The 57,671-nt window shown below is 47.2% G+C and carries 39 protein-coding genes, 3 tRNA genes and 1 pseudogene; 25 read left to right on the forward strand and 18 right to left on the reverse strand.

What is annotated here, in order from left to right; all coding sequences use genetic code 11:
- Positions 1 to 327 (reverse strand): hypothetical protein (locus tag VFC92_09940; GenBank protein ID HZK08511.1); only part of this gene is annotated, 327 nt, incomplete at its 3' end.
- 468 nt (positions 328 to 795) lie between these two features.
- Positions 796 to 4,056 (reverse strand): carboxypeptidase regulatory-like domain-containing protein, encoded by a 3,261-nt coding sequence (locus VFC92_09945; protein ID HZK08512.1) that lies wholly within the window; start codon positions 4,054 to 4,056, stop codon positions 796 to 798.
- A 297-nt stretch (positions 4,057 to 4,353) separates the two neighbouring features.
- On the opposite strand from VFC92_09945, the gene VFC92_09950 reads away from it, so the two are divergent.
- Positions 4,354 to 4,482 carry a hypothetical protein gene (locus tag VFC92_09950; GenBank protein HZK08513.1) on the forward strand — a complete coding sequence of 43 codons (129 nt, stop codon included), beginning with the start codon at positions 4,354 to 4,356 and terminating at the stop codon, positions 4,480 to 4,482.
- A gap of 228 nt (positions 4,483 to 4,710) precedes the next feature.
- Here VFC92_09950 and VFC92_09955 read toward each other — a convergent pair whose 3' ends face one another.
- Both VFC92_09955 and VFC92_09960 read right to left on the reverse strand, forming a co-directional pair.
- Complete coding sequence (locus tag VFC92_09955; GenBank protein ID HZK08514.1) at positions 4,711 to 5,874, reverse strand: metallophosphoesterase; 1,164 nt, start codon at positions 5,872 to 5,874, stop codon at positions 4,711 to 4,713.
- Between the two features lie 39 nt (positions 5,875 to 5,913).
- Positions 5,914 to 7,515, reverse strand: a complete 1,602-nt coding sequence (locus tag VFC92_09960) for a C69 family dipeptidase (protein HZK08515.1) — start codon at positions 7,513 to 7,515, stop codon at positions 5,914 to 5,916.
- A 154-nt stretch (positions 7,516 to 7,669) separates the two neighbouring features.
- Between VFC92_09960 and VFC92_09965 the strand changes: the two genes are divergently transcribed.
- The 11 genes from VFC92_09965 (at position 7,670) to VFC92_10015 (ending at position 26,170) form a co-directional block, all read left to right on the forward strand.
- Entirely contained in the window at positions 7,670 to 9,457 is a 1,788-nt protein-coding gene (locus VFC92_09965) for a M14 family zinc carboxypeptidase (GenBank protein ID HZK08516.1), read from the forward strand.
- Positions 9,458 to 9,774: 317 nt separating this feature from the next.
- Positions 9,775 to 10,377: a TetR/AcrR family transcriptional regulator gene (locus VFC92_09970; GenBank protein ID HZK08517.1), complete on the forward strand. Its 603-nt coding sequence runs from the start codon at positions 9,775 to 9,777 to the stop codon at positions 10,375 to 10,377.
- Positions 10,378 to 10,390: 13 nt separating this feature from the next.
- Positions 10,391 to 11,686, forward strand: coding sequence for an MFS transporter (locus tag VFC92_09975; GenBank protein HZK08518.1), 1,296 nt, complete (start codon positions 10,391 to 10,393; stop codon positions 11,684 to 11,686).
- Positions 11,687 to 11,718: 32 nt separating this feature from the next.
- Positions 11,719 to 15,459 (forward strand): nitrate reductase subunit alpha, encoded by a 3,741-nt coding sequence (locus tag VFC92_09980; protein ID HZK08519.1) that lies wholly within the window; start codon positions 11,719 to 11,721, stop codon positions 15,457 to 15,459.
- 2 nt (positions 15,460 to 15,461) lie between these two features.
- Positions 15,462 to 16,946: a nitrate reductase subunit beta gene (narH, locus tag VFC92_09985; GenBank protein HZK08520.1), complete on the forward strand. Its 1,485-nt coding sequence runs from the start codon at positions 15,462 to 15,464 to the stop codon at positions 16,944 to 16,946.
- Entirely contained in the window at positions 16,946 to 17,569 is a 624-nt protein-coding gene (narJ, locus tag VFC92_09990; GenBank protein ID HZK08521.1) for a nitrate reductase molybdenum cofactor assembly chaperone, read from the forward strand. Before narH ends, narJ begins: the two co-directional genes overlap by 1 nt.
- Positions 17,570 to 17,577: 8 nt before the next feature.
- The gene (gene narI / locus VFC92_09995) at positions 17,578 to 18,273 is read left to right on the forward strand and encodes a respiratory nitrate reductase subunit gamma (GenBank protein ID HZK08522.1); all 696 of its coding nucleotides are present in this window, start codon (positions 17,578 to 17,580) and stop codon (positions 18,271 to 18,273) included.
- A 204-nt stretch (positions 18,274 to 18,477) separates the two neighbouring features.
- Positions 18,478 to 19,701 carry a serpin family protein gene (locus tag VFC92_10000; protein ID HZK08523.1) on the forward strand — a complete coding sequence of 408 codons (1,224 nt, stop codon included), beginning with the start codon at positions 18,478 to 18,480 and terminating at the stop codon, positions 19,699 to 19,701.
- A gap of 210 nt (positions 19,702 to 19,911) precedes the next feature.
- Positions 19,912 to 22,374 (forward strand): C10 family peptidase, encoded by a 2,463-nt coding sequence (locus VFC92_10005; GenBank protein ID HZK08524.1) that lies wholly within the window; start codon positions 19,912 to 19,914, stop codon positions 22,372 to 22,374.
- Between the two features lie 11 nt (positions 22,375 to 22,385).
- Positions 22,386 to 24,275 carry a T9SS type A sorting domain-containing protein gene (locus VFC92_10010; protein HZK08525.1) on the forward strand — a complete coding sequence of 630 codons (1,890 nt, stop codon included), beginning with the start codon at positions 22,386 to 22,388 and terminating at the stop codon, positions 24,273 to 24,275.
- Positions 24,276 to 24,301: 26 nt separating this feature from the next.
- Positions 24,302 to 26,170 carry a T9SS type A sorting domain-containing protein gene (locus VFC92_10015; GenBank protein ID HZK08526.1) on the forward strand — a complete coding sequence of 623 codons (1,869 nt, stop codon included), beginning with the start codon at positions 24,302 to 24,304 and terminating at the stop codon, positions 26,168 to 26,170.
- A gap of 18 nt (positions 26,171 to 26,188) precedes the next feature.
- On the opposite strand, the gene VFC92_10020 is transcribed toward VFC92_10015, so the two are convergent.
- From VFC92_10020 to VFC92_10030, 3 genes are all read right to left on the reverse strand, one after another.
- Positions 26,189 to 26,839: a cation transporter gene (locus tag VFC92_10020; GenBank protein HZK08527.1), complete on the reverse strand. Its 651-nt coding sequence runs from the start codon at positions 26,837 to 26,839 to the stop codon at positions 26,189 to 26,191.
- 108 nt (positions 26,840 to 26,947) lie between these two features.
- A tRNA-Gln gene (locus VFC92_10025) sits at positions 26,948 to 27,020 on the reverse strand.
- 218 nt (positions 27,021 to 27,238) lie between these two features.
- A complete protein-coding gene (locus VFC92_10030; GenBank protein ID HZK08528.1) occupies positions 27,239 to 28,729 on the reverse strand; it encodes a T9SS type A sorting domain-containing protein in 1,491 nt (496 codons plus the stop codon).
- A gap of 345 nt (positions 28,730 to 29,074) precedes the next feature.
- Here VFC92_10030 and VFC92_10035 point away from each other — a divergent pair, with 345 nt between their 5' ends.
- Positions 29,075 to 30,976, forward strand: coding sequence for an amidophosphoribosyltransferase (locus VFC92_10035; GenBank protein HZK08529.1), 1,902 nt, complete (start codon positions 29,075 to 29,077; stop codon positions 30,974 to 30,976).
- Between the two features lie 51 nt (positions 30,977 to 31,027).
- Here VFC92_10035 and VFC92_10040 read toward each other — a convergent pair.
- Positions 31,028 to 31,147 (reverse strand): annotated as a pseudogene (locus VFC92_10040) (ORF6N domain-containing protein).
- 97 nt (positions 31,148 to 31,244) lie between these two features.
- Positions 31,245 to 32,261 carry a glycosyltransferase family 9 protein gene (locus VFC92_10045; protein ID HZK08530.1) on the reverse strand — a complete coding sequence of 339 codons (1,017 nt, stop codon included), beginning with the start codon at positions 32,259 to 32,261 and terminating at the stop codon, positions 31,245 to 31,247.
- 60 nt (positions 32,262 to 32,321) lie between these two features.
- Here VFC92_10045 and VFC92_10050 point away from each other — a divergent pair, with 60 nt between their 5' ends.
- From VFC92_10050 to VFC92_10080, 7 genes are all read left to right on the forward strand, one after another.
- Complete coding sequence (locus VFC92_10050) at positions 32,322 to 33,110, forward strand: TatD family hydrolase (GenBank protein HZK08531.1); 789 nt, start codon at positions 32,322 to 32,324, stop codon at positions 33,108 to 33,110.
- A 98-nt stretch (positions 33,111 to 33,208) separates the two neighbouring features.
- A complete protein-coding gene (locus VFC92_10055) occupies positions 33,209 to 34,246 on the forward strand; it encodes a type I asparaginase (GenBank protein ID HZK08532.1) in 1,038 nt (345 codons plus the stop codon).
- Positions 34,247 to 34,405: 159 nt separating this feature from the next.
- A tRNA-Ser gene (locus tag VFC92_10060) sits at positions 34,406 to 34,496 on the forward strand.
- Between the two features lie 80 nt (positions 34,497 to 34,576).
- Positions 34,577 to 35,407: a MotA/TolQ/ExbB proton channel family protein gene (locus VFC92_10065; protein HZK08533.1), complete on the forward strand. Its 831-nt coding sequence runs from the start codon at positions 34,577 to 34,579 to the stop codon at positions 35,405 to 35,407.
- A 15-nt stretch (positions 35,408 to 35,422) separates the two neighbouring features.
- Entirely contained in the window at positions 35,423 to 35,845 is a 423-nt protein-coding gene (locus VFC92_10070) for a hypothetical protein (GenBank protein ID HZK08534.1), read from the forward strand.
- A 15-nt stretch (positions 35,846 to 35,860) separates the two neighbouring features.
- A complete protein-coding gene (locus VFC92_10075; protein HZK08535.1) occupies positions 35,861 to 36,436 on the forward strand; it encodes a biopolymer transporter ExbD in 576 nt (191 codons plus the stop codon).
- A gap of 1 nt (position 36,437) precedes the next feature.
- Positions 36,438 to 36,917: a biopolymer transporter ExbD gene (locus VFC92_10080; protein HZK08536.1), complete on the forward strand. Its 480-nt coding sequence runs from the start codon at positions 36,438 to 36,440 to the stop codon at positions 36,915 to 36,917.
- 258 nt (positions 36,918 to 37,175) lie between these two features.
- Here the strand turns inward: VFC92_10080 and VFC92_10085 are convergent, their stop codons facing one another.
- From VFC92_10085 to VFC92_10095, 3 genes are all read right to left on the reverse strand, one after another.
- On the reverse strand, positions 37,176 to 39,665 hold the full coding sequence (locus VFC92_10085) for an adenosylcobalamin-dependent ribonucleoside-diphosphate reductase (protein ID HZK08537.1): 2,490 nt from the start codon (positions 39,663 to 39,665) through the stop codon (positions 37,176 to 37,178).
- A 554-nt stretch (positions 39,666 to 40,219) separates the two neighbouring features.
- Complete coding sequence (locus VFC92_10090) at positions 40,220 to 40,582, reverse strand: sulfite exporter TauE/SafE family protein (GenBank protein ID HZK08538.1); 363 nt, start codon at positions 40,580 to 40,582, stop codon at positions 40,220 to 40,222.
- Positions 40,583 to 40,606: 24 nt separating this feature from the next.
- The gene (locus VFC92_10095; GenBank protein HZK08539.1) at positions 40,607 to 44,038 is read right to left on the reverse strand and encodes a hypothetical protein; all 3,432 of its coding nucleotides are present in this window, start codon (positions 44,036 to 44,038) and stop codon (positions 40,607 to 40,609) included.
- Between the two features lie 177 nt (positions 44,039 to 44,215).
- Between VFC92_10095 and VFC92_10100 the strand changes: the two genes are divergently transcribed.
- From VFC92_10100 to glmS, 4 genes are all read left to right on the forward strand, one after another.
- Complete coding sequence (locus VFC92_10100) at positions 44,216 to 44,857, forward strand: MBL fold metallo-hydrolase (protein HZK08540.1); 642 nt, start codon at positions 44,216 to 44,218, stop codon at positions 44,855 to 44,857.
- Positions 44,858 to 45,116: 259 nt separating this feature from the next.
- The gene (locus VFC92_10105; protein HZK08541.1) at positions 45,117 to 45,932 is read left to right on the forward strand and encodes a glycogen/starch synthase; all 816 of its coding nucleotides are present in this window, start codon (positions 45,117 to 45,119) and stop codon (positions 45,930 to 45,932) included.
- Positions 45,933 to 45,974: 42 nt separating this feature from the next.
- Entirely contained in the window at positions 45,975 to 47,318 is a 1,344-nt protein-coding gene (locus VFC92_10110) for a DUF4270 family protein (GenBank protein ID HZK08542.1), read from the forward strand.
- 25 nt (positions 47,319 to 47,343) lie between these two features.
- Positions 47,344 to 49,182: a glutamine--fructose-6-phosphate transaminase (isomerizing) gene (glmS, locus tag VFC92_10115; GenBank protein HZK08543.1), complete on the forward strand. Its 1,839-nt coding sequence runs from the start codon at positions 47,344 to 47,346 to the stop codon at positions 49,180 to 49,182.
- A gap of 178 nt (positions 49,183 to 49,360) precedes the next feature.
- On the opposite strand, the gene VFC92_10120 is transcribed toward glmS, so the two are convergent.
- From VFC92_10120 to VFC92_10145, 6 genes are all read right to left on the reverse strand, one after another.
- On the reverse strand, positions 49,361 to 51,478 hold the full coding sequence (locus tag VFC92_10120; GenBank protein ID HZK08544.1) for a SurA N-terminal domain-containing protein: 2,118 nt from the start codon (positions 51,476 to 51,478) through the stop codon (positions 49,361 to 49,363).
- A gap of 353 nt (positions 51,479 to 51,831) precedes the next feature.
- Entirely contained in the window at positions 51,832 to 53,097 is a 1,266-nt protein-coding gene (locus VFC92_10125; protein ID HZK08545.1) for a hemolysin family protein, read from the reverse strand.
- Positions 53,098 to 53,144: 47 nt separating this feature from the next.
- A complete protein-coding gene (gene lptC / locus VFC92_10130; protein HZK08546.1) occupies positions 53,145 to 53,747 on the reverse strand; it encodes an LPS export ABC transporter periplasmic protein LptC in 603 nt (200 codons plus the stop codon).
- 1 nt (position 53,748) lies between these two features.
- The gene (locus tag VFC92_10135; GenBank protein ID HZK08547.1) at positions 53,749 to 55,134 is read right to left on the reverse strand and encodes a hypothetical protein; all 1,386 of its coding nucleotides are present in this window, start codon (positions 55,132 to 55,134) and stop codon (positions 53,749 to 53,751) included.
- A gap of 40 nt (positions 55,135 to 55,174) precedes the next feature.
- Positions 55,175 to 56,467: an outer membrane protein transport protein gene (locus VFC92_10140; GenBank protein ID HZK08548.1), complete on the reverse strand. Its 1,293-nt coding sequence runs from the start codon at positions 56,465 to 56,467 to the stop codon at positions 55,175 to 55,177.
- Positions 56,451 to 57,227, reverse strand: coding sequence for a type III pantothenate kinase (locus VFC92_10145; protein HZK08549.1), 777 nt, complete (start codon positions 57,225 to 57,227; stop codon positions 56,451 to 56,453). The genes VFC92_10140 and VFC92_10145 overlap by 17 nt, the downstream gene beginning before the upstream one ends.
- A gap of 116 nt (positions 57,228 to 57,343) precedes the next feature.
- Here VFC92_10145 and VFC92_10150 point away from each other — a divergent pair.
- Positions 57,344 to 57,419, forward strand: a tRNA-Phe gene (locus tag VFC92_10150).
- Positions 57,420 to 57,671 lie beyond the last annotated feature (252 nt).

Genomic DNA, 57,671 nt, shown 5'->3' on the forward strand with positions numbered 1-57,671 from the left:
TAATAAACAGTGAACTTTATATGGGAAAGGTTTACCCTTGACCATTCTTTTCGATAGGTTATAAAAAAAGCCACCGCTCATTGCGCCCCAGCTAAAACGATAGCAGTATTCATTAATATATTTCTGCAAACTATCAACCCGATGATGTAATTCACAAAGCCAGTCTATGGATTTCATTCGGTTCGTAAAATACTTGTTGTTTCCACATTTCAGACAACTAAATCCCACATCCCATTTGAGTTCTAATAAATAGGATAGAGATGCCCCATCGTTCGGGAGCTTTGACTGGAGGTCAAAAATTGGCAGGTTTTGGAACCGTTTTTCCATTTGTCCCAAAAGTATTGTATTTTTTTGTATTGCCGATATGACTTTCTTAAAAATCTATTTATCTAATTATTTACATAATAGCTGTAATGATTCACGATCAAGTGAATACTCTCTATTATTTTGTTTAAAAAGTTTTTAAGAAAAATCAGGAGTTAGTTACACTGAATCAAAGTTGACCCGGTTTGCCAGGTAAACTTCCTAAAGGCTCAGCTGGAGATTTCTCCTATAAAATTATAGAGGGAGTGTGGCACAAAATGAGATAGGTCGCATCAAAATAGCCCCATCCCCGTCCCTTCCCCGACGCGGGGAAGGGAGCTCACTTTCGTGGTTTGTACCTGAATCCAAAACGAAGCGCTCCGCTTGGCGAACTCATATAAAGCCCGGTAGAAGAGCTCTCCTCTATAGCTTGGAGAGGGGTCAGGGGTGAGGCGAGTAAAGCAGCTTTTTATTTTTAAAAATACTGTGAATTTATTTTTTCACCAGCTTTTGGATGTCTATTCCATTTTCAGTTTTAATAAAAACAAAATACAATCCTGCTGATAAATGGCTGATATCGATAGCTTGGTCATTGCAGCCGATGGGCATCTCCATCATCACAACTCCGCTTTGGTTGATGATGCGTATGCTTCCCGCTTTTGCATTGGTAATCACCAATTGCTCAGCTGCAGGGTTTGGCCAAATCTTTATGACGGCAGTCCCTTCGGCAGGCAGGTCTGTAAGCGTTTCATCATCTCCGGGTTGCAGATAAAAGGTATGCTCAGTATTTTGATTCACTTCAACAGTTATCTGAACAGCTTCAGAAGTTTGGTAACCGTCTGCCGAACAGGTCAGAGTGTAAGTTCCTGCCGGCAGTAGCATCGAATAGTGCGAACCAAAAGGAGTGGTAGTGGCTACAGCGCCGTTGTCGCTATTTGTAGCAGTAACATGCGCATCGGTTATGGAAATGTTGGTGATGGCATCGCGCACAAAGCCCTGAATTTTTCCGGTTTCACCACCAATGGTTACCTGAACGGGCGCCGAGTGAACCGACTCGCCCATATTGTAAACCGCTGTGACGGTGTAAATATGTGTTCCGGCAGATACATTTACATCCACAAAAGCAAGCGCGGGTATCAGGGATGTATTAATCTTTTGACCATCGCGATAAGCATTGTAGCCTTGCAGTTCAACCCTTGCCGGAGCTTCCCACGCCAGGGCTACATCAGTATTAACAACTGTGGCCGATAGATTTTGAGGCGGATTAAGTCCGGTCACCGGCTCATCGGTTATCTGCACATTGTCGATGGCCCACCAGTAATCATATTCGCCCACGTAATTCCATTTAACCCAAACGGTGGATATATGAGCAGCAGCAGTCGAAATATTTAACGTAACTGTTATTGCGGGATCAGGATAGCCACTATTGGATGATATCTCATAAACACTCGTCCAGTTTACTCCGTCGCTGCTTACCGAAACTGTTCCTTCCGAACTTTGGTACTGGCGGAATGACTGATCAAATTTTAAAACCACATAATCGGCATCGCTGCAATTGATGGGAGGTGTAATCAGGTCAGCATCCTGTCCGGAACTGCTGCCATAGAAATCGCTGTCGATAATGGCAAAGTTGTCGTCGAACCCTGCGCCGGTAAATGTGCGGTAGCCAGGATTGTCGAAAAGCCATGTTTCTCCGGCAGTGGCATTATCAATATTTTGCCATCCAGCGGGGAGTTCCTGGCCGTCGAAATTTTCGGTGAAAGGCAATTCAACAGCAGGGATAATATTCAGACCGTAAGCATAAACGCTGTAGCCGCGTGTTCCGGCAAAAATCACATCGGTAGTATTTCCATAAGCCAAATCCCATATCGCCATGTATTCGATGCCTGTATTAAAAGGCTGCCAGGTTTGTCCTTCGTCGGCGCTGTGAAATACGCCGTTGCCGGCCCCTGCATAAACGTCGGTGCCCGTGGTGCCCAGCACGCTCCAGGCCATTCCGCTAAGGTTGGGACATTGCGTATAAACGGCTCCGTCGGCAGATTTATAAATTCCTTTGTCTGTCGATTGGTAAACCATTTGGGCCAACGCTCCCGCCGGACGAACGGATTGATCCGTGAAATAGCTCACGCCCGTAAATCCTGTAGCTGCTGTATAATTGGCGCCTAAATCATCCGAATAATAAGTTTCGGTGCCCAATTGTTCGTAGCTGATCAGCACGCGTAATCCACCACTGCCATTTTCACACATATTAAAGCGCGGATAAAAGGCAAAAGGCAATCCTGCCGAAGCATTCCAGGTGTTGCCGCCATCGGTGGTATATTCCACTGGCCCGGTAGAGCCGCCCACCCACATGATGTCGGCGTTGTCGGGATGAATCATCACTCCGGTGTAATAGGTGGTGGTTTGGTGCAGCACCTGCCAGTTTTCGCCATAATCATCGCTATAGAACACACCATTGTTGGTGGCCACGAGCATGCGACCATTTTGCCAGTTGTAATCATTAGTAGGTGCAAACCCATAAGCCCACCAGCCCTGCAGGCCTGTGGATTTGTTTTGCCAGGTCAGACCCATATCTGTCGAGCGCCAGATGCCGCTGCCCTCGGAGCCTGCCCAAAGTTCGTTGCGATCAGCAAAGTAGGCAATGCAATGAACATACACATTGTTGAGTCCTTCCACGCTCATCACATATTGTTGCCCCTCGCCGCGGATAACGGAGCCCCAGCTTCCAAAAAGCGGTCCGGCCGCAGAGACGCCAACTGCCTGCCAGGTTTTCTCCGGAAAAGTGCTGGCCGCCGCTGTCCACGTATCGCCGTTGTTGGTACTTTCGTAAATATCACCACCATACACCACGGTTCTGAAAACGTTGTTGTATTTCACAATGCCGCGGGCGAAATTGCTGGTTGACAAGGCCTGTGTCCAATTAGCGCCACCGTCGATAGATTTAAAAATTCCGAATTGAGCGCCCAGCAGCAGAAAATCAGCATTGGCGGGATCTACATATACGCCATAACATTCGCCGGAAGCTGCCGGGTTTATGGCTGTCCAGGTGGCGCCATCCACGGAAGTGTAAAGCCCCGAGCCTGTTGTGCCCGACACTGCCAAAAACATTTTTGATGGGTTTGCCGCCGAAACAGCAAAGTCTTTCATAAAACCTACCGCCAGGTTGCTGTTGTTCCATGTCGTGCCACCGTCAGGCGAATAACGCACGCCCTGGTTGGAGGCTATGCCGGCAACCATAAGCTGTGGGTTGGCCGTCTGCAAGCCGATGCCGATGATGGTCGTGGATGGATACGCGATCAGGTTCCAGGCAGCCCCGCCGTCCGTCGATTCGTAGATACCATTTTTGCCGCCGGCATAGAATTTTCCCGCCTGCGTGGGGTGGGCGGTCACGCCGTACATAATCTTGTTGTTGATGTTGGAAGAATTCCAGGTGGCGCCGCCATCCTGCGAATACCACATTCCGCCATTTCCGCCGGTGGAGCTTCCGCAAGCCACCGTTACGTGCATGCCATTGGTGGCATCGGTAGCAAAGCCACGGATGTTTCCACCCCACGGGCCATGCGCACTCCATTCACCGCGCAGTTCTTCGGGCACCATTGCAAACGATTCCATAGTTTGCGGTTGCAGGTCGCGGGCAATGATTGCCTCGGTGGGGATGATGTCGCCGTTGAGGTCGATAGCCAATGGTTCTTGTGCCTGCGTAGCCACGCAAAACAGCAAACCAAATAAAAACGTCAGGTAAATGTTTTTCATAATTCTAAAATTTGATAGGTTAAGATTATTTTATAAAAACAAAATCAAAAGAAAGATGATTGTTTCTGTGGTTGAAAGGAGACAGTAAAACTATAAAAGTTTTTGTGATGTCTCAAAATATTAATTTGGGCGGCTGACGGGCTTTCCGCTATAGCTGGCTGCGCCATCTGCCGCTGCAATCCCTGCCGCGCTCATCGGCTACTTTAAGACGCTCGAAAGTCCTGCGGACGTTTCGAGGTCTCGTCCGCACGCTTACGATTCTCATTCAATGCCTCGTGGCGGTTACGTTGTATCTGGATGAGTTCGGACGAGGCTGTGGTGGCTGTGGTGGCTGAGCTTGTCGAAGCCAGCTTGTTTTTACAGGCTTTGCCTGTTTCAATTCTGGAAAAGAAGCAGGCAGAGCCTTCAAAAATAGACACAGCTTAGGTTGAGGTGGTTGAGCGTCGGCTGGTGAGCGGTGTCTAGTGAGCGTAGCCGAACCAAGTCGAAGCCAGCCTAAGCCAAACCCCGGCTTTGGATTATGGCGTTGATGTTTCATTCTACCATACTGTCGCTCCTACGGAAATAGTTCACTGTTTGAGACAAGTGAGGTTTCTTGATCAATTTTAATCTTTAAAGAATGCCTGCTGAAGATTGAAGACTAAAGACTGAGGATTACCTGCTGAGAAGCGTGATGCTAACAACCTCCGGGTGGTTGCCAATGCGTACGCGAGGCCCCCAAGTACCGGCGCCGGTAGAGACATAAAAATGGGTGTTCATAATTTTCATATAACCGCGGCTCAGCCTGAACACGCGGCGGGTGATGGCTTGCAGCGGCCACATCTGGCCATGGTGGGTATGACCGGAAATCTGAAGGCAGGTGCCGTTGTCGGCAGCTTCCTGCAATGCGATGGGCTGATGATCCATCACGATAATCGGAAGTTGTGGGTTTATCCCCGAAAGGATTTCTTTTAACCTTTTTCTTTTGGTGCCGATGAAATTGCTGCTGCTGGCATCTTCGCGACCGGCCAAAGCAAAAGCGCTGTCGATTTCCACAGCTTCATCACGCAAAAAACGGATGCCGTGTCTGGTTAGATATTCTACAGCTTTGTCGGCGCCACCGATGTATTCGTGATTCCCGGTAACGGCAAAGACGCCGTATTTGGATTTTAGCTGTTCGAAGATCACGCCCAGGTCTTTGTCGATTACCGGCTGCAGCTCTTCATCCACCAAGTCGCCGGGGAAAAGTACAAGATCAGGATTTTCGGCATTGATAGCATCTACCAGTCGCTGCAGGGTGTGTCTGCCGATAATGTGTCCCAGATGAATATCGGAAGCAAAGACCAGCTGCAACTTTCGCAGTCCGGGGATAGGTTTGTAAAGATCGAGGCTGAGCCGCTGCATCTTCGGGCGAAGTGCATTTTGATAACCATAAATGATCATTATTATCACCACCAGAATAACTATTGAAAAAGTAACGGCATTTATTATTGCCAAATGAGCATCCAGATAATTGGCCGCGGGTTCAATCCATTGCGCCAGCAAATAAACAAAATCAATAGCCAGCAGCAGCAGCGTAAAGTAAAGCATGGCGGCAAACCACATCCCGCCTGCCAACGACAGCGCATCCGAAAGCTTCACGGGTAGCCATTTGCCGACAATGCGCACAAGGGGATACATCATCACCGCCAGCACAAAAACGATGATATAAATAGTTACAGCGGTTGCTGACCCAAAAGAGCGCATCGCCACCAGGCCATTTTGAAAAATGTAATAGCTGATGCCCAGATAAATTACAAAAAAGACGGTGAGGAAGACCGCGAGTTGTTTCCAGTTCATAGGTTTGCCAAGATTTTTGGCGAGAACAACAGCTACGCTTTAAAATTGTTCGTCATATTTCGTCCAGAGCAGGTCGCCAAGTTTCCAGGCCTGATTTACCACGCGTGTTCCCCACTCATTTGTGTATTCGGTGAGCAGTTGGCGGGTTTTTTCGGGGTTGTTGGCGTTGTAAGCGTCGAGGGCTTTTTGTTCGATATTTTTCTGGTTGTCCAAAAGTTCTTGCTGCCAGGGATTCCATACTGCGTCCACGTCGTGGCGCATGTCGCCCCAGCGCTGTGATGCCAGCGTGCCCAGTCGGTTAAAAGCCCACCAGGCCGATTCCATGGTATAGCCGTTGGGACGTCCGGGGGTTTTGTATGGCGAAGGCAAATCCGTAACCGAACCATAAACGGGGATGTAAATGGAGGTAACCACGTTGTCCATGGCAAGCCATGCCACTCCGCCAATCTCGTCGGGCAGCCAGTCGCGGCACTGGATAATGGTGGCGTACATGGTGTACCAGCGCGCAATGGGGCGTTCTCCACGCCAGCCCCAGCCGCCGTTTATTTTAAAAAGCTTGTTCATATCGTAGGGCATCTGTGGATTGGCCAGCGGCGAGATGATCATCCGACCGGAGTCGTCGGCAACGGTGAGGTCTTTCACAAAATTAAAAGGGGTGTCTTCGTAATAATCTTTGAAAACCGTTATCAGGTCGCTCATTTCAACAGGGCGGTCAGGTTTTACTGAAAAAGGATAGTTCTCCTGGTAAGGATCAAGTTTTAAAGAGGGTGCCAGCAAATCGAAAACGCGCCATTCGCGGCGGCGTGAAGCCAGCGAAGTGCGACTTTCGGGCGCATAGGCATAGCAAAAACGGAAAGGCTCTTCGTCTTTTTTCCACCAGCCGCTGTCGATGGCCATGGTGTAAATATTGGCCGAAGCCATAAAATAATCTTTGTTTTCAAGATCAATTTCCTTGATGGTGCTGGCGTTGGCATTAACGCCAACATGATCGTCGGGAACGCGCTGCGCTACCCAGATAGCGCCGCGGTTTCCTTTGCCGGGACCCACAATCTCCAGATGCCACACTTCCGTTTTGTCGGCAATGGTGAGACATTCTCCATAATCGTTCCAGCCATATTCGGCCAGCAGTTCACCGCTCATGGTGATGGCCTGGCGTGCAGTGGTGCAGCGTTCGAGCATGAGCTGGCAAAGGCGCTGGCAGTCGATAAGCCCGTTGTCGCTTTGCAGCACATCGTGTCCGCCGAAAGTGGATTCGCCGACAGCCAACTGATGGTCGTTCAGGCAAGGATACGCTGTGTTGATGTAGCCATGGGTGGAGACGATTTGCGGAATCTCACCGACTTTGATGTTGGAATAAGTGGGCATGGCCAGCGTGTCGCAGGGTTCGCGCTTGTACATATTTTGTGTGGCGCCTTTGGGATGGGTGCGTGGTGGCATAATGTCGATCCACGAACGAGTGCGGTGGCTGTCGTCGGTGTGCGAAGTAATCACAGAGCCGTCGGCAGTGGCAACGCGTCCGCAGGTGATGGAGGTGCAGCCATCGGGAAAGCCGCCTTCCCAATCAGGTTTATCCTGAGCTGAAGTGAACAATGGCGTGGCAAAAAGCAACGTAGAGATAATCAGAAATCTAAAAGTTTTCATAGTACAATTAGTTGTGTTTACAGATGGGCAGCAAATGTAAGTGAATTTTGGAAAAGGATCTGGTTTGATATCACCAGCCAACAAGGTTTTATTTCTATAATTGCACGGCCAATTTTTTAGCTAAAGCTTTTCATCATTGATTATTTTAAAAGTTATGAATCGAAGGAATATCTTTTTTGTATTCGTTTTATTTGCCCTCGCTGCCTGCACGCGCTCCGGCGATGCTCCTGAAACTACCGAAGCACTGTTGGATTTGAAATTTAGCGAAAGCGAAACGGTGACTTATTACGAGGCCATCGAATATTATACGCGGCTGGCCGATCGTTACGCGGAAGCGGAATTATTAAGCTACGGCGTGACGGATGCCGGCAAGCCGCTGCATCTTTTTGTGATGTCGGTTGGCGGGGTTTTCGATCCTGCCAAAGTGCACGAAAGCGGTCGTGCAGTGGTGCTTATCAACAACGGCATTCATCCCGGCGAGCCTGAGGGTATCGATGCGAGCCTGTGGTTTGCCGATGATGTGCTGCGCAACGCCAACGGGATGCGCAGTCTGCTCGACAGTGTGGTGGTGTGTATCGTTCCGGTGTATAATGTGGGCGGCAGCCTCAACCGAAGTGCTTACCACCGCACCGGCCAGACTTCGCCGCATGCGGGTGGGCATCGCGGCAACGCCAAAAATCTCGATCTCAACCGCGACTTTGTGAAGATGGATACCAAAAATGCCAAGGCCTTTGCGGAGATTTTTCATACGTGGAATCCCGACGTCTTCCTTGATACGCACACCACCAATGGCTCCGATCATCAATATGTGATTACGCTCATCGAGTTTCAGCCCGACGCTTTGCCTGCGGCATTGGGAGCGTTTTACCGCGACACTTTTATCCCGCATCTTTACGAGGCCATGGAGCAAACCGATTACCCGCTGATTCCTTACGTCAGCTACCTTACGGAGTCGCCGAAGGGTGGCATTGCGCTCGATTTGCAGCAGCCACATTTTTCGACGGGTTATGTCGGGCTTTTTAATACGCTGGGCTTTATGACCGAGAACCATATTTACAAAGATTTTGATGACAGGGTGCGTTCGGTGTATGATTTCCTGGGAGTGTTAACAGGTTTTACCGCCAGCCACAGCAGCACCATCCGGGAGTTGCGTGCTGAAGCCGCCGAAACGATTACCAACCAAAAAGAATTCACGGTGCAATGGTCGCTCGACACTTCACAGCGGCAGATGATTCGCTTTCGTGGCTACGAGGACGAAACCGGTATAAGTCCGGTTACCGGATTGCCGCGGCGGGGCTACAACCGTCAGAAGCCTTACGACACACTCATCCCATTTTACGATCATTATGTGTCGGCACTTACCGTGGAAGCACCCGAATTTTACATCGTGCCGTCGGCCTGGGAGGAAGTTACCGAACGTCTTGCTCTTAACCGGGTGAAGATGTGCCGACTGGCCAAAGATACTGCGCTGGTGGCCGAATATTATAAAATTATAAATGTAGCGTCGTGGCCGCAGCAATACAACTGGCACCGCTATCATAGTAAGGTGCAGCTCGAGAAAGTGCGCGATACGCTGATGTTTTATGCCGGCGACTATGTGATAAAGATGAACCAGCCAGCCAACAAATACATTGTGGAGATGCTGGAGCCGGAAGCGGAAGATTCGTTTTTTAGATGGAATTTCTTTGATCCCTGCCTCGAAAGCCGCGAATACTTCTCGTCGTATGGCTTTGAAGAAAACGCCATGAAATACCTCGACACAAATCCTGATTTTAAAAAGCAATTTGAAGAAGCCGTAAAAAACGATCCTGCGCTGGCCGCCAGCCATCGTGCGCAGATGGGTTACATTTATGAAAATACCGAGTGGGCCGACAACCGCGTAAACCGCTATCCGGTGGTACGACTCAACGAAGCTATTCAATTGCCGCTGGTTGCGGAATAACGATTCGTCAATTATCCGCGAATTTCCTCCGATTATAGCAAATTACCGCTAATTATTTTTCGCGTGAATTAGTTTAATTCGAGTGAATTCGTGGATGGTTTTCTTGTCCGCGAATTACCACCAATTATGCGAATTGTCGCTAATTACTTTTCGCGTGAATTAGTTTAATTCGAGTGAATTAGCGGAGGATTTATAACCACAACGAAAAAGTTTAATTGTGTGGAATCATTTTATTTTTCCATTTGATTTGGCCAATTCAAAAGAACTTTTTATTTTTGTGGGTGAATATTGATTAACTCATTTTATCTTGACATTTTATGGCTTCAGATTTTACACCACGTCAAATAGAGATAATCCACGCAGCACTCGCGCTTATTGCCGAAAGCGGCATCCAGGGAATGACCATTAAAAACCTGGCCCGCAGGATAGGCTTCTCCGAATCTGCTGTGTATCGCCATTATGAAAACAAAGTTGGCATCCTGCTAGCGATACTCGAATATTTTGACCAAAATTTCGAGCAGCTTTTTGCTTCTGTTCTCCAATCCGATACATCAGTTCCTGAAAAACTCGAAGCGCTTTTTATGAATCTTTTCGGGATATTTCAAGCTACCCCTTCGTTGGTTTCAGTGATTTTTTCGGAAGAGTTTTTTCGCAATGAAGACATCCTTTACAAAAAAGTTTCCGGTGTGATGAACCAAAATTTGCGACAGCTTACCAATTTTCTGGCGCAGGGTCAGGCCAATGGCGAAATCAGGCAGGATGTGCAGGCCAAACTACTGGCTACTATTATTCTGGGTTCTGTGCGCCTGCAGGTGAAGCAATGGCAAATTATGGGATATACCACCGACATCGTTGCGCAGGGGAAAGAACTTATCAATACTTTGAAAATATTACTAAACACTTCATCGGCAAAAACCTAAAAACAGAAATGTGATGATAAAACTGAAAGGAAACAGCTCAAAAGGACTTACCGGCACCACGCTGGGATTTTTCTTCGGATTTGCGGCGGTAGCGCTCTATGGGCCAACCGCCATCATTTTTAAGGAAGCCATGTCGCTGACGCCGGTAGAACTGGGATTGCTTATCGCTGTGCCGACGCTCACCGGCTCGCTGCTGCGCATACCCTTTGGCGCCTGGGTGGACACTACCGGCGGCAAGATTCCCTTTTTGATTTTGATGATGCTTAGCGTTGTAGGTCTTGGTGGCGTTACGTTACTATTGTTTACGTCCTATCCCGACGACATGCAGGGAATGTACGGGCTGGTGTTGTTTTTTGGCATGCTGAGCGGCTGTGGTATCGCTACTTTCTCGGTAGGCATCGGGCAAACTTCCTACTGGTTTCCGAGCAGCAAGCAAGGCATGGCGCTGGGTACCTATGCCGGACTGGGAAATCTGGCGCCCGGCATTTTTTCGCTGGTGCTGCCCATATTCCTAACTTATTACGGCTTTATTTCGGCCTACTTTGCCTGGTTCCTGTTTCTGTTGTTGGGCACCATTTTGTATGGCTTTATCGGCCAGGATGCCTACTATTTTCAATATGTACGTGCCGGTTTATCCCAATCCAAGGCCAAAGGAAAAGCCAGCGAAAAGGGACAGGAGCTTTTCCCTACAGGGGGCGTAAAAGACAGTTTGATCAACTCAGCCAAAGTAAAAAATACCTGGGCGCTGGTGGTTTTATATTTCACCACCTTTGGCGGGTTTATCGCGCTTACAGCGTGGTTTCCCACTTATTGGAACGAGTTTCAGGGTTTTGATCCCGTAAAGGCAGGATTGTTTACAGCTATCTTTTCTATTTTGGCTTCGGCCATTCGTGTGCCGGGCGGAAGCATTGCCGACCGCTTTGGCGGCGAACGCATGGTGCTGCTCTCTATGGGCGTAATACTGGTGGCTGCGGCAATGCTCTCGTTTGCCGAAACGGTGCCAATGAGCATGGTTGCCGTGGTGCTGCTGGCCGCCGGGATGGGTGTGGGCAATGCGGCAGTGTTTAAGCTGGTGCCGGTGTATGTGCCCAAAGCAGTGGGCGGAGCTGCTGGATGGATCGGCGGGCTGGGCGCCTTTGGTGGGTTTGCCTTGCCGCCGCTAATGGGTGCTATCGCTGGCAAATTTGGCCATATTGGCTATGCCCGTGGCTTTATCCCCTTTGTGGCGCTTGCCGTTATCAACCTGGTGATTATTTGGGTAATGATTAGCAATAAAAACAAACAAGAACATCTGACGGAATTATTATAGAAAGCAATTATTTATTAATAAAAACGAAGACTATGAGCCTGATCAACCGACTTATTTATTTTAGTAAAAACAAACAAGAGAGTCGTGATAAGCACATCGTTACCACCGATGAAAATCGCAACTGGGAAAGTTTTTACCGCAACCGCTGGCAATATGATAAAGTGGTTCGTTCCACGCATGGCGTCAACTGCACAGGCTCATGTTCGTGGAAGATTTATGTGAAGAGTGGCCTGGTAACCTGGGAGGTTCAACATACCGATTATCCTGAAACCAGGCCTGATTTGCCCAACCACGAGCCGCGTGGCTGCCCGCGTGGTGCCAGCTATTCGTGGTATCTCTACAGCGCCAATCGCGTAAAGTATCCTGCAATTCGTGCTTCGCTGCTCAAGGCTTATCGCAATGCCAAAGCCAAAACCGGCGATCCCGTCAAGGCGTGGGCAAGCGTGGTGGAAGACAAAGCCATTTCTAAAAAATATAAAGCCGAACGTGGCCTGGGCGGAATGGTGCGCGGCGATTGGGACGAAATGAACGAAATTATCGCTGCTGCCAACGTTTACACCATCAAAACTTACGGCCCTGATCGCGTGGTGGGTTTTACACCCATCCCGGCCATGTCGATGGTTTCGTATGCTTCGGGAACGCGTTACCTGAGCCTGATAGGCGGCACTGTTCTTAGCTTTTACGATTTTTATTGCGACCTGCCACCTTCGTCGCCACAAACCTGGGGAGAGCAAACCGACGTGCCCGAAAGCGCCGATTGGTACAACTCTTCCTTTCTGATGCTGTGGGGCTCCAACGTGCCGCTCACCCGCACGCCCGACGCGCCTTTTTATACACAGGTGCGTTACAAAGGCACCAAGATCATCAATATCTCGCCCGACTTCAACGACGCTGCAAAGTTTGCCGACCTGTGGATGAAACCAAAGCAAGGCACCGATGCCGCGCTGGGAATGTCTATGGGGCATGTGATTTTAAAGGAATTTTATTTAGATAAAAAAACACCCTATTTTGAAGAATATGCCCGCCAATACACCGACTTACCTTTCCTGGTGAAAATAGAAAAGAAAGCCGACCGGTATGTTGCCGGAAGCCTGGTGCGGGCCAGCGATATGGATAGCGAGCTGAGCAAGGTTGAAAATGCGCAGTGGAAGCCGGTTCTCCTCGATACCAAAACCAATGAAATGGTTTTACCCAACGGCACCATCGGATCGAGGTGGGACAAAAGCCAGCGCTGGAATCTGGAGCTGAAAGATGTAGAAACCGGAAGGGAGATAAATCCCGTCCTCACAGTGGCTGACGACAAAGACCAACTGGTGGAGGTTTCGTTCCCCTATTTTGGTGGTAGCACCTATAAGCACGAACATTTTGCAGCAAGCACCCACAGCGACATCATCACGCGCAAAGTGCCTGTTAAAAAATCTGCCGACGGCAAATATTTCTATTGCACCGTCTTTGATTTGATGATAGCTCATTATGGTATTTCGCGTGGCTACGACGACGATCAGGCTGCTACGGATTATCACCAGGATTTGCCCTACACACCAGCCTGGCAGGAAACCATCACTGGGGTTCCGGCAGCGCACATCATTAGCACGGCACGGCAGTTTGCTGAAAATGCTGCCAAAACCAAAGGCAAATCCATGATCATCATTGGCGCCGGCGTCAACCATTGGTTTCACACCGACATGATTTACCGTAGCGCCATCAATATGCTGATGTTTTGCGGCTGCGTGGGCCAGTCGGGTGGCGGATGGGCGCATTATGTGGGGCAGGAAAAGCTGCGGCCACAAACCGGCTGGCTGCCGCTGGCGTTTGGTCTCGACTGGAACCGTCCGCCCAGACACATGAATACCACCTCCTTTTTCTATATGCACACCGATCAGTGGCGTTACGAAAAAGTAGGTCTCACCGAACTGGTTTCTCCTTTGGCCGATCAGGACGAATGGGGCAGGCAGTCGATGATAGATTGTAATGTAAAAGCCGAACGCATGGGCTGGCTGCCCTCGAGTCCGCAGCTTTCTGAGAACCCGCTAACGCTGGCAAAACAAGCCAAAAAAGCGGGCCTCAGCGCGGAAACTTATATTACGCAGCGGCTCAAAAGCGGCGACCTTACCATTGCTTCCGAAGACCCCGACAATCCGAAAAACTTCCCGCGTAATCTGTTTGTGTGGCGTTCCAACCTGATCGGCTCCAGCAGCAAAGGCATGGAATATTTTACCAAACACCTGTTGGGAACACAAAATAGTGTGTTGGGTGAGGATTTGAAAAAAACCGGTGGCGCATTGCCCCGCGAGGTGGTGTGGCACGACGAAGCGCCCGAGGGCAAACTCGATCTGCTCGTTACGCTCGACTTCCGCATGTCGACCACCACGCTGCACTCCGACATCATTCTGCCGGCGGCTACCTGGTACGAGAAAAACGACCTTAGCACCACCGACATGCACCCGTTTATCCATCCCTTTAGCAAAGCAGTGGATCCGGTGTGGGAAGCCCGTTCCGACTGGGAGATTTTTAGAGGCGTTTCCAAACGTTTTTCTGAACTCACCAAAGGTCATCTTGCCAAAGAAAAAGATATTGTGCTTTTGCCATTGCTGCACGACAGCCCGATGGAGCTTTCGGAAACTACCGATGCCATCGACTGGAAAACATCAGGCAAAGAGCTGATACCCGGCAAGAATATGTCGAAGATTGTTGCGATGGAGCGCGATTATCCCGAAACGTATCATCGTTTTACTACCCTCGGCCCACTGATGGTAAAAGCCGGCAACGGTGCCAAAGGCATCAACTGGAATACAGATGATGAAGTGGAGTTTTTGAAAAAACTGAATAAGACTTCTGAGCATCCCGGCGAGACCAACGGTCTGGTGCGCATCGAAAGCGATATAGACGCCGCCGAGGTAATCCTTACTCTGGCGCCCGAAACCAACGGCCATGTGGCGGTGAAGGCCTGGCAGGCGCTCGAAAAAATCACCGGCCGTGAGCACGCACATCTGGCAAGAAGCCGCGAAGACGAGAAGATACGCTTTAAAGATTTGCTTCGTCAGCCGCGTAAAATCATCACGTCGCCCATCTGGAGCGGCGTCGATTCGGAAGAGGTGTCGTACAATGCCGGTTATACCAACGTGCATGAACTTATCCCATGGCGCACCCTAACCGGACGGCAAACTTCCTATCAGGACCATCCGTGGATGATCGCTTTTGGCGAAAACCTGGTGTGCTACAAGCCGCCTCTCAACACCAAATCCATCGATAAAAAGATGCTCAACCTTACCGGGAATGACGAGTATCTGATCATCAATATGATGACACCGCACAACAAATGGACGATACACTCCTCATGGTCGGATAATCTGATAATGCTCACGCTGGGGCGCGGCGGTCCAGTTGTATGGATGAGCGAGATCGACGCCGAAAAAATTCATCTCAAAGACAATGACTGGGTGGAAGTTTTTAACCTTAACGGGGCGTCGGTGGCGCGGCTTATCGTATCGCAGCGCATACCCGAAGGTGCCCTGGTGATGTACCACAACCAGGAGCGCACGGTGAATATGCCCACCAACCAGATAAACGGAAACCGCGGCGGCGTGCATAATTCTGTCGAGCGTCTCAGCCTCAAACCAACGCACATGATCGGTGGCTACGCACAGTTGGCCTGGGGATTCAACTACTACGGTACCATTGGCTCCAACCGCGACGAGTTTGTAATCGTCCGCAAATTAAAAAAGGTAGAATGGAATGACGAACCCATCACGGAAACCACTAATAACAAATAGCTATGAAAATACGTGCACAAATAACGATGATCCTGAATCTCGATAAATGTTTAGGATGCCATACCTGCTCGGTGACCTGCAAAAACGTGTGGACGTCGCGCAAAGGCATGGAGTACGTGTGGTTTAACAATGTAGAAACAAAGCCGGGAATCGGTTATCCCGACCATTGGGAAAACCAGGAACGCTACAAAGGAGGCTGGAAACTTGCCAACAAGAAGCTTAGCCCACGCATGGGCAGGAAAGTCGGCATCATGAAAAATATCTTTGCCAATCCTGATATGCCGCGCATCGACGATTATTATGAGCCTTACACCTTCAACTACAAAATCCTGCACAGCGGCTCCCGTTTTAAAACGCCACCATCGGCGCGCCCTTTTTCGGTGATGACCGGAAAACCGATGGACAAGATACGCAAGTCGGCCAACTGGGACGATAACCTGGGCGGCACTTTCGAAAGACGTGGCGCTGACAAAAACTTCGACAATATCCAGAAGGAAATATATGGTGCTTTCGAGAACAGTTTTATGATGTATGTGCCGCGTCTGTGCGAGCACTGCCTCAACCCGACGTGTGTAGCAGTCTGTCCTTCGGGCGCCATATACAAACGCGAAGAAGACGGCATCGTGCTCATCGATCAGAACCGGTGCCGTGGCTGGCGCCAATGTGTTACGGGTTGTCCGTATAAAAAAGTTTATTTTAACTGGGAAACACACAAGTCAGAAAAATGCACTTTTTGTTATCCAAAAATAGAGGTGGGCGAGCCGACCATCTGCAGTGAGTCGTGCGTGGGCAGGATTCGTTATATCGGCATGTTGCTTTATGATGCTGATAAGATTCTAGAAGCCGCTTCTGTCGAAAATGAGCAGGATCTGTATCAGAAGCACCTGGAGCTTTTCCTCGATCCCAACGATCCGGAAGTAATAGCAGAGGCCAAAAAGCAGGGCATTTCCCATAACGTTTTGGAAGCTGCCCGCCAATCACCGATATATGAGCTGGCCATTCGCTGGAAGCTGGCATTCCCGCTGCATCCCGAATATCGTACGCTGCCGATGGTGTGGTATATTCCGCCTTTGTCGCCCATCATGCAGGCTGTCGAAAGTGGTAAACTCGGCGTCAACGGCATCCTGCCCGACCTGGACGCATTGAGCATTCCTAATCAATACCTGGCCAATATCTTTACTGCCGGCGACGAAGCGCCCATCAAAACTGCCCTGCGGCGTATGCTGGCAATGCGCGCTTATATGCGCAGCAAAACGGTGGACGGAGTGGAAAACGCTGAAGTTCTGAAAGGCACCGGCCTCACACCTGCCGACACCGAAAAGATGTACCAGCTAATGGCCATCGCCAACTTCGACGACCGCTTTGTGATTCCCACCTCGCATCGCGAAGAGGCACAAAACGTTTTTGATATTAAATCATCCTGTGGCTTTTCCACCGATCCGGGCTGTGACGCCGATAAGCTGCGTAATTTATTTGGAGGATTTTGATGATGCTGAAAACTTATAAAACGCTGGCGCTTTTGCTCTCCTATCCACAGGAAGAGTTGCAGCAATTTTTGGCGGAAGCCATAGATATTCTTAATAGCGAAAAGCTGCTCGCTCCTGATGAAGTGGGAAAAGTGGCTGAGTTTGTCGACCGGTTTTCCAACGAAGAGCTTCTGGAATGGCAGGCGCATTATGTGCAGCTTTTCGATTTCGGGCGCAGCACCTCACTGCATCTCTTCGAGCATGTAATGGGCGTCTCGAAAGACCGCGGGCAGGCCATGGTGGACTTGCAGGAGCTTTACAACCAAAACGGCCTGCAGATGACGGTAAATGAGCTGCCCGACTACCTGCCGGTTTTTTTGGAGTTTCTATCCACACAGCCTGCCTCCCGTGCCGCAGAGCTGCTGGCTTCGCCCATCGAAATCATTGCGCGCATTGGGGCTACTTTGGCCGAAAAGAAAAATCCGTATCATCATCTCTTTTCTGCTCTCATCAGTTTATCGTCCGTACAGCCTGATTTAGCGAAAGCGAAAGAAACCGCCAGAAACCAAAAACCCATGAACCCGGACGCCGAATACGACGAACCACCTGTAGATTTTAGCAATTCATGTATCAATTGTAAATAATAATTGCCATGGAACATTACATCAACAATTTCTTATTCACCTACTTTCCACACATCGCCTTTGCGGTGTTCTGGTTTGGACTCATCACCCGCCTCGTGCTGGCCAACAAAGGCATTCAGGCGCAATCGACTCAGCTTTTCAGCGATAAGTACGTGCGGCTTGGCAGCAATCTTTTCCATTACGGAATCATCCTGGTGTTCTTCGGGCATCTCACTTTATTTCTGCCCGAAAGCTGGTATCATCTGGTAATGACCACCGAAACCAAACGCACCCTCGCGCTTATCGCGGGAAGTATTTTTGGCACCATCGCGGTGGCAGGCATGGTTATCCTTCTGGTAAGGCGCTATTCGTCGCCACGGGTGAAGCACAACAGCAATTTCCACGATTACTTCATCCTGTTTCTGTTACTTATCGAAGCCGGGTTGGGTCTGAGCGCTATAGCCGGCACGGCCTATACTTCGGTGGAACAGTATGCGGCGCTGGGTGAGTGGGCGCAAGCCATCATCACCTTCCAGCCCGATGCCGGCGCTATCCTGGCAAGCCACGCCATACAATACAAAATTCATATCGTGGTGGGACTGCTCATTTTTATGATCTTTCCTTATACCAAGCTTATGCACATGCTCGTGCTGCCGCTGGCCTACTTTTTCCGTTCAGGATACCAGCTTGTTCGCCGGCCTTTTGGTACTGCTATCAAGTCATAAATTAGATATTGATGGGTGGTTTAGTTGTCCGCTAATTTTCGCCAATTAAGCGAATTGTCGCTAATTATTTTCGTGTTCATTAGCTTAATTCGTGTGAACTCGTGGAGGGTTTTCGCTCCTTTAGAATGCATCTGCAAATTTACTGGCATTGCATTTGTAATTATTCCTACTTTATAATTTCTTTATTTTTAATAAAAAAAAGCTATGAAAACCTTCCAAACCCTTCTGATTGCCACGCTTCTGTTGGTGCTGACGTCATGTACAAAAGATAATGCAAAACCACAACCTACACCTGCCGTTATCCAGCTTACCGAAAAGGGAGCTGCAGTTATCGGCAAGAGCAACGACTTTGGCATCCAACTGTTTCAAAAAGTGGCCGCGGAAGATCCCGGCAACCTGATGCTTTCTCCGCTTTCGGCTTCGGTGGCGCTGACGATGTTGATGAATGGCGCGGAAGAGGAGACTTACAACCAGATTAACAATATGCTGGGCTACGATGGAATGTCGGCCAGCGAAGTGAACGAGGCTTACCAATCGCTGGTGACGCAACTGCTTGCCGCCGATGGCACAGTGCAACTGGATCTGGCCAACGCTGTGTGGTACCGCAACTCGTTTGTGGCCAAGACTTCATTTTTACAAATCATGCAGGAGGCTTTTGATGCACAGGCAGAAGGTCTTGACTTTGGCTCGCCGTCGGCTTTGGCAACAATAAACGGGTGGGCTTCCGATAATACCCATGGGAAAATCAATCAGGTGCTGTCCGAAATCAGTCCGGATGACGTGATGTTTCTGATTAATGCGCTTTATTTCAAGGGGTCGTGGACACAGAAATTTGATAAAAATAAAACCAACGACGCAGCTTTTCATTATTACGATGGTAGCACTGCAAATATTCCCACCATGCACGGCCAAGTGCCCGGACGCCTTGTTACCGCGACCGGTTACCAGGCTATTGAAATCTTTTATGGCCGCAAAAACTTTTCGATGATTATCATGCTGCCCGATACGGATATTGATGCGCTGACAGAATCGCTTACGCCGGCATTGTGGAACGATCTGACCCAGCAGCTTGGCAGCGGGTACGAGCAGGAGGTGGATTTGTCGCTGCCCAAATTTTCATTTAAATACGAAAAGGGACTCAACGACGAGCTTATGGCTTTGGGCATGACCGATGCTTTTATTTCTGGAGTTGCTAATCTGACGGGTATCGCCGAGGCTCAACTATTTGTGAGTTTTGTAAAGCAGAACACTTTCGTGGAAGTTAACGAGCAGGGTACCGAAGCAGCAGCCGTTACAACCGTTGCTATTGGGCTTACATCTGCAGGCGATGAGCCACCAGAATTTATAGTGGATCGGCCGTTTCTGTTCTTTATCCGCGAACAAACCACCAACACGCTGATGTTTGCCGGCAAAGTGATGGAGCCGTAAGTTTATAGGATGGTAACCTTGTCCGCGAATTATCGCCAATGAAGCGAATTTTCGCTAGTTATTTTTCGTGTGAATTAGCGGAGGTTTTTTATCCTATTTGTCTGAATTCGTTCTAATAGCCTTTGCCTTAAATAAATTTGCCGTTTACTTTCCGGGAAATTGTTTATCACACGTTAGTTGATATATTTGATCTCTGAAACATCCCGAAATATGAAACGATATTTTTTACATCTGTTGATTTTGTGTGCTTTTTGTATTCAAAGCCTCACGCTTATTTCACAAAATCTGGGGCAAAACGAAGCTACAAGCCTCGCCACATCTTTTTTTCAATCCAAATTAAACCAAACCGGGAATACCCGGACACTGACCGGAATCGCCCAATGCGACCTCAAATCTTCGGGAGAAAGGAATCTTTATTACATCATAAATTTTGAAGAGGGTGGATTTGTGATCCTATCCTCCGACAGAAGGTTTTATCCCATTCTGGCTTACGCTTTCGAAGGTAATTTTGAAATGGATAACGTTCCTGAAAATTGCAATACCTGGCTTGCCTCCTGGGAAAGACAGATTTCCTATGCACTCGAAAACGAGCATCTTTTGTTGCCAGATCATTCCAAAGCATGGGAAAATTTAACCACCGAAGGGCAAGCAGCAAAGGGTACCAAAGGAGTTGCGCCGCTGACTACCTGCAAATGGGCACAGTCGGCACCACACAACCAAATGTGCCCTGCCGATCCCGATAGTTACGATGGCCATACGCCTGCCGGCTGCGTGGCAACAGCCATGTCGCAACTCATCTATTATTACCGTTTTCCAATGTCGGGTGCTGGCACGGTGCTTTACACGCCGCCCTACAAATTAGGAATTTATGGTCCTCAGTATGTGAATTTTGCCGAAGCTGTTTACGACTGGCCTGCCATGACCGACCTGTGCCGCGAAACCAACGATGCCATAGCTCAGCTTTGCTATCACACGGGCGTATCTGTAAAAATGGGCTACATGCCCGAATCCTCCGGAGCCAATATCAACAACGTTAGTGCTGCGCTTTCTGCGCATTTCAACTATTTGGCCGATGATTTTATGGAACGGTCAGCGGCTGCAAATACTGAGGAATGGGTTGCTTTGCTCATCGCAAATCTCGATAATAGACAACCTGTTTTGTACCGAAGCTCGATGGGGTGGGGAGGTCATGTTTATCTGTGCGATGGCTACCAGGATTCTACACATTTTCATTTCAACTGGGGTTGGGGAGGTGCCTACAACGGTTATTTCTACATCGACAATCTTACGCCGGGAGGCATCAATATCAATTCGGGGCAGGGCGCTATTTTTAATATCTATCCCGACACCACGCAGTTTGTGTTTCCGGTTTTTAATAGTAACAATGAAATGCTTACCAATAATGTCGGCAGTTTTGAAGATGGGAGTGCTAATTTGAATTACCTGCCTGAAACCCACAATTCGTGGCTGATACAGCCCGACAACAGCGAGATCACCAATATTTTGCTGGAGTTTACTTTTCTTGATACAGAAGCTGATGTTGATCAGATTCATATTTATGATGGTGTGTCGGCAGAGGCTCCGCTATTGGCCGTGGTGAGTGGCAACGATTTTCCGTTTTCATTCTACAGTTCGGGGTCGACGCTATTCGTAACTTTCGATTCGGATCATCAAAACCAAGCGCAGGGCTTTCATGCCAATTATTATGGCTATCGCCTTCCCTTTTGTGAGGCAAGTCCGGTGCTGACCGAGCCTTTCGGCATGGTAGAAGATGGAAGCCGCTACCACCAATACACCGACAACACCAATTGTGAATGGCTGATTGCCCCCGAGCTCTCTCCCGTCGATTCCATCGCTCAGCTTTCACTTCATTTTTATCAGTTTGATCTGGCCAATGGCGACACACTATTTATGTATGACGGGGAAAGCCCTCACGCTCCGCTGTTGGGTAAATTCACCGGAACCACTCGTCCCGACGATCTGATTACATCAGGCAACAAGCTGTTTTTGAATTTTATTACCGACAGTGCCGCTACCGGCCAGGGTTGGCGAGTGGGTTGGGATTACATCCTTCCGGAATATTGCGCCGACACGCTCCATTATTCTGCTACTACGGATACGCTGACCGATGGCAGTGGCGAAAAAAATTACACCGAAAACACGGATTGTTATTTTTTAATTGAAGTTGCCGATGCCACATACATCACCATCACTTTCACTGATTTTGAATTGGAAGTCGATTATGATTATCTCAAAATTTTCGATCCTTCTAATCCGAACCAGCCGCTCGATAAGTTTTCGGGCTTCTCGCTGCCACCCTCCAAAACCTATCCGGGCAATCGGTTGTTGCTGCATTTCCACAGCGATTACCGCGACAATTTCCAGGGGTGGCAGCTTGTTTATCAAGCCACTCCATCGGCAATCCCGGAGTTGGAAAACAGAATTACTGTTTACCCCAATCCGGTTTCAGATTTTCTGACCATCGACTGGCAGGTTCAAAACAGCTCAAATTTTTATTACCAAATTTATCATCCAAATGGAAGTGTGATGCGCTCGGGTGAGGCGGGTTCGATGCCGGCACAGATCGACCTTAGCGCTTTCGCACCGGGTATTTATTATCTCCACATTGTTTTTGATCAAACTGTTGTTACCAAAAAAATATTAAAACTTTAAAAACACACATTATGAAAACAAAATTAACACTCCTCCTCAGCTTTGTTTTAATGGCTGGTTTGTATGGCTTCGCGCAGGGCGACAAAGCCCCGGTAGCCGTAAACGATTACGTGGAAGTTATGACTTTCGACACCATCGAGATTAAAGTTTTGGAAAACGATTTTGCTTACGAAAATCATCCTTTCAAAATCCATTTGGCTTTGGGTGGGAATAATGGCACCTTCGTTAAAACCGACACTTCCATTTTTTATAGTGCTAATCTCGGATTCGAGGGGTTGGATTCATTGATCTACAGCATCAAAGATTTGGAGAATAATCTGATTTCCAATATTGCCAAAGTTTACATTACAGTTAATGGTGGAACTTGGGTTATTGGTGGAGGTTACGATTATTTGGATGTCAATCAGGTAAGATGCAGGATTAACGCCCATGGCAATCAATTTTGGGATGTTAATTATGAAGATTTTATTAATTATGAAGTACCGGCAGGATCAGGGAAAAATAGTATTTTTTGTGAAGCATTATGGATTGGCGGCCTCGATGAGAATGATGTGCTTTGCCTCGCCGCCGAAAGATATCGGCAGAATGGAATTGACTTTTTTCCCGGACCTATCATGGATAGTCTGGCTTATTCCGCTGTTCCTGATTCGGTATGGAACAAGGTATGGAAATTATCGGCGTATGAAATTGCCTTTCATCGCCAGCATTGGCAGGACGAAGGCTACAAAGCCATAAAAAATATTACCCGATGGCCGGGCAACGGAGATGTAAGTCTCGGCCAGGCGGCGCAACTGGCGCCTTACTATGATTGGGATGGCGATGGCATTTATGATCCTATGGCTGGCGATTTTCCGCTTATCAGAGGCGACCAAACGGTATTCACCCTCGTGAACGATGCGCGATATTTACACACCGAAACCGGTGGCAAAAAGTTGGGTATCGAAATACAAACCGCTTATTATGCCTACGACGAGCCGGGCGATTCGGCACTGAAATACACCACCTTTGCTGATCAGTACATCATCAATCGCTCGCAACATACCTATCACGATGTGTATGCCGCCAACTTCGTGGATTTTGATTTGGGAAAAGCCGATGATGATTTCATTTGTAGCGATACCCTCCTCCATTCGGCTATTGTGTATAATGGCACAGCAGAGGATGGAACCGGTGGACCAGGAGAATATGGTGCGCACCCGCCGGCACAATCGTTCACCTGTCTTAGTTACCCAATGGATGCTTTTGTCTATTCTTCAAATTTTGGTGTTCCGCAGCCCATGACCGATCCATACAGCGACACGGAATATTATTCCTATTTACAAGCTTTGTGGAAAGATTCCACGGCATTTACTTATGGCGGCAACGGTTATGGAGGCGATCAAGTTGTAAAATATGTTTTTCCAGGTGACCCTGTGAGTGGCGAGGGATGGACTGAAGCAAGCGCCGGCAACGCACCCGGCGATCGGCGGGGAGTAATAGTTTCGGGTCCGCACGATTTTAATCCCGGCGACACGCTGCATCTGGAATATGCCCTGGTGTTTGCACGCGATTACGAGGGCGACAATCTTTCGAGCCTTGCTCTTTTGAAAGACCGAATTAAGGAGGTTCATGCTTTTTATCAAAATGCGCTTGGCATCGAAAAACCAGCGTCAACAGCCAAGACTGTAAATTTGTACCCCAATCCCTGCACCGACAAACTGTTTATAGACGCTTCACAATTTCCGACTGGCACAACTATCAATTTCGCTGTTTTTGATATTCTTGGCAAACAGTGGATGCAATGCAAGCTCAGTCCGGAATCGGAAAATGTGGTTGATTTTAGCAAAATCAATCCTGGAATTTATTTCATTCGAATAGTGGATGGAAAAAACAGCTACACTAAAAAAGTGATACGGAAATAAAATTAAAACTATAAAAAGCCTAAGCAATGAAAACAAAATTGACACTCCTCTTCGGCCTTATTTTTTTTGTTTTAATAAATGGGTATTCGCAAGGAGACAAATCCCCTATTGCCGTTGATGATTACGTCATAGTATCAATACTCGAAACCATCGAGATTATGATTTTGGAAAATGATTATACCTACGAAAATCATCCTTTTGAAATTCTCCATGTATTTGGTGGCAATTATGGCACCTTCGTTAAAACCGACTCTTCCATTATTTACACTTCGGGTTTTGTAAGCGGGGTCATAGATTCATTGATTTATAAAATCAAAGACCTGGAGAATAATATGGTTTCGGATTTTGCCAAAGTTTACATAACGATTATTACTGAAAGTCATGATTATTTGGATATCAATGAGGTAAGATGCAGGATTCGTTCCTTTGGCCTGCAGTACTGGGATTTGGGTTATGAAAATTATGAAGTCCCGGCAGGATCGGGAAACTCAACTATTTTTTCCGGATCGGTGTGGATTGGCGGCCTCGATGAAAATGATACCCTTTGCCTCGCCGCCGACAAACATCGGTCTATTGGAATTGACTTTTCACCAGGACCTATCATGGATAGTCTGGGCTACGCTTCTGTCCCTGATAAAATATGGGAAAAAGTGTGGAAACTTTCATCGGATGAAATCGCTTACCATCGCCAGCATTGGCAGGATGAGGGCTACCAGGCCATAAGAAACATAACCCGATGGCCGGGCAACGGAGATGTAAGTCTCGGCCAGGCAGCGCAACTGGCACCTTACTATGATTGGGATGGCGATGGCATTTATGATCCTATGGCTGGCGATTTTCCGCTTATCAGAGGCGACCAAACGGTGTTCACCATTGTGAATGATGACCGGGATGTGCACCTCAATACCGGTGGCAAAAAGTTGGGTGTCGAAATACAAACCGCTTATTACGCCTACGACGAGCCGGGCGATTCGGCGCTGAAATACACCACCTTTGCCGATCAATGCATCATCAATCGTTCGCAAACCACCTACCATGATGTGTATGTCGCCAATGACATCAATTTTCTTTTGGGATACCCTCTTGATGATTTCCTTTGCAGCGATACCCTGCTCCATTCGGCTATTGTGTATAATGGTGAAGTGCAGGATGGCGCCGGAGGACCGCATGAATATGGCGCGCACCCGCCGGCACAATCGTTTACCTGTCTTAATTACCCAATGGATGCTTTTGTCTTTTTTTCTTATGATAGTGTTCCCGAGCCAATGACCTATCCACAAGTCGCCTCTGAGTACTATACATATTTACAGGCTTTGTGGAAGGATTCCACTCCTTTTACTTACGGAGGAAATGGCTATGGAGGCGAACAAGTCGTAAAACATCTTTTTCCGGGCGACCCTGTGAGTGGCGAGGGATGGACTGAAGCAAGCGCCGGCAATGCACCCGGCGATCGGCGGGGAGTAATAGTTTCGGGGCCGCACGATTTTAATCCCGGCGACACGCTGCACATGGAGTACGCCCTGGTGTTTGCACGCGATTACGAAGGCGACAACCTTTCAAGTGTCGCACTTTTAAAAACCAGAATTCAGGAAGTCAGAGATTTTTATCAAAATGCGCTTGGCATCGAAAAGCCAGCGTCAACAGCCATGACTTTAAATTTGTATCCCAATCCCTTTACCGACAAACTGTTTATAGACGCTTCACAATTTCCAACTGGCACCGCCATAGATTTTGCTGTTTTTGATATTCTTGGCAAACAGTTGATGCAAGGCAAACTCCATCCGGAAACGGAAAATGTGGTTGATTTCAGCAAAATCAATCCCGGTATTTATTTCATCAGAATTGTGGATGGCAAAAATAGCTACACCAAAAAAGTGGTTCGTGGGGAAAGGTAGTCGCGGCATGAGCAAGGTTTAACAATGATCGTCCCCGCATCCACAGGCTAAAGTTTTGTGGCTTGCTTTTTCGAGTGCTTCCCTTCCTTCTCTGTAGGCAAACCAGGCAATGGCCAACGAGCCTGCCACATCGATATAGCTGATCCCGAACACTTCATACAAGCCGCTTGCTGCCAGCAAAATAATGCTTAGGTAAAAACAGGTTTTGGTACAATTGGCATCCGCAACAATGGCGTCGGAGTTAAGTCGGACACCGATTTTCTTTTTGTATGTCATCAAAAACCACATGGTAGCAATGCTAATGGAAGAAATGATGATGCCGGCCAGCGTGGAGGTAGGCGTATTACCTTGTATCAAATTAACAACCGATCCCAGCACCAGCCCGGCTGTCAAAAGAAAAAAACTGAAACCGGTAACACGCAAGGCAGTTCTTTCAAACCGATCGCGCGATGCCGGATCGGTACCAAATCTTTTCATGCGTATCACCAAGTGCAGTATGCCGATACCCGAGATTACCTCCACAAAACTATCTACGCCAAAACCAAGCAGTGCAAGCGTTTCATCGCCCAGCCCATAGTAAATCGAAACAAGGCCTTCGGCAAGATTGTACACAATGGTAACAATGCTGAGAATCAGTGCGGTATTTGTCAGTTTCCTTTGGTCGTTCATTTATTAAAGTTGCTTTGTACGTCAGCTCATCTGATTGATAAACTTTATAAACACTTGCAAAAAGAAAAAGGCAATTACAAATCACATTGTAACTGCCAGATCCTCTTGTTGCCCGACCAGGGATCGAACCTGGACTCTTCTGATTCAGAGTCAGACGTGTTGCCAATTACACCATCGGGCATGATGTTTTTTTTGACGGCGGCAAAAATAAATCTTTTTAATCATCACCCTAAATAAATCTTTAAAAAAACCCTGCCACCTTTCGACAGCGGGGATTTTAAAACACAAATTAGAAATGCGAACAGGTGTAGAATGTAGTTCTAAGCCAGAACATCTCTACTTTTCGCTTCAGCGTCTTCACTCATTTTGAATGAAAATCCGCTTTTCGCGAAAGCGTTTTTATCTAAAAATAATCTTCTTTGTAATTTCTCTCTCTGCAAAAGTAATTTTCAAAAACGCAATTCCCTGGTAGGTTTCTTTTAAGAATACTTTAAAACCATGGCTTTGTTTATCAATATTAATAGCAATCAATCGTCCGGCGGCATCGAAAAGTTGAAGCTCTGAAACTGATGAGTCCGAGATTTCAGAGCTTTCTATTTCGACAAAAAAACTGCGTGTAGCCGGATTTGGAAATATATGGGTTATAATTGCAGGGCGCAAAGTTGCAGGCTCGCTGATCCCGACGGGTTCAGCAATCGGTAGATAAGTTACCAGGCCTAATGTTGGGTCGTCGGGTTGATGAAAAATATGCGATTCCACGCTGTCGATGTTGGTGGTTCCCCAATGATTGTTTTGGGCCATGATGTCGTTGGGGGTATTGTTATAAAGATCATAAACCTCTCCTTCGTTGCCATTGCCATAAATTACATTTTCGCCGGGATTGTAGTCTGCGCTGTCCAGCTGGCCAATGTTGGGTGCGGGCGTGCCTTGCAGGCTGATGCCCCAAAGGTTGCCTGTGATTGTATTTCCGGTAATGATGGCTTGGTTGGTTTCGTTGCCGTTTATATTAATCCCGCTTCCGCCCAGCATCGGTAGGTTTTGGGTGTTGTTATCCTTAATTTCGTTGCCACGCACCAGCACCCCGAGGTTGTTGCCAAATACGGTGATACCATAGCGATTGTTAAAAATATCGTTGTCTTCGATGCGTGCGGCAACACTCCCGCCAGCAAGCGTAGTAATAGCGATGCCACCAGCCCTAAAGTTGTCAGGGTTGCCTTCGATGGTATTGCCGATGATGCGGATGCTATCGGCGCCGGAGGTTCCCAGGTTAATCTGCGGCGTATTGCCATTGGCGGCCACATTGTATCTTATCTCACAATTGATGATTTGTGGCGAAGCGTTGCCATTGGCTGCCGACATCACCGCCGGGCCATCGTTGTAAGTGAAGTTGCAAAGCGTAATCACCGGAACACTCCCCGAAACATTAATAGTACCTGTGGTGTATTGCTGATCAAACTCGGTAAAATCGCAAAAAGTAAAAGCCACATCCGAGGACAGCAGCCTGATGCCGCCAGCTTTTTTAAAATATGTGTCGTAAAACGATGAGCCGGAACTATTGTCAAAACGAAACCCCCGAAAATGATCATTTTGCGCTTTAAAAAGCACGATGCCACTTAGCGGATTAACGATCATCGTCCCGTTAACGGTGACGAGTACGTTGTCGGCCATATTGATTTCTGCATCGAAGATGATGCTCAGCGTATCCGTTGCCGAAAGCGTTACATCCTGATGAAAGGAGTATTGCCCGTTTGGATCAAACGTCACCGCACCAGACGAATATTCCACCAGGTCGTCGATGGTAAAATGCATGCCGTTGCCGGGCGTGGCGTATTGCGCGTTAATGACCAATGCCGATAATAGCATTGCAAAAAGAAAGAATAGTTTTTTCATAATTTATAAATTTGAATTGTGAATTTTGCAAAGCACAGATGACAAAAATAGGGGAAAAATGCAAGATGCGTTTTGCAAAATCTGATGGAACGTAGAGACGCACGGCCGTGCGTCTGTGCATGCCGAATATGATGCCCAAATGGCAAAATGCAGAAACGCACTGCCGTGCGTCGGCACATGCCGAATATGATGTCCAAATGGACAAAATGCAAAGACGCGATGCATCGCGTCTGTTGCATTGCGAAAAATCGGCGTGCATCATCCCGATTTCTCCAACGGTGATAATTATTAGTTTTGCCGCAATGGATATTTCGTCATCGGACGGCCAAAAAGGAAAACAAAAGCATGAGCGAACAAATAAAACACGAATGCGGGATAGCACTGCTGCGACTGCGTAAGCCTCCGGAGCATTATCTGCGCGAATACGGCACCAGCCTTTATGGCCTCAACAAGATGCACCTGATGATGCAGAAGCAACACAACCGTGGGCAGGATGGCGCCGGACTGGCCAACATAAAACTCGACATGGAGCCTGGCGTGAAATACATCAGCCGTCACCGTTCCGGCTCGGCTACGCCCATCATCGACGTCTTCAGGCATGTGTACGCACCGTTTCAGCAGCTCGAAAAAACGCGTCCTGAACTTTTGCTCGACACGGGCTGGCTCAAGCGAAATCTCGAATTTACCGGAGAGCTCTTTCTGGGACATCTGCGCTACGGAACCTTTGGCGGCCACGGTATCGAAAACCTACATCCCGTGGTGCGCGCAAGCAACTGGATTACCAAAAATCTGGTGCTGGCCGGCAACTTCAATATGACCAACGTGGATGAGCTTTTTGCCACTTTGGTGGAGATTGGGCAATATCCCATCCAAACTACCGACACCATTACCATTCTCGAAAAAATAGGCCATTTTCTGGATGAAGAAAACGAAATCCATTATCAGAAATACAAGAAGCTGGGATTTGTAAAAAAAGAGATTTCCGAAAAAATTGCCGCCGATCTCAACATCCGCGACATACTCGTAAAAGCTGCTAAATCTTGGGATGGTGGTTATGCCATCGCCGGATTGCTGGGGCATGGTGATGCGTTTGTGATGCGCGATCCTGTGGGTATTCGTCCGGTGTTTTATTACATCGACGACGAAGTGGTGGCCGCCGCTTCGGAGCGTCCGGTGTTGCAAACTACTTTCAATCTGCGGGTCGATCAGGTAAAGGAGCTGCAGCCGGGGCATGTGCTCGTCGTCAAAAAAAACGGTACCGCCGAAGTGCTTCCATTTGCGAAGCCACAAGTTGTAAAAGCCTGCTCGTTCGAGCGCATTTATTTTTCGCGCGGAACTGACAGCGACATCTACCGCGAACGAAAGATGCTTGGCAAACTGCTCACCCCTGAGGTACTCAAAGCTATCAATTACGACATCGACAATACGGTGTTTTCGTATATTCCCAACACGGCTACTGTAGCTTTTAAAGGGTTGATTGAGGAAGTTAATAGGTTTTGCAACGGCATAAAAGCAGACCGGATCACTGCGCTGGGTGCGCAGTCCACGCCCGAAAAGATCAGCGAAATACTCAGCATGGCGCCGCGTGTGGAAGACATTGCTGTAAAAGATGTCAAGCTGCGCACCTTTATCGCCAAAGACAGCGGGCGCGACGATCTGGTGGGGCACGTTTACGACGTTACCTACGGCGTGGTGTGTGATGGCATAGATAACCTGGTGGTGATCGACGACTCCATCGTGCGTGGCACTACCTTGCGACAAAGCATCATCCGCATACTCGACAGGCTGGGGCCTAAAAAAATCATCATCGCCTCCTCGGCGCCACAGATTCGCTACCTCGACTGTTACGGTATCGACATGGCCAAGCTTGGCGATTTTATAGCTTTCAAAGCTGCCATCAGCCTGCTGCACGAAACCAACCAAAAAAGCATCATCAACGAAGTTTACAAAAAAGCCAAGGCGCAGGAGCATCTGCCCAAAGAACAGGTGGTAAATTATGTGAAGCAGATATACGAACCCTTTACTGCCCGGCAAATATCGGAGCGCATTGCGCAATTGGTGACTCCGGAACATACCCGCGCCAGTGTGGAGGTGATATACCAATCTATAGAAGACCTGCACGCTGCGTTGCCCAACCACACCGGCGATTGGTACTTTACGGGCAACTATCCCACACCCGGTGGCAACAAAGTGGTAAACCGTGCTTTTATCAATTACGTCGAAAACCGAAATGTGAGGGCTTATTAGATTTGGCGGTAAGGTCACAGCACCACCAAAATGCCGTTTAGAAGGTATCTCATTTTGTAATACCACATCATCTATTTCAGCAGCAGTAGGTTCATACATAAAATCATCGGGAAAACGTTCTTTGTTCCTGCGTACCGCCTGTTTTAGAACCCTCGTTTTAAACAAAATCAAATAATTCTTTTCAACTATTAAAAGAGACGCGGCCTTCGGGGGTGAGGATTGTTAGCAACTGGCCGTCCTGGTATTTGCGAAGAGGAATCTTCATTATTCAAAACTGCTTTTTTTTGATTTTCCCTTCCTTCACTATCCCATTCGCCATCGCAATCATTCCGTCGATGTCCTGCTGCATCATACACCGGAAATGGCCGCGTGGGCATTTCTCAAAACCTATCTTGGAACAGGGGCGGCACGACAGGCCTTTTACTTCAAAAATCGAAAAGTTATCAGGGTGTTGCGGCATGTAAGGATACATCCCAAACTCCGGCACGGTGTTGCCCCACAGCGAAATAATTTTTTTGTTGAATGCTGCCGCCACGTGCATAAGTCCGGTGTCGTTGGTAATTACCAGCGCCGCATGTTCTACCAGCTGTGCCGACTGACTCAGGCTGAATTTTCCGCAGGCATTAAAGATATGTTCGGGATCGGAGGCTGCGATGGTGTCGCCCTGCGCGGTATCTTCCGGGCCGCCAAGCAAAATTACAGGTGCCTTAATTCCGTGACACAAAACGATGGTTTTTTCTATGGGTAGTTGCTTGGTTTTGTGCCGTCCGCCAATTACTACCGCCACATAGCCTTGCCGGTGTGGCGATGGCAACGATTCCATCGGAACGACCACTTCGGGTGGGATGAAATAATCGAGGCCGCGCCCGTCGTTGGTTACCCCGAGATTGGCCACCGCCTGCATGTATCTGTCTACGATATGAACACGTGGCAGCCGGTCGATCTTGAAATTTACCAGCAGCCATTTGCGGACGTTGAGTTTGGAAAACGAAGTGCTTTTTATTCTCAGCTTGTACCTCACAGCCAGCGATCGCCAGTTTTTGTGCAGATCGATAATCTGGTCGTAATTTTCGTTTTTCAGCCCCGGCAGTACTTCTTTCACCGAGTCGTTGATGGTAAAAACCCGGTCGATGTAAGGATTGGCTTCAACCACTTCCTGATACACCCGGCGTGTAAGAAAATGTACCTGGCAGGGGGCGCACTGCTCTTTGAGACATCGCACCACCGGAGTGGTGAGCACGATGTCGCCGATGGAACTCAAACGGATGATCAGATATTTTTTCAAGCGTTTTGTTTTTTGCAAAAATAGTAAACCCTCCCAAGCGAAAACATCTATTTTTGCCCCATGGTGATGATCGATACCCACACACATCTTTATCTCGAGCAATTCGACGACGACCGGACGGCGGTGGTGCAACGCGCACTCGACGCAGGCGTGCAGGCAATGTTGCTGCCCAATATCGACAGCAAAACTATCCAGCCCATGCTGGCGTTGTGCGATGCGTTTCCGCAACATGTTTTTCCGATGATCGGGCTGCATCCTACTGATGTGAAGGAAAACTATGAGCAGGAGCTTGAAATTGTAAAGCAGCAACTTGCCGCGGGTCGGTACATTGCCATCGGCGAGATAGGCATCGATTTGTATTGGGACAAAACCTGGCTTAGTCAACAACAGCTTGCGCTGGAAGTGCAGGTTCAAATGGCAATAGACTACCGATTGCCCATCGTGCTGCATGTCCGCGATTCGTTTGATGAAGTATTTGAAATCATTGGCCCGGCGGCCGGCGAAAATCTTACCGGTGTGTTTCATTGTTTTACGGGCAACCGTGAACAAGCCGAAAAAATTATCGGATGGGGATTTAAGCTTGGCGTTGGCGGCATGGTGACGTACAAAAACTCCGGACTGGCTGAGGTGTTTGCTGACGTCGATCTTCAGCATCTGCTCCTCGAAACCGATGCGCCGTTTCTTGCTCCGGTGCCTCATCGCGGCAAACGCAACGAAAGCGCATATTTGACATTAATAGCTACTAAGCTGGCGGAGATTAAAAATGTTTCCGTCGGGGAAGTAGCGCGGGTCACGAGTCAATCGGCCAGGGAACTTTTTAAAATTAAAACAGAAAAACAAAAGAAATAAACTACAGAGGACGAAGACACAAAGGGAAAAAGAAGAAGAGCAACATATTTATTCTCTGTTCCTTCGTGCTTCTACGGTGAAACAAATCAGAATTTCAAATGGATAAAAAAGACGAAACTTCATTGTTGGTAATCTACACTGGCGGTACCATCGGTATGATAAAAGATCAGGAAACCGGGGTGCTGAAACCGTTCAACTTCGATCATCTCTACGATCATATGCCTTCGCTGCGGCTCATCAACACGCGCATCGACAATTATTCCTTCGATCCGGTGATAGACTCTTCAAACATGAATCCAGGTCATTGGCAAAAGCTGGGGCAGGTGATTTACGACAACTACGAAGGCTATGATGGATTTGTGGTGCTGCACGGCTCCGACACAATGGCCTACACGGCATCAGCGCTCAGCTTTATGCTCGAAAACCTCAACAAGCCTGTGATTCTAACCGGTTCGCAACTGCCACTTGGGATGATACGCACCGACGGACGTGAGAACTTCATTACCGCCGTCGAAATTGCCGCTGCCTACGACGACGACACCCCACTGGTTGCGGAGGTGGCCGTGTATTTCGAGAATCAGCTCATGCGCGGCAACCGCACCACCAAGTACAATGCGGAGAACTTTGAGGCTTTTCGGTCGCCCAACTATCCATCGCTGGCCGAAGCCGGCGTTTACATACGTTATCATAAAAACGATTTGCGAAAGCCTAATTTCAGAAAATTGAAATTCCGATCTGAAATGGATACCAATGTGGGCGTGTTAAAACTCATCCCCGGGCTGTCGCAAAATTTTGTAAGGTCGGTTTTGCAAACCAAAGATTTGAAAGCGCTGGTGCTCGAAACTTATGGGTCGGGCAATGCTCCCACGGATGCCTGGTTTCTGCAGATGTTGGCTGAAGCCATTGCTGGTGGCCTGTTGATACTCAACGTAACGCAATGTCTGGGAGGCTATGTGGAGATGGAGAAATACCAAACCGGAATCGCACTCAAAAATATTGGAGTGATTGGCGGCGCCGACATCACCACCGAGGCAGCCATTACCAAATTGATGTTTTTGTTGGGCAATTATAAAAATACGGATGACATCAAGAATCTGTTGATCAGCAGTTTGTGTGGAGAAATCACCATCAATTAAAAATATTACGACAATATCATTTTTAAAACAGAGTTATTGAAAATCAATCGCGGCAAATTCACGGGTAAGATTAAAAAAGTGATGATTTTTTTGTGGTACCCAATTTTTTTCTACTTTAGCCGCTTGAAAAAGACTGGTGAGTTGCATGCAATTGGACTGGGAGAGGTGGCCGAGCGGCTGAAGGCGCGCGCTTGGAAAGCGCGTGTACGTCAAAAGCGTACCGAGGGTTCGAATCCCTCTCTCTCCGCCACTTTTTTATTGTAAATGTTAAAAGGAAGTATTAATTAAAAAAAGAAAACAAAATTTATTTTCTAATCAACTGAAGTAAACATGAAAAAATTATTCGCTTTTTTAACTATCGTTGCCATGATGTCGTTTGGCTTCGTTGCATCTGTTCAGGCACAGAATCAAACAGGTACACAGGATGAAATGACCCAGACTGGTGACATGCAATCAGACACGGCTTACGCTGAAGATGATGCGGCGCCTGTTACTACTTTGCCAGCTCAAACTGCTGAGGAACAAGACTTCCAACAAGTACTCAAAGAGAAATTTATTGAAGGAGGCTGGGGCTTCATGGGTATCGTATTGCTGACGCTGATTTTTGGTCTGGCGCTCTGCATCGAAAGAATTATCTATTTGAGCCTTTCCACCACCAACACCACAAAGCTGCTCAACAAAGTTGAATCGGCACTTGAAACTGGCGGAATAGAAAAAGCCAAAGAGGTTTGTAAAAATACCCGTGGTCCGGTGGCAAGCATTTTCTTCCAGGGACTCGATCGCTACAACGAAGGTATCGACATTGTCGAAAAATCTATCGTTAGCTATGGCAGCGTATTGATGGGTCGCCTCGAATCAAACCTCTCCTGGATTTCGCTTTTCATTGCTCTGGCACCTATGCTTGGGTTTATGGGTACTGTTGTTGGGATGATTCAGGCTTTTGACGATATTGCTGCTGCCGGTGATATTTCACCAACCATTGTTGCCAGCGGTATCAAAGTGGCGCTGCTTACTACCTTGTTTGGTCTTATCGTTGCCGTTATCCTGCAAATCTTCTACAACTACATCCTTTCTAAAATCGACGGTCTTGTAAACAACATGGAAGACAGCACCATCTCTTTCATCGACATCCTTACCAAACACAAAAACTTAAATAGATAATAGAAAGGCGAAACCATGAAAGATAAAACATCAACAATTCTGAGAATTTTTCTCACGGCGTTGTTAGTAGTTTCTGCCGCCTTGTTTATTATCTTCTTTATCAAAGGCGAAGATTTTACCAACACCATGCTATGGTGGGCATACATTCTGCTCATCTTTACCATTGCCATTACGTTCATTTTTCCGATTATTAATATGATTTCCAATCCAAAGCAAGCAATCACTGTCCTTGTCGGATTGGTTGGATTTGTCGTATTGTTCGGAATTGCTTATTATGTTTTTGCCGATTCCAACGTGGATAGCAAAGTGTATGAGCAGTTCCACATCACTCCGGCTATTTCCAAAATAATTGGTGGAATATTATGGATGACTTACATCCTGGGCGGATTGACAGTATTATCGATTGTTTATGCTGGAATTTCCAGTTTATTAAAATAGAAAGAAAATTGCTTTATGGCAAGACCCGCAGCACAAGAAATCAACGCCGGATCGATGGCTGACATCGCTTTCCTGTTGCTGATATTCTTCCTGGTTACCACCACCATGGATGTGGATACCGGGATCAGCAGAAAGCTACCCCCGCCGCTCGACCCGACCGTTAAACCTCCGGACATCAAACAACGGAACATTTTTACCGTTTTGGTAAACAGCCGCGACAGGTTGGCGGTAGATGGCGAGCCCATCAACATCAGCGATCTGCGTCAGCGTACCAAAATCTTTATGTCGAACCCACAAAACCTCGAAAACCTGCCGGAGATGAATGTTCGCAACATTCCTCCGCTTGGTAATGTGAGGGTTTCTAAAGGTGTGATCTCTCTTAAAAACGACAGAGGGACATCCTACAAAATGTATATCGCTGTACAGAATGAGCTGGCAGCAGCTATTAATGAGCTTCGTAATGAGCTATCCATGGAGAGATTTGGTCGAAAATATGATCAACTCGTTTCTGAAGATCAGGTCAAAGCCATTCAAAAGGCCATTCCTGTAGCTATTTCAGAAGCTGAACCACAAGATGTAGGAGACAAATAATATGGCAAGATTTAAAAGTTCAAAAAAACAAGGTGCTCAGAACATTAACACCGCGTCGCTTCCCGACATCATCTTTATGTTGCTGTTCTTCTTTATGGTAACTACGGTAATGCGCGAGGTAACGCTCATCGTTAAGGTTCTTCCCCCTGAGGCTACCGAAGTAGAAAAGCTCGAACGCAAATCGCTGGTGAGTTACATTTACATTGGTGAACCCAAAAGAGTAGTTTTTGGTACCAAACCACGTATTCAGCTCAACGACGCTTTTGGACGCATCGAGGATATCCCTGCCTTTGTTACCGCTGAACGGCAGAAACGCGATGAAGCTGAACGCCGTTTCATCACTACTTCACTCAAAGTGGATCAAAACATCCGCATGGGTATTGTCACCGATGTAAAGCAGGAATTGCGTAAAGCTGGTGCTTTTAAAATTAACTACTCAACTCGTAAAGTGAGAAGCATTGATTTCGGAAGACTGAATTAAAGCTTCATTTTTCATAATTTTTTGTCTTAATAAAAAAGAGCGTCAACAAGGCGCTCTTTTTTTTATGATCAGAATTGGTGTCGTCATATGAAACCTTTAGCCTGTTCCACTATTAAAAGCCGCATAGAAGCGACATTATGGTAGCGATAGGATAATAAAAAACCCCGGCTATCCGGGGTGGGGAATTTATGTTGAAGCGGTTAAATGCAGAAGATGGTTTTTTAAAAGAAGCCATCAATCTGAATCAGAGCAACTATGTTATGAGCAGGCTGTCCAGTTGCAGCTGTTGCAGGTTTTGCAGCCTTCCTTGTATTCGAGGGTTCCTTCCATTCCGCAGTCGGGGCAGGCTTCTTTCTTCACAATGGTGCCATCGGGAATGTACTTTTTGAGTGAACGCACGATGCCTTTTTTCCAGGAGTTGATGGCGTCGTTGTCGAGCACAAGTTTTTCGACGATATCTACAACGTAAGGCAGGGGCATGCCATGGCGCAGGATGCCCGAGATGAGTTTGGCGTAGTTCCAGTATTCTTTGTTGAACTGGCGCGAAAGGCCTTCCATAGTAATTTTATAGCCATCGCTGTCGAGGAAATGGAAGTCGTAACGCGACTGATTGTTTTCTTTGTTTTTTAACACCCATCCTTTGGCGACCCATTCGGGTACAAAGAATCCTCTGGCTTTGCCCGTAAATATTTCGTAAGGTCGGTTGTCGAGCAGTCCTACTACAGCCACCCAGCGCTCTTCGTCGTTGTTGAACCACATTACATCGGCTTTGAGCTTGCGCGGACGTTGCGGAGCTTGTGTTTCTTTGAAAGTAGTTTCGTCTTTTTTCTTGTTGGAAATCAATACACCGCTGCGCGAGCCATCGCGGTAGATGGTCATACCTTTACAGCCACTTTCCCATGCAGCCATGTAAACATTGCTTACAAGCTCCTCAGTAGCATCAGCAGGCAGATTCACTGTAACGCTGATGGAGTGATCGACCCATTTTTGCACGGCGCCCTGCATTTTCACCTTTTCCAACCAATCGATGTCGTTGGAGGTAGCTTTGTAATAAGGTGATTTTTTTACCAATTTTTCTATTTCCGCTTCGCTGTATGTGCGCACCTGAGCAGGGTCGTAGCCCTTTTGACTTAGCCACACTTCAAACTTGGGATGAAACACCTGATACTCTTCCCACGAGTCGCCGATATCATCCACGAAATTGATCTTTGCATCCACATCATTGGGATTCACTTTGCGACGACGTTTGTAGGTTGGCATAAATACGGGTTCGATGCCGGAAGTAGTTTGTGTGCAGATGCTCACGCTGCCGGTAGGGGCGATGGTGAGCAACGCGATGTTGCGGCGACCATGCTGCTTCATATCCTCGATTATCGATGGATCTTCGTTGCCCAAACGTTGGATAAAAGGGTTATCTTTTTCTTTTTCAAAATCAAAAACTTCAAAAGCGCCACGGTCTTTGGCCAGCGCCACACTCGAACGATAAACTTCGGTAGCCAGCAGTTTGTGAATTTCTGTCGAAAAAGAAGTTGCCTCGGGTGTTCCATAGCGCAGGTTGAGTGCGGCCAGCATGTCTCCTTCGGAGGTGATGCCAATACCGGTGCGACGTCCCTGGAGCGTTTTTTTACGGATATTTTCCCATAGTTTGCGCTCGACGCGTTTTATCTCATCAGCTTCCGGATCGGAATCTATTTTATGGATGATGCCGTCCACTTTTTCTGTTTCCAGATCGATGATGTTGTCCATCATGCGCTGGGCCAGGTGGGCATGCTCCGCAAATAGTTCACGGTTGAAGCTTGCATTTTCGGTAAATGGCTGTTCCACGTAGCTATACAAATTGATGGCAAGCAGCCTACAGCTATCGTACGGGCACAAGGGTATTTCGCCACATGGGTTTGTCGAAACCGTGGTAAAACCCTGGTCTGCATAGCTGTCTGGCACCGACTCGCGGATTATCGTGTCCCAGAAAAGTATTCCCGGCTCAGCTGAGCGCCAGGCGTTGTGGATGATCTTATTCCATAGCTTGCGGGCGTCGATGGTTTTGGTATAGATCGGCTCGGCTGCATCTATCGGAAACTGCTGTGTGTAGGGCTTGTTGTCGCGCACGCACTGCATAAACTTGTCGTCGATCTTCACAGAAACGTTGGCTCCGGTAACTTTTCCGGCTTCGAGTTTAGCATCGATAAAATCTTCGCTGTCGGGATGTTTTATAGAGATGGTAAGCATCAGAGCGCCGCGGCGACCATCCTGCGCAACCTCTCGTGTAGAGTTGCTGTAGCGTTCCATAAAAGGCACAATACCGGTGGAGGTGAGCGCCGAATTTTTTACCGGACTGCCGGCAGGACGTATGTGCGAAAGGTCGTGGCCCACGCCGCCCCGGCGTTTCATCAACTGAACCTGCTCCTGGTCTATTTTCATAATTCCGCCGTACGAATCGCTTCTGGTGCCGTTGCCGATAACAAAGCAATTGCTCAGTGACGACACCTGGAAGTTGTTGCCAATGCCTGCCATGGGGCTGCCTTGCGGTACGATGTATTTAAAATCTTTGAGTCCTGCATAAATGTCTTCTTCCGCTATGGGGTTGGGATAATTCTGCTCGATGCGTGCCAGTTCTCGTGCTATGCGACGATGCATGTCGTCGGGGGTGCGCTCGTAGATGTTGCCATCGCTATCTTTTAGGGCATACTTCGACATCCAGACGGTGGCTGCCAGCTCGTCGCCACCAAAATATGCAATGGAAGCCTGCATTGCTTCTTTGCGGGCAATGGGTCTGAGGTCGGGCTCTGGCGAAAGTCGTGGCAGGGTTGTGATTTGCTGCGGAGGCAAAAACTGCGCTTCACGGTTTTTGGGCTGCTCCCTTTGCGGGATGGACTGCTTTGCGGTGGCTGATTTCTGTGCTATTTTTCGTTGTTCATACTCTCTTTCAAGCTCCTCTATCTGGGCAAAAAGGTCTGGTTCCATAATCATTAATATCTTTAAAATTCTCAGGTTAATCTCTTCAAACACAGCTTTAACAGCCGACACTTCTTCAACTAAAATGGTGCGAAAAAGGATGTGCAAGATACAATCATTTGATCCTATCGGGCACGACGAGTTGTAAACGAATCATTGTTAATAAATCGCAACCTATTGTTTTATAATAAGATAACAAGCCATTGTTGAAAACAAAAGTAAAATTTGTAGCATTTGGCATTTGCAATTTTTGTAAAAGGAAAGTTTCGGGAGAAATGGGAAATCTTAAGGAAAAAGATTGTTTTTATTAAACGTCGCGGGAACTGATTGTTAAGCAATCATCCTGGTGTTTATTTTTTAAAAAACATATTCATAGCAACCAAAAACAGGGCGGCGGCAAAAACCTTTCGCAGTGTATTTTCGGATACCGTGAGCGCGTATTTCGATCCAATGTACCCTCCGATAAGAAACGCAGCGGCAATAATCATGGCGTATTTCAGATTTAGCTCACCAGCCTTCCAATAATTCCATGCCGCCAGCAGACCGATGGGTGGCAGCATTACCGCCAGGCTGGTGCCCTGTGCCATGTATTGCGACATCCCCATGAAGAGCACCAGCGCCGGAATTATTATTATGGCGCCGCCCAGGCCAATAAAACCGCTTAGGATGCCGGCAGCCAGCCCGATGATTATCAATAAAAGTATCGTCGACATATTCATCATTTTATGGGATTTACATTAAAAATCGAGGCTCATGGAGAGGTAAAAAATCGGGTCGCGTTTTATCTTGCCATCTTCGATGCCCCAGGCAAGGTCCCCTTTTAGGAAATAGCCCAGCAGCTTGGTGCGCGCGCCAAAGCCGATGCCGGCGATGAGCGGGTCTTTTTCGTATTGAACTTTGATACGCAGCGGTCCCGAATTGACGTATCGCGTGTAAAGAACGTTGTCGGGGTCGTAAGGATTCCAGCCGTTCCAGGCGGTGCCGATGTCGCCAAAGCCGACCAGCTGGAAGTTCTTGATGAATTCGGACTTGATCGGTTTGTTGAGCAGGTAGCGAAATAGTGGCAAACGCAGTTCGCTATTAAGCACCAAAAAGGTATTGCCGTTGCGGGCATTTTGTTTAAAACCGCGCATGTTGGTGGCAAGCGCCTGATACACCCAGTTTTGGGCAGGATCGATGCGGGAGTCGTCGGCAAAGCGTGGCAGCATCCAACTGTCGGTGCCGCCCATGTAATATAGCAATCGCTCGGTGCCGAAGTTGCTGCTTCCCGCCAGGCGGTTGGCCCAGATCATCTGACGATGTATGCGCAGGTAGTTGCGGAAGTCGAAGCCCACGACGAGAAGGCTTTTGTTGATCTGTTCGAGTTGCTGGTTGTATTCGCCGAAAACCATAAATCGTGTGCCTTCCGGCAAATTTAGCCCCAGCTCTTTGGTGTCGTCGTAAATGAGTTGCAGCTTGGCGCCACCCCAGTTTTTGATTTGGTTGGGATAGCGGAGCGCCAGCTCGTCGGGGCCGCTGAAAATAAGGTTTTCGTTGCGAAACAAAAATGTGCCGCGAACCCGGAGTACTTTGTTGAGCGGGTAGGTGAGGATGAAAAAGCCTTCGTTGATTTTTTGTCTTGTGACGTAGGCTGCAATTACCGACTGCTCGAGCGAGCGACGCTGGAAGACAAATTCCTTGTCGAGGCGTTTTTTCAGATTTGCAAAATTGAAAAAATACTCTTTGTCCACCAGGTCGAGGCCAATGCGCACTCCGCCCAAAATCCGGTAGTTTTCCATCAGGTCGGTAAGACCAATCATAAATGTGGGACTCAGCCCCGGGTTTTGGTAATTGGGCCTGATGCTGAAGCCTGGTAACACATTGTCCAGCGCATTGTTGGTGGCGCCGGGATACGGTTGGTACATCTGGCTGAGGTACGAAAAGTCTATTTGCGTCACCAGCTCATTGATGCTGTATTGGGTGTAATAATTCAGTTGCTTGGGAAGTATAAAGTCATCTTTTGGTTTCTCTTTTGTCGCAGCCTGCCCGCCATCGCCTGAAGTTTTTTTGTCAGGACTGAGGTTTATGGTCCCTTGCTGACTAAGCTGGTAATTTTCGATATCGATCTTTTCATCAGTAGGTTTCGTTACTTCTGCCGAATCGCGTAAGTAAGTATCGTTGCGCAGAACATTTCTAAAGCTCTTGCGCGGCACGGGAGTGCGCGATGGCGGCGGCCTGACGGCGGTGTCGTTGGGCGCCGGTGCAATGGGAGCAATCTGATAGGTTTCCCGAATCTGCTGTTGCTGCTGCTCCAGCCTGTAGGGAGTTGTTGTTAGCTCAACAGATTCCAGCATCGAAGGCAGCACCATTGGCTCCAGATAAAGCTGATCATAAAGATTTTCGTTCATGATCATCGTTACGGTTCCGGCGCGCGGCGAAATGTGATGTTCGGAGATGTTGCGATTGTAATTGGTAATTGGGAACGAGGAGGTAAAATAGCGATAATGCACGGTAGTGTCAACAAAAGCAACAGCACTGTCGAGGCGTCCGACATACTGATTATTGACACCATTTTCGTTACTTAAAAATGCAAAATACCCATCGCCGTAAGGCATGGCCTGACGTTCGTCGGCATGCGGTGTATTGGTAACGCGTCGCAAAACAGGATTGCGGGTCGGATAATCGAAAATAAAAAGGTCGTATTGGTTATCAAAATCTTTGGGCAGCGTATTTTGTCCGTATTGAAGAGTGTCAGTGGGGCGGTTGGAGCTGAAGATGATGCGATCGCCATGGATGAAAGTCGGATCGAGATCATCGTAAATGTCGTAGGTCAGACGCTCATAGGTGGAGGAGGAGATCGTAAAAAGAAACAAATCATTTTGTCCTTTCTGAACTGCCGAAAAAAGTAGCGAACGGCCATCTGGCGAATAGGTGAGGTGGGTAATTTTCTCGAAGCCATAGATGTTGCGACTGGTCCAATCGCGTTCGTCTACATCATAAAGATAAAGCCATATCAAACCCTTTTTTTCGAGCACCATGGCCAGCACCGCCCCCGAAGGATGCCACGCGAGCAACGGATAAGATACGTCAACCTTTTCGTCGAGTTTAAAACCATCCACATAAAGCTTCTTGATTTTTCCGGTTTCGAGATTGTGCAACCAAACCTTGTACTTCCCACTTTCGTTGGTAACCAGTGTCGCCAGCGCTCCATCGGGGCTTACCTGCAACTGCGAATAGTTGCGATTGATATCGTTGCGTTTCAGGACGCGTTTGCCTTTTATTCGGTTCCCGATGTCAGGAATATCGGTGTTGGCTGCCACTGCCTCATTTTGTTGACTGTAATATTGCAGCCACTCGTCATAAACGGTTTCAAGATTAATACCCAGAACATACTGAAAGCCGGTTTCGATGCTACGGCTGATGCGCGTCATGTTGATGATGCTAAGGACTTGTTGATGGCCATAGCGCTGCGACACAAAATGCCAGAAGCTGTGGCCGGCGTCCTGCACCAGCGTTTGGTCCATCACCAGGCGGTTAAACTTTTTGTACCTGCCCGAGCTTATCACGTTGCGGATGCGGTTGTCGATGTCGGTATTCCAATCTTCGGCCAGGTAGGCAATCAATCCACGGGTGTACCATTCGGGGAAGTTCTGCAAAAAGGAGTTCATCATCTGGCTGCCGATGTTGCTGCCAAAGATGGCGTTTTGCAAAAGCACATGTACGACGCCCTGGCGTATTTGTAGCTCAAAATCGACCATGCTCCCGTCGAAATAAAGCACCACTTTGTTGCCCAGAATATGCGAAACGCCTCCTGGATTGTATTCGGCACCGGTAGTCAGCCCAATGTTGCTTTGCTTTAGCTCGTTGAGATTATTGAAAATTACAAACTGGATTTTTCCTTCCAGATAGGTGTCGAGCATGTTTTCGTAATGTTTGAGCTGTTGCCCGCCATAGCGAGCGGTATGTTCAGCCAGCTCTTTGCCGTTGAGATAAAAATAGGTATCGAAACGATCGAACTTGTAGTAGGTCCACAGAAAATCTTCGAATTGCACACGGCTGCGGCCAAATTCCATCTGGTAGCCATTGTAAAACTGAGCATGGCTCACCAATGGCAAAAGCAACAGGATAGATAACGCTGTCTTTATCCAAAACAAATAAAACCGACGATGATGTGATAAACGTTGATCCATTCTGTAAACGTTACTTAATCTTCTGCCGTCACAATTTTGAGCACCCGAACAAATCTTCAGCTATTGGTGTTTCCAATCATTTGCAGGCAGCAATAAAGCATAACTTTGTAAATTTCAAATTATTTTATTTCGCTCGGCGGCAAAATTAACGACATTATCAACAATAACTGAAGCATTATGATGCAAATCCATCGTTTCATTTTTAACCCTTTTCAGGAAAATACCTATGTGCTTTACGACGATACAAAAGAGGCGGTAATAGTAGACGCAGGCTGCAGTGATGCCGAAGAGTGCGCGGCGTTGGCCGGTTTTATCAACAAACACCAACTCAAGCCCGTTGTCCATATCCTTACGCACGGGCACATCGACCACGTGATGGGGGTAGGCTTTGTATGGGAAAAATATGGTTTAAAACCGTTGGCGCATAAAGATGTGATGCCTTTTCTGGAAAGTGCTCCCGAGCAGGCACGCATGTTTGGTGTTCAAACCGAAAAGCTGGTGATGCCCGACCATTTTCTTAAAGAGGGCGACCAGGTGAAATTTGGCAATTCGCAGCTGGAAGTGCTGCACACACCCGGGCATGCTGCCGGACATTTGTGTTTCGTAAGTCATATCAATAGTTTTGTTCTTTCGGGCGATGTGCTCTTTCGCGGCAGTATTGGTCGAACCGATTTACCTACCGGCGACTACGACCTGCTGGAGAAAAACATACGCACGAAAATTTATACCCTTCCCGGCGAATACATAGTCTATCCCGGCCACGGTCCCGAAACCAGCATCGGTATCGAAGTGAAGTCGAATCCGTTTGTGATGGGATAAATGGCTGCTCTGAATGAAGAGAAAATAAGCCGGATTACAATCTTATGATTTTCTCAATCAGGCATTTGATGCGCAAAAGCAAAACCCTGCCGACGGAATCCACAATATACTGTAAGGTGGTAAGTTATGTTTTTGTTAAAAAAAAGGATGGATTTGCCTTAGCGGGCATCTGAAGCCACCCGACCGGCGAGTTGCGTAAAACAGTTAATCTTAAAATTTGTACCTTTGCCCGCACTGAAATACTAAAATTTCCACCAAAATGAATAAAACAAAAGTTCTGTACGTGATGCAGGAAATTACTCCCTATCTAAAAGAAAACCCCATCAGTCATATTGGACGACATCTTCCACAGGGCATTCAGGAGCGGGGACGCGAGATAAGGACTTTCATGCCACGCTATGGCAAGATCAACGAGCGGCGAAACCAGCTCCATGAAGTGATAAGGCTTTCGGGTATGAATCTGATTATCGAAGACGCCGACCACCCGCTTATTATCAAAGTAGCTTCCATACAGCAGGCACGCATGCAGGTTTATTTTATCGACAACGAAGACTATTTCCATCGCAAGGCCCTTTACAGAGATAAAAACGGTGTCTTTTTCGAGGACAACGATGAACGCATGATTTTCTATGCCCGCGGCGTACTCGAAACGGTAAAAAAACTTGGCTGGCCGCCAGATATCATTCATTGTCACGGATGGTTTTCCAGCTTGCTGCCACTTTACATCAAAACTGCATTTAAAGATAATCCACTTTTTTCCGATTCAAAAGTTGTCTTTTCCATCTACAACGATGTCTTCGACGAAACTCTGAACAGTGATCTTTTGAAGAAACTTAAGTACGACAAAATTAAAGATTCGGAACTTAAGAGCTACAAAAAGGCCACTTACGAAGGAATTATAAAAGGTGCTTTAGATTATTCTGATGCTGTGATTGTGGGTAGCGACTCTCTGGAACCTGTGTTTGAATCATACATACAACAGCTCGACAAGCCGATTTTGAACTTTCAAAACGGGGATACGTTTATCGAAGCTTACAACGATTTTTATAATGAACTTTTAAAAGAAGTCAATTGATATTGGTACAAGCAACACAATACCATTTAACCAAAAACCCCTATGTTAAAAATCCCCTTGCAGGCCATGGCCATTTTAATGGTAGTTGCGCTGATATTTTCAGGTTGTGATATCGATCCCGACAAAATAGGTGTCGACTTGCAACCCGAAGCTGACAAGCTCAATATTTTTTATACTGATACCGTCACAGTGCTGGCGCATACCATTCGTGTGGATTCGGTGCGTACCGACAAGACTTTGCGCACCATGCTGGGCAGCTACAACGATCCTGTGTTTGGCACCAGTAGTTCTGCCATGGCGCTGCAGTTGCGCCTGTCGAGTACTGCCGTTGAGTTGGGCACCTCGCCGGTACTCGATTCGATTGTGCTTTCGATGGATTATACGATAGTCCCCATGGGCATCAATAGAATTATGCGCGCCTATGGCGACACCACCACTGAGCAAACGTGGAATGTGTATGAGCTCGACCAGTCGATTTATGCCGATAGCATTTATTACAGCTCTTCACAGGTGGCACTCAAAAGTGGCGAAATAGCTACAAAAACTTTTGCTCCGCATCCCACCGACAGCATTGTTGAAGATGGTGTAAAAAGTCATGCCAGGCTTCGCATAAAAATGGACGACAGCTTTGTGCAGAAGTTTAGAGATGCTGATCCTGCCGACTTCGCGTCGATCGAGGGCTTTCTTCAGTTTTTCAAAGGATTGTACATCCAGCCCGAAGTGGTGACGCAAGGTGGTGCCATTTTATTTTTTAATGTCGGCTCTACAACCTCACGAATGACTTTGTATTATAAAAACGAAGTCGAAGATTCACTGCGTTATTTCTTCCCGGTAACTTCTCTCAGCGGGCGTTTTATGAACTTTACCCACGACTATCAGTTTGCTGCTTCTGAGTTGCAGAGCCAGCTCAACGGTGACACCGTCCCTGGACAGCAGCAACTGTTTGTGCAAGCCATGGGAGGTACTGCCGTGATGTTTGAATTCCCTTACATCCGCAATCTCACCCTTGACGGCAATCTGGCGCTCAATCAGGCAAAGCTGGTATTTACTAACTCTGTCGACGCTTCTCCATTTATGGAACCGACCGAATTTCTGCTTTACAACGTAGGCCGGGATGGTTCCTATCGCTTGCTCGAAGATCAGACAGAAGGTGCCGAGTATTTTGGCGGAAGATACGATCCCAAATCCCATCAGCTCTCTTTCAGAATTACCCAGCAAATGCAGAAAATACTTACGCAGGATACCTTGGCCACGCGTTTTTATCTGGGCGCCAGCTCCGGCAGCATTTTACCAAACCGAGTGGTGCTCAATGGCTTCGATCCTCCGCAAAATGTGGAGAACCAGGAGCGGCTCAAACTGGAACTTATTTTTACCAGGCTCAAATAATTAATAAGAAAACCCTCAACCGATTATGTGTGGAATAGTAGGATACGTTGGAAGAAAAGAGGCTTACCCCATCCTCATCAGCGGGCTCAAACGTTTGGAATATCGAGGCTACGACAGCGCTGGCATTGCCCTTCTCAATGGTAACGTCAATGTGTATAAAACCAAAGGCAAGGTATTGGAGCTCGAAAACTTTGTAAAAGATAAAAACATCAAAGGCCACATTGGCATTGCGCATACCCGTTGGGCTACGCATGGCGAACCCAACTACGAAAATGCACATCCGCACTACTCCGAATCGGAGGAACTTGCCATCATTCATAATGGCATCATCGAAAACTATGATGTTCTCAAAGAAGAACTGCAAAAAGCCGGTTATCATTTCAGGAGCAATACCGACACTGAAGTGTTGATACAGCTTATCGAATACATCTGTAAAGAGGAAAAGGTAGAGTTGGTAACGGCCATACAGTTGGCGCTCACTCAGGTGATAGGTGCTTATGCAATTGTAGTTATTTCCAAAAACCATCCCGAACAGCTCATTGCTGCCCGCAGAGGAAGCCCCCTTGTGGTGGGAATTGGCAAAGATGAATTTTATCTGGCCAGCGACGCTTCACCAATAGTAGAGTTCACCCGTGATGTAGTTTACATAGATGAAGAAGAAATTGCCATCATGAAGCTGGGTGATAAGTTACATATCAAGACCATCAAAAATCAGGAAAAAACACCTTTTGTCCAGCAACTGGAACTCGATTTGAGTACACTCGAAAAAGGTGGATACAAGCATTTTATGCTTAAAGAAATCTTTGAGCAGCCCAAATCCATCCGCGACAGTATCCGTGGACGTGTAAATGTGGGTATGGATACGATTTCGATGGCAGGTATGATCGATTTCCAGGAGCGCTTTCTGCAGGCCGGACGTATCATTTTTCTGGCAGCTGGCACCTCGTGGCACGCATCGCTCGTTGGAGAGTATCTCTTTGAAGAGCTGGCGCGCATACAGGTAGAAGTAGAATATGCTTCCGAGTTTCGCTATCGCAATCCCATAATCAACAAAACTGATGTGGTAATAGCTGTGAGCCAGTCGGGCGAAACCGCCGACACCTTGGCAGCTATTCGTCTGGCCAAGGAAAGTGGTGCGCTTATCTATAGCATTTGCAACGTGGTAGGCTCATCGATAGCGCGCGAAGCACACGCAGGCTCCTACACGCACGCAGGCCCTGAAATCGGCGTGGCTTCTACCAAGGCTTTCACCTCCCAGGTTACAGTATTGGCGCTGATGGCACTCTATCTTGGGCGACGTAAGGGTCTTATTTCTGTCCCCCGTTTTAACGAATTGCTTATCGAGCTAAATAAAATCCCACAAAAAGTAGAAGAAACGCTCAAATTATGCGCCCATGTGGAAGAAGTCTCCAAGATTTTTACCTATGCCCGCAACTTCCTCTATCTGGGACGTGGCTACAACTTCCCGGTGGCACTCGAGGGTGCTCTGAAGCTCAAAGAGATTTCCTACATCCACGCCGAGGGTTATCCTGCTGCCGAGATGAAACACGGCCCCATAGCTCTTATCGACAAAAAGATGCCTGTGGTGGTAATTACTCCTACCTCTTCAATCTACGACAAAGTAGTTTCGAACATACAAGAAATAAAAGCACGCAAAGGAAAAGTGCTTGCCGTGGTTTCCAAAGGCGACACAACCGTTTCAAAGCTTGCCGACTACACTTTTGAAATTCCTGAAACCGAAGAGATTTTCACGCCGTTGCTGGCAGTCATACCGCTGCAGTTGCTCTCTTATTACATTGCCGACATGCGCGATTGTGAGATAGACCAGCCTCGCAACCTTGCCAAATCGGTAACGGTAGAGTAGGGGAAGGCAAGCAGGTAGAAGGAAGAATACAGTTTGCAGTGTTATTTTTACACATTTCAAAAAACCGAATTATACTCTTATCGAGATTCAAGTGATTTTTGATCTTTAGGAAATAATAAAAAAAGGGCTTCCGTTTTGGAAAGCCCTTTTTTTATTTAAATCCTGGTGCAGCTTGCTGCTAGTAAATCAACAGGCGGTTATCTTTAATTTTTGCATCCTCTTTTAACACGTTCATGTAGCTGTTGCCCACACGTGAGGTAAAACGACGCTCGAGCATATCGGCAGTAGCTTTGTAATCTTCGATGGGAGTAGCGTCGGTTATACTGGTTAATTTCACAACAAATACTGCGCTGTTGCCTTTGATGGGTTTGGAAACTTCGCCGGGCTTCATTGAGAGAACGGTGCCTATCAATTCATATTCGCTACCAAAACCGGGTAAGTTGCGTGAAGCAAAAGTTATGGTAGCTGAATCCAATTTTTGATTCATGTTGCTGGCGATTTGATCTATACTTTGTGCGTTCAGATCGTTGATGCGTTTGGCAAGCACATCAGCTTTTTTGCTGTTGGTTACCAATGGGCGAATTTGGTCTTTGATATCCTCCAGCGGAGTATAGCCTTTCTTGCGGATGGTGGTGAGTGTTGTAACGATAAACTGGTTATCGTCTTCAAATACGGTAGAAACGGCGTCAATTTGCCTCTTTTCATCAAATGCCCAGCGTACAAGCTGACGAGCATTTTCAACACCTGCAATGCGGTTGGAGGTCTCGTTGAGGCGCTCGGCGGTGCGTTTATTAAGGCCTTGATTTATAACAGCAGTATCAAATTTTGTCCGGGTGTTGTTTTCGCCGGCAAAGGCATTGGCTTTCATATAGGCCTGCTGGTAAGTCTGATCGCTGGGCATAATGTTGCGGGAAAGTGTAGCAATCTTGACTTTTAATTTCGGATCAGTTTTTTCGGTGAGCTTCAACAGATGATATCCAAGCATGGTTTCCATTTCGGAAACTTCGTTCACCTTCATGTTTTTACCTTTACTGTAGAAGTTGGACATGCCTGCGCTGCCATCAATTAGCCAACCCAGATCGCCTTTGTCTTCGGCTGCCGAGGGATAATCAGAAAATTCTGCGGCAATTTCTTCAAACTTGCCAGGGGTTTTCTGCAATACATTTTTAAGACTGTCGACGAGCGTGCGTGCACGTTCTTCGGAACGGTCGCTGATACCGGCGGCAGCGGGAGCAGTGGAATAGCTTATCAATAGCTGGCTCATTTTGAGTGAGTCGGAACGCTCGGCACGATCGAGTACTTTGGACATATAGTAAACGTCGCTTTCGATGTAAGGGCCAACCACGCTGCCAATCTCTGCTTCCATGAGCTGGGATGCTACGCGTGCGGGCAATTCCGATTCTTTTTTATAGGTGGTGTCGATGCGTGTGTCGCTTGAAGAATTTACGAAAGTAGCATCGTCTTTTATGTTTTTAAATTCGGTGTAGAGTTCGTTGACCTGAGCAGAGATTTCTTTGCGATCTTCTGACGAGGGTTGCACCTGAAACACAACATAATCGATGGTACGACTTGCTTCCTGCTTGTATTGCTCTTTATTTTCGTCGTAATATTTTTTCAAATCCTGGTCGGTAACAGTCACGGCTGTATCAGCTAATGTGTTTAACATGGTGGCTGTGTAAACGATTTCGGCTGTGCTGTTGATGCGCTCGTAGTCGAGTTTGGCAAAAGCTGTTGGCACAAACCAGGCTTTGGTAACCAGGTTTTCATATTTGGTTCTTCTAAGGTCGTCTTTTACCATTGTTTCCAGGCTCAGATAACGCTTGCGCATATCCGGGTCGGCTCTGTCGAGATTCTGAAGAAAGTTGACTACTACTGATGGGTCGAAGTTGCCCGAATTGGGGTCGGTAAAAGATTGCTTGACATATTGATGCGGATCGTCACCAACGATCTGATCGGTCAGTTCATCAGAAGTTACGGATAATCCCAGACCATCGTATTGGCGTGTAAGAAGTATTTCGTTCACCATTTCGTTCCACACAGCCTGCTTTATCTGAAAGATATCTTCCTGCGTGAGGTTTTCGTTCTGACGCTGGCTTTTGGTGGCCTGCATGCGCTCGTCTACGCGCATGTTGAAAGCCTCGATCGAAATTTCTTCGCCGGCTACCTCGCCAACGGCAAGGCGTTGATTTGAGCCTCTGGGCTTCAGGAAATCCCCGAGTACAAAAGCTGCCAGAGCTACCCCGACTATTACGATAAGTAATCCTGAATGTTTTCTAATTTGTCCTATTGCTGCCATTTTGATGCAATTTTTTTTAAAGTGGGTGCAAAAATACAATAGATAATGAGAAAGGAAAGGTTTTTTTGGTTTAATCCATAAATAGTGTTGCAAAACCGCATCATGTAACATAATGATATGGGAAGGATCTGCTGGTAGTGTTATAATCCTGATGTGTACCAAAGCATGAAGCAGCTATTTTCATGCATTGAAGCATCAATCCACAAACTTTCTATTTCGAATTTGATTCCGAAAAACAAATTTTGCGATTGAAATTTTGGTCCGGCTAATGTTTTAATCGCAATTATTTGCCATTCTAATAACTTAGTTGGGAGTCACCTATGGTTTTAATCAGGTAGTTGAGGTTATTTCCCCTAGCTGGTAATAATCAGTTTTACCTTATCGATACGTGTTTTGGTGGCTTCGAGAATGATAAATTTGAAAGGTGCAAAAAGAATTTCATCGTTCAGCGCGGGGATGCTTTGATGGTGGCTGATGATAAACCCTGCAAGGGTTTCGTAGTCTTCGTCTTCGGGCAGGTCGAACAGATATTTTTCGTTGAGATAATCGATTTCGAGCCGTGCTGAAAAAATGTATTCGTTTTCGTTGATCTTTTTTTCGATGAGGTCTTCCACATCAAATTCGTCGTCGATTTCTCCAAAAATCTCCTCTATCACATCTTCCATGGTGATGATGCCCGAAGTTCCGCCAAACTCATCCACAACTACTGCAATACTTTTACTCTGCTGAATAAACATCGAAAGTACCACGTTAGCGGGCATGGTTTCGGGAGCCACGATGATGGGGCGCAGAATGCTTTGGATGCTTTGCGGATTTTTAAACATATCAGCCGAATGCACGTAGCCAATGATTTCGTCGACGGATTGCCGGTAGACAGGAATTTTACTATGTCCCGAAGCGATGAAAGTTTCTCGCAGATGATCGATGGTGTCATTTTTTTCGAGGGCCACTATTTCGGTGCGCGGTATCATACATTCGCGTAATTTGACAGTGCGAAAGTCGATGGCATTCTGAAACATCTGAATCTCCTGCTGCACGTCCTCTTGCCGTGTGTAGTCGGGCGAAAATTCCTTGAGGTAATTGTCGAGGTCGACAACGCTAAAGAGCAGGTTCTCGCGCGAGAATTTTATTTTTATAAAACGTTTGAGTATCCATTCCGAAAAACCAATGTAGATGTAGATGAGCGGATAAAAAAGGTAATAAAAAATAGCAGCCGGAAGTGCAAAAGCACTGAGGATTTTGTTGGGATTGAGTCGGAAAAGCACCTTGGGCGTAAACTCTGCCACCACCAGTACCAGCAGGGTTGCCAGCAGGGTTTGCAAGGTAAGCATCAGCGTTTCGCTCATCATATATCCGGGGATGAGATTGTCAAGGGCAGGCTCGAGAATGTATGCCATGGCAATGCCATAAATCACCAAAGCTACATTGTTGCCCAAAAGCAGCGCTCCGATAAATCGCGAGGGCATCCGGGTAAAATGAGAAATGATGCGGGCGGAAAAACGCCCTTTATTTTTATCTACCTCTATTTTCAGTCGATTGGCGCTAACGAAAGCTATCTCCATTCCCGAAAAGAAAGCGGAAAAAATAAGGGTAATAATAATGATCGACAAATTACTCATCGGTTAAGGATTTATCGGCAAAGATAATTAATGCCTTAAACAACCTGCTATGAGTCATCATCGTCGGAGGATTCCTCTTCGTACATAAATTCGCCACTTACGTTGCGCAGCTTCCAGGAGCGCAGCGATTCGTCGGCATCGAATCCTTTGCCATACAGCACTCCGTCGGGAGTAGTACGTTTTACAAAAACATCCGAATAGATCTTTTTTGTTTGTTGATTCCAAACAACATGCTCAGTATTGAGCGTCTCCTGTGTTTTGTGGTTTTGCATTACCACGTCATCCTTCACCTCCATCATTTTCTTGTTTTCCCAATTGATGCCGTAGTTGGCCGTAAGCTCCGACTGTACGTGCATGGCAGAGTCGTAAAACAGCAAGTGCAGCCCGTCGGGGAATTCCAGATATGGTTCGTCGCCCAGATAATGATTCAGCGACGGCGAAATAAGTCGTATCAAAATGCGTCCAGAATCGCTGTAGGTCATCTCCACATCCCGCGCGGTTTCGTCGGGATGATCCTCAGCCAGGGTGAGCGAGTCGATGGTCTTCATATCGTTTTTACAAGCAAAAAGCATTGTTGCGATCAGTATCACAACAATGCTTTTGCCAGCTATTCGCCAATTATGTTTTCTAGAAGTCACTTTGGGCTTCATATTATTTCATTGCCCTAACGGTAGTCCGTTCGTTAATCCAGCATCCTACGGTGTAATCGTCGCCTTCGGTGAGGTCATAGAAAAAGATGGTTTCCTTTACGGGAAATTGAGCGGAGTAAATATTGATACGATTGTTGGCAATGTCGGCCACCCTCGGGTCAATATTTTTGGCTTGTCTGTATTTATCTACTGCAGCCCAGTAGACCACTTTCTTTGTCAAATCGTTGTCGCCGCAATCGGAAGCGCTGGCAGCATACATATCACCGATCAGCAGATAGGCATTGCCTTCATCTGGACGCAAATCCAAAGCATTGTATGCATAAGCGCGAGCTTTGGGGTAGTTTCTGTTGTGCCTGTAAACACTCGAAAGCAAAATAAAAACATCGGCTTTTGTATTGTCATCATCCACTTTGAGCGCATCTTCGAGATAAGGGATGGCCTGGTCGAATTTTTCTTTTCTAATAAGCATCTTTGCAATAAGGTAGCTTGCGTTGGGCGATGGTTCCAGCTCATTGAGCTTTACGGATGCATTGAAGAATAAATCATTGTCGGTACAGTTTTTTTTGTCGAGCATGCTGGTGATTTTTTTCAACGTCTCGACATCTTCAGGAGTTTCGTCAAATTTTTTCTGATAAATGCCAATCAGATCATCGCAGGTGGCGTAGGGTTCAAAAGAAAGCTCGACGTTTCCTTTTACGTTTTCCCATGCCGATAAGGAGTTGGGGTCGTTTTGACTCTCTTTTATGTTGTAGTCGATGATGTTGCTTAGCTGATCGTAAGTTTCTATTATCACAACCTTCTCAAGTTTTTGGTCGCCAACCATACTCAAAATGGAGCGGAAATAATAAACCAGCACAAACGATTCAGATTTATTACCGCGCAGATCGATGGATTTTTTGAAGATATGATAAGCTTTCTCATACTCTTCGGGAGCAAACTTCATCAGGTCGGAGCCTTTGCGTCCCAGCACGTAGCCTTCGCGTCCAAAATATTTGATGCGCTGGTCGTAAATCATCATCATCGTATCGACGTATTGGAGCTTGGTATCCTCGCTTTTGGCATTTTTCATAAAATGTTCCATCATGGTCAAACCGTCGAGGTAGGCATTTTGAGAAGCCTGTGGGCAGTTGGCATACACCCAGCGCCATGAACCTATAGCGTCGTTTACGGCCGGACTGGTGTAATTGCTGGCTTTCCACTGTTTGTAAAATTCGCGGTACAGCGAGAGGTTACGCAGACACGTCAGGCTGTCGTCGCCATACTTTTCCATATCCTGTGGCACCAGCGGAGGGCTGTTAAAAGTGTTGCCTGCCGTGGCAGTAGCCAGATTCCCCGAAAAAATCAGAGCCATCAATCCTAATAATACTGTTTTAGCTGTAGTTTTCATTTTTGCTTTTTTTAAAACCAAAGTTAAACTTTAATTTTTTTTAATTGTATTTGTTCTTTACAAACCAACGCTCCCAAACTGAAATCCCGACGGTGACTCTGTAAAAGTTATTCTGAATCAGCCCGGAGGCGGTAGTTCCTTTTCTTCCTATTTCAAATCCCAGGTTCATATTTGAATAAGAGCGTGGAATGGGTAGTCCCAAACCAAAACTTATACCAAATTCATTTATCCGGGTGTCGCGCAGGTCGAGATAGGTTTTGTTGTATCTGAAGCCAACGCGGTATTTCACGCGTTTCCAATAGCTTGCCATCATACTTTGCGAGGGCGAAAACTCTCCACCCAATGAAATCTGCATCGTGTTTTGCAGTGAGTCATTGCGTTCGAAAGCTTTGTAGTTGCTCCAATTTTGCCATTGGTAATCGGCGCCTACCATCCATTGGTCGCTGCTGCGCAATGTAAATCCAAACCCATATTTGTCGGGCAACGTGATGGTGCCTTTGTTTTTGAGCCGGCTGACGATGGTGTCGCGGAAAGATTCTATGCCAAGGTTGGTAGGAAAAAATGAGCGAACCAGATAATTTTCGGTGGCTTTCACCTTTTGTTTCGGAGCATACACTCCTCCAAACCCAAGGGTTAGTTTGTCGGTGAGCTTGCGATGGTATTGCAATCCAAACTCATAAATAAGATCGCCTACCTCTATGTAGTCGTCAACGCGTGTATTGAGCAGCCCGACAGAATCGGGAAAGAAGATGGTGCGTGAGAGATCGCCTTTTCCAAAAAGATACGACAGCTTTGCGCCGATAGCCAAATCCTTGACCAATTCTACCGAAGCATTGGCGTAAAACTCGTTGAGGCCGCCGGAACCAGAATATTTGAAGTCGGTGCTCCCTACGTCGCTGATTATTTCGTTGGCTGTAATGTTGTAGCCAATGTTGCTGTAAGGGGTTAGCCCGATGGTGGTTTTGAGCCAGTGTGTAATGGGAAAGCCGAAAAGCAGGTAGCCGAGGGTGGCGTAGTTGGTGCGACCAGTTAGTTCGTCAGTTTTCAGATTGCCGGTGCTGGCAACGATTCCGCCTGAGAAGATAAAAGAAAGCGAGTCGAAAGCATGATTGGCTGCAGGGTTGTAAGGATTGATGTGGCGATTGCTGTTTACAGCCATCGAAATGCCGCCCATCGAAAAATGGTAGGCATCCTTACGGGATGAAAGGTCGCCAAGACCAAAACGTGAGTAGGGTGAATTGACAGAAATTTGCGCAGTGCTGCCGGTCGCCATCAGAACCAACAGAATGGATAGGAAGAAATGCTTTATTACCTTCTTATTGTTTGTTAACATTAAAATCTAAAATTATATTCAACCCTCTTAGCACCAAATTTGGGATTGCAAAGATGTGACTTTTTAATTTCTCAGCAAAAAATTTACTATCACCACCGGTTATCAGAACGTTAAGATTTGTATGGTTCAGCACAAAACGTTGGATTATGCCCTCGATTTCGGCAACGATTCCCAGGGAAACTCCCGCCTGAATCGACTCCTGTGTGGTAGTACCGGTGAGTCCTTCAAAATTTTGATCAGTTATTAACGGCAGCCTTTGGGTAAAAGTATGCAAAGCCTTGTAGCGCATCGTAAGCCCCGGCGTGATGCCACCGCCCTGATAGCAGCCATTCGCATCCACAAAATCCCAGGTAACGCACGTGCCGGCATCAATCACCAGACAAGGCGTCCCCGCGAAGGCGACGCCCGCGTACACCGCCACCGCCAGTCTGTCGAGGCCCAAGGTTTCGGGCGTTTTATAGCGGTTTTGGATGGGAACAGGAGTAAGATGTGTGAACTCGGTAAAGTGAAAGTTTTCGGTGAGATATTGCCGTGCCGCATCAGGCATATCTACAACAACTGCTGCGATGGCGTAAACCGGAGCATGAGCCTGCTTCACCTTTTTCAGTTTGTCGATGGTGAGCCGTTGCATGCTGCTGAAGAAAACTTCCTCATTATTACTAAAAACAGCAATCTTGGTGAGGGTATTCCCAAAATCGATGATCAGCCGGGGAGCGGCAGCGGCATCTGAGGCCGTGGTTTGTCGTTGTAGTTTTTCCATATCAGCGTCCTTTCTGTGCGGCAAAAATAATTTATACTCTGTTTAAATTTGGATGAAAGTAAAAAAAGTCTTTCCAGAATAAAAAACATGATTACATTTGCAGCGCCAAAAAACATGGTGCCATAGCTCAGTCGGTAGAGCAACGGACTGAAAATCCGTGTGTCCCTGGTTCAATTCCAGGTGGCACCACCACCAAAACCCGGACAGTAATGTTCCGGGTTTTTTCATTTTGAGCTGTTTTGGACAGGCTCAGAAGCTAATTTCGACAGGCTCAGACACCTTTATCTTCGACAAGTTCTCAATTGCTTAGTTTGTATTGAGCGTGCATTGCCCTGGCAAAATTGAAAAGAGGCAGCATCACAAAAACTATAGCAAAACGGAAATCAGCCAATAACCCCGTGCCTTCAGGCCGGGGGCAATGCAAAATACAAATGACGCTTTAGC

The sequence above is a fragment of the Bacteroidales bacterium genome, from assembly GCA_035647615.1.
Classification (GTDB): Bacteria; Bacteroidota; Bacteroidia; order Bacteroidales; family 4484-276; genus SABY01.

Coding starts and splice junctions, on each gene's coding strand:
- VFC92_10030 (HZK08528.1), bottom strand. CDS start 28,729: ATGAAAAAACTATTCTTTCTTTTTGCAATGCTATTATCGGCATTGGTC.
- VFC92_10095 (HZK08539.1), bottom strand. CDS start 44,038: ATGGATCAACGTTTATCACATCATCGTCGGTTTTATTTGTTTTGGATA.
- VFC92_10125 (HZK08545.1), bottom strand. CDS start 53,097: ATGAGTAATTTGTCGATCATTATTATTACCCTTATTTTTTCCGCTTTC.
- VFC92_10050 (HZK08531.1), top strand. CDS start 32,322: ATGGTGATGATCGATACCCACACACATCTTTATCTCGAGCAATTCGAC.
- VFC92_09960 (HZK08515.1), bottom strand. CDS start 7,515: ATGAAAACTTTTAGATTTCTGATTATCTCTACGTTGCTTTTTGCCACG.
- VFC92_10055 (HZK08532.1), top strand. CDS start 33,209: ATGGATAAAAAAGACGAAACTTCATTGTTGGTAATCTACACTGGCGGT.
- VFC92_10135 (HZK08547.1), bottom strand. CDS start 55,134: ATGAAAACTACAGCTAAAACAGTATTATTAGGATTGATGGCTCTGATT.
- narI (HZK08522.1), top strand. CDS start 17,578: ATGGAACATTACATCAACAATTTCTTATTCACCTACTTTCCACACATC.
- VFC92_09945 (HZK08512.1), bottom strand. CDS start 4,056: ATGAAAAACATTTACCTGACGTTTTTATTTGGTTTGCTGTTTTGCGTG.
- VFC92_10090 (HZK08538.1), bottom strand. CDS start 40,582: ATGTCGACGATACTTTTATTGATAATCATCGGGCTGGCTGCCGGCATC.
- VFC92_10075 (HZK08535.1), top strand. CDS start 35,861: ATGGCAAGACCCGCAGCACAAGAAATCAACGCCGGATCGATGGCTGAC.
- VFC92_09980 (HZK08519.1), top strand. CDS start 11,719: ATGAGCCTGATCAACCGACTTATTTATTTTAGTAAAAACAAACAAGAG.
- VFC92_10080 (HZK08536.1), top strand. CDS start 36,438: ATGGCAAGATTTAAAAGTTCAAAAAAACAAGGTGCTCAGAACATTAAC.
- VFC92_09965 (HZK08516.1), top strand. CDS start 7,670: ATGAATCGAAGGAATATCTTTTTTGTATTCGTTTTATTTGCCCTCGCT.
- VFC92_10105 (HZK08541.1), top strand. CDS start 45,117: ATGAATAAAACAAAAGTTCTGTACGTGATGCAGGAAATTACTCCCTAT.
- VFC92_10005 (HZK08524.1), top strand. CDS start 19,912: ATGAAACGATATTTTTTACATCTGTTGATTTTGTGTGCTTTTTGTATT.
- VFC92_10010 (HZK08525.1), top strand. CDS start 22,386: ATGAAAACAAAATTAACACTCCTCCTCAGCTTTGTTTTAATGGCTGGT.
- VFC92_09970 (HZK08517.1), top strand. CDS start 9,775: ATGGCTTCAGATTTTACACCACGTCAAATAGAGATAATCCACGCAGCA.
- glmS (HZK08543.1), top strand. CDS start 47,344: ATGTGTGGAATAGTAGGATACGTTGGAAGAAAAGAGGCTTACCCCATC.
- VFC92_10100 (HZK08540.1), top strand. CDS start 44,216: ATGATGCAAATCCATCGTTTCATTTTTAACCCTTTTCAGGAAAATACC.
- VFC92_10070 (HZK08534.1), top strand. CDS start 35,423: ATGAAAGATAAAACATCAACAATTCTGAGAATTTTTCTCACGGCGTTG.
- VFC92_10065 (HZK08533.1), top strand. CDS start 34,577: ATGAAAAAATTATTCGCTTTTTTAACTATCGTTGCCATGATGTCGTTT.
- narJ (HZK08521.1), top strand. CDS start 16,946: ATGATGCTGAAAACTTATAAAACGCTGGCGCTTTTGCTCTCCTATCCA.
- VFC92_10015 (HZK08526.1), top strand. CDS start 24,302: ATGAAAACAAAATTGACACTCCTCTTCGGCCTTATTTTTTTTGTTTTA.
- VFC92_10000 (HZK08523.1), top strand. CDS start 18,478: ATGAAAACCTTCCAAACCCTTCTGATTGCCACGCTTCTGTTGGTGCTG.
- narH (HZK08520.1), top strand. CDS start 15,462: ATGAAAATACGTGCACAAATAACGATGATCCTGAATCTCGATAAATGT.
- VFC92_10140 (HZK08548.1), bottom strand. CDS start 56,467: ATGTTAACAAACAATAAGAAGGTAATAAAGCATTTCTTCCTATCCATT.
- VFC92_10020 (HZK08527.1), bottom strand. CDS start 26,839: ATGAACGACCAAAGGAAACTGACAAATACCGCACTGATTCTCAGCATT.
- VFC92_10120 (HZK08544.1), bottom strand. CDS start 51,478: ATGGCAGCAATAGGACAAATTAGAAAACATTCAGGATTACTTATCGTA.
- VFC92_09950 (HZK08513.1), top strand. CDS start 4,354: ATGAGTTCGGACGAGGCTGTGGTGGCTGTGGTGGCTGAGCTTGTCGAA.
- VFC92_09955 (HZK08514.1), bottom strand. CDS start 5,874: ATGAACTGGAAACAACTCGCGGTCTTCCTCACCGTCTTTTTTGTAATT.
- lptC (HZK08546.1), bottom strand. CDS start 53,747: ATGAAGCCCAAAGTGACTTCTAGAAAACATAATTGGCGAATAGCTGGC.
- VFC92_10085 (HZK08537.1), bottom strand. CDS start 39,665: ATGCAGGCTTCCATTGCATATTTTGGTGGCGACGAGCTGGCAGCCACC.
- VFC92_10145 (HZK08549.1), bottom strand. CDS start 57,227: ATGGAAAAACTACAACGACAAACCACGGCCTCAGATGCCGCTGCCGCT.
- VFC92_10110 (HZK08542.1), top strand. CDS start 45,975: ATGTTAAAAATCCCCTTGCAGGCCATGGCCATTTTAATGGTAGTTGCG.
- VFC92_09975 (HZK08518.1), top strand. CDS start 10,391: ATGATAAAACTGAAAGGAAACAGCTCAAAAGGACTTACCGGCACCACG.
- VFC92_10035 (HZK08529.1), top strand. CDS start 29,075: ATGAGCGAACAAATAAAACACGAATGCGGGATAGCACTGCTGCGACTG.